The sequence below is a fragment of the Gluconacetobacter sp. genome (assembly GCF_047721585.1).
Lineage (GTDB): Bacteria > Pseudomonadota > Alphaproteobacteria > Acetobacterales > Acetobacteraceae > Gluconacetobacter > Gluconacetobacter dulcium.
Genome location: NZ_JBDNXE010000006.1, coordinates 25,958 through 78,081, shown reverse-complemented (window position 1 = coordinate 78,081; position 52,124 = coordinate 25,958). Strand labels below are relative to the sequence as shown.

Here is a 52,124-nt window from a genome sequence, read left to right as displayed (position 1 = left end):
GCGCGCGTGTTTTGGGTACACGAGGCCCCCGGTTCGAGTCCGGGCGCCCCGACCAGCAAAAAATTAAAGGGAGTTTCGTTCCATGCGGGCCCGAATCTACAGGCAGGCAAAGACGGCCACCCAATCTGGCCAGGCGAATACCCACGACTGGATTCTGGAATACGGACAGACCCAACCCCGCCAGCAGGACTCGCTGATGGGCTGGACCGGCAGCCGCGACACCCGTTCGCAGTTGCGCCTGCAATTTCCCGACCGCGAAAGCGCCGTCGCCTATGCCGACCGACATGCGGTTCCCTACGATCTGGAACTGCCGGTGGCCCGGGTGCGCAAACCGAAACTCTACGCCGACAATTTCCGCTACGACCGGGTCCAGAACTGGACGCACTGACCGTGCTCTGGCAGAAGAAGCGCCACTGCGCATGCGCCCTTAGCTCAGTTGGATAGAGCAACAGCCTTCTAAGCTGTGGGTCGCTGGTTCGAATCCAGCAGGGCGCGCCAGTAGCAACGTTCTGGTACGAGGGCTGGTCCGCGTCGATCAGTCCGGCATCAGGGCGTCGTCAGGTCGCGAAACGCGACATGGCGGTTGACCGGAGAAAGCCGATATGTGGTATCCGTTCGCGGATACGATTGATGGCCCATACCGTTCAATCCCGCCGGAGAGGTGGCCGAGTGGTTTAAGGCAGCGGTCTTGAAAACCGCCGTGCGTGCAAGCGTACCGTGGGTTCGAATCCCACCCTCTCCGCCAATACCCGCAGAAAACAGCCACTCCCTGAACATCGCCGCCGCCGCCGCCTCCGCAAAATGCGAAGACTGTTCCTGCTCAGGATTTCGACGCGGTTGCCTCGTTCACCGTAATGACAGCTTCATTGGCGAAGGAGATAATATCCGCCGGCCGCTCCGTGTTCTCCTTCTGGGCCTGGGCAATACCGGCGGTGAAGGCCCGCACTTGCGCCAGTTCCTCGCGCACGTCGTTAAGGATTTCCATCAGGGCTGTATGGTCCTCAATCGCACGCTGGTCGGTGCCGCGTGCGATGACCGCATTGCCGACCATCAACGCGGGGAGCGCGACAAGCTGGATGCAGTTGCTGATATAGAGCAATGGCCCCTGCCATGATGCATTGACCAGCGGCAACAGCGAGAAAACGGTAAACATATAGACACACCAGATGCTGCCGAACATGACCGTCATCTTGACGGCAAGGCGATCATTGAATGCGTCGATCCATCGCGGGGCGCTCGGCGGCTGGTCGGCCCGGTGGCGGTCCCGGTAAAACCAGTTGAGCGGCTTCCAGACATGGGGCGATTTCAAGGACATGATCCATCTTCCTCATCGGCGACCGATAACCGTGCCGATCGTTCCCGGCCACTGTCGCACAGTCAACTCCCTGACACGCGCCGGCTATCAGACGGCAGCGCACGGCTACATCCGGACCGGTGCGCTGGATTCCCGGCATGATGCGCCGCAGCGACAAAAGCCGTCGACAGAGCTTCCGCTTCGTTCTCCCCCCCCCAATCCCCGTTCGCAGGGTAGATCCGCCCAGATATGACGCTCCCCGATCGCTTTGACCTGCATGAGCAACGGCATATGCCGGGTCGTGAGAAACATGCCAGATGCTGACTTCCATACAAGAAGTGTACGGGCATAGAAATTTAACGCCCCCCGATCAGGGAAAGACCTTGCCATGCACGCAACATGATCGTAGCTGTGTCCATGGCAATGCAGGGATGGATACGATCCGTCGGACTATGGCATATGCGAATATTACGGCCCTACATTTGTTATAGTGGGTAACCGCATAGCACGCGGCACACCCGGAGGACTCTCTTCCCATGATGCGTTCGCTTGATATCGCCAATACGGGCATGCAGGCTCAGACGACGAATGTCGAGACGATTTCCAATAACATTGCCAACATGACCACGACGGGCTACAAGCGTCGCCGCGCCGAATTCCAGGATTTGATTTACCAAGATCTGCGTCGGGCCGGGACCATGAGTTCCGATACCGGCGACCTTGTCCCGGCAGGTGCCCAGATCGGCCTTGGTGTACGCACCGCTGGCATCTACCGGATCAACGAACAGGGCACACTCGAACAGACGGGCAACTCACTTGATCTCGCGATCGAGGGACGCGGCTATTTCCGCGTAACGCTGCCTTCTGGTGAATATGCCTATACGCGCGATGGAACGTTCTCGCTATCGGAAGACGGAACCATCGTGTCGGCGGACGGCTATCCTCTGTCTCCCAATATTTCCCTGCCGAACAACGCCGAGAACATCACCATCGACCAATCCGGCCAGGTTCAGTACACCCTGTCCGGCCAGACGACGGCCCAGGTCGCAGGCCAGATTCAGCTCGCGACCTTCCAGAACGAAAACGGTCTGGCGGCGATGGGGCAGAACCTGTTCACCGAAACGACCTCATCAGGCACGGCAAATCTCAGCACGCCCCAAAGCGAAGGCTACGGATCGGTCCGGCAAGGCTTCGTGGAAGAGTCATCGGTCAACGTGGTCACTGAAATCACCGATCTGATCACGGCGCAGCGCGCCTATGAAATGAACAGCAAAGTCATCACTGCCTCCGACGAAATGCTGCAGACGCTGACGAACCTGAGATAACATGCGGAAGCGCGGGGTCATTGGGGGCATATTCGCGGCGGGCCTGATAGCAACATCCGTTGCGCATTCCCAGGCGGCGACACTCCGGAATGCCTCGGTCATCACGTCCGGCACAGTCAGACTGTCCGACCTCTTTGCCGATCTGGATCCGGGGCAGGACCGCGCTCTCGGGCCGGGTCCGGCTCCTGGCGCGAGCATTCAGGTCGGTGGCGCGCAACTGCTCGCCATTGCGGACCAGTATGGTGTGGACTGGCTCGATCAATCACCCAACGCCGTGGCGACCATTACCCGTGCGAGCCGCGTGCTTGATCAGGCTTATTTCGCTGACCTCATCAGGCAGAACCTGCCGGAACTCGGCAATGGCCCGGTTTCCATCGACCTCCGCGATTTTCATCCCATGATGGTCGCGCCTGATGACCCGAAGCCGGTCGTGCTGTCCGACGTCAAATGGGATCAGCGCAGCGGATGGTTTTCCGCGACTGTCTATCGCGGCCAGCCGAGCGGCGATATCACGCAGGATTCCTTCATGCTGACAGGCGTCATCCACGCGGCGCGCCGGCTGCTGGTTTATGCCCACGCTCTTCCCGCCGGCAGCGTGATCTCAGCCTCCGACGTCCAGATCGATGAATCCTATGCGGGACACATTTCCTCAAGGGCCTACACCGAAGAGGCCGATATTGATGGCATGACCGTGACTCATGGCGTCGTCGCCGGTTCGCCCGTCCTCGACCAGGATCTCCATCGCACCGTGCTGATGCACAAGGGCGACCCGGCGATGATCACATTCGCCGCTCCGGGCGTTCATCTGACCGCAACAGGCCGCGCACTGGAAGATGGCGGTGCGGGCCAATATATCCGTATCCTCAACGTATCGAGCGGCATGATCGTAACAGGCAGAGTGGTCAACGCATCGGAAATCGAGGTCGAGGCCGGGAGCAATCCGGTTCCCTCCGACGGGAATACACTGCGACGCCTGACGGCGCCTGCGCGCAACGCTTCGCGCGCGGATCTGTCCCTTCGGTAGCGGTCGCATATGCGCTGGAGCCTGCCTGTCATGAAACATCCCCTGTCCGGGGCGGTCCTCGCTGGATTACTGTGCCTGTCCGGATGCACCGGGCTCGCTGATATGAGCGAGATCGGCCATCCTCCCCGCATGACGACAACGTCAGATCCGACCCAGGCGCCCGATTACCGTCCGGTCACAATGCCTATGCCGCCACTCCAGCCCCCTCCGACAGAAGTCGGAAGCCTATGGCGACCGGGCAGCCGGGCCTTTTTCAAAGACCAGCGAGCCTCGCAGGTCGGCGACCTGATCACGATCGACGTCAATATCGCCGACAATGCAGCGGTGAGAAACAATACGAGCGCCGCAGGCAGCGGCTCACAGACATTTGGCATTCCGAGCTTCTTTGGCGCCCAGGGCAAGACCCTGTCCAGTTCCTCGGCCCTGGACACCAGCAGTGCCAGCGCCAATACCGGCACCGGCACGATCACGCGAAACGAAACGGTCACGCTCGCCCTTGCGGGCACGATTACCCAAGTCCTGCCCAACGGTAATTTCGTTGTCGTGGCTCGGCAGGAAGTCCGTGTGAATGGCGAACTGCGTCAGTTGATGGTCAGCGGTGTCGTCCGACCGCAAGACATCACCGAAGACAATATCGTCACTCACGACAGAATTGCCGAAGCGCGAATTTCCTACGGTGGCCGCGGTCAGTTGAGCCGGATTCAGACACCGCGTTACGGACAGCAGATTATGGATAGCGTTCTGCCATTCTAGCGCATTTCCACCGGCCTGAGCGCACCCATTCAAACAAAATCTGCCCTAACCTGTCATCTCATAGCCTGTCTGAAGATGGACGCAGGCGGGCTGTCCTCATGCCCCTCCTTCCTCCTTGTGCCGCACCGGCCAAGCGCGCACCATAAGGAAGCATGATCAGCCTCTTCGACCTCTTCAAGATCGGTATCGGCCCATCCTCGTCCCACACGGTCGGACCGATGCGCGCAGCCCGGCGCTTCATCGCGCATCTCAACCCCACGTTTCCGGTGGCGCGACTGCGCGTCACGCTCTATGGCTCGCTGGCCTGGACCGCCAGCGGTCATGCGACCGACAAGGCCGTCATCCTCGGTTTGGCGGGAGAAGCACCGGAAAGCGTCAATCCCGATGCAGCCGATGATATCGTCCACCAGATTGGCATCGACCGCAGACTCTTCGTGCATGGTCACCCCGTGGCCTTCGACCCTGCCTGCGATATCGTGCTGGATCGCGAGACGATTCCGCCCATCCACCCCAACACCTTGCAATTCGAGGCCCTGGCCAGCGACGGGACGGTACTGGATACCGCGCGCTTCTGTTCGGTTGGCGGTGGCTTCATCGTGCCAGAAGACGCAACGAAACAAGCCAGTTATGCCCAGCCGGACATGCCGCTCGACTTCACCAGCGGCACCGAACTGCTGGATCGAACGTGCCAAAGCGGCCTGACCGTCGCGGGCGTCGTCCTCGCCAACGAGAGCGCACTCCGTCCCCAAACCGAGATCGCAGCCTATCTGGACCTGATCATCGAGACCATGATGGCCTGCGTCGAACGTGGATTGGTCCAGCATGGCACGCTACCCGGTCGGATCAAGGTCCGTCGCCGCGCGGCCGCACTACACGAACGCCTGATGGAACGCGCGCGCCTCAACCAACGTCCACCGCATGAGGCGATGGATTGGGTCAGCCTGTTCGCCATCGCCGTGAATGAGGAAAACGCCGCCGGCGGTCGCGTCGTCACCGCCCCAACCAATGGCGCCGCGGGGGTCATTCCGGCCGTATTGCGCTATTATCGTGATTTCTGTCCTGATGCCTCGCGCGCCGGTATGCATGATTTCCTGCTGACGGCGGCGGCGGTCGGCGGATTGTTCAAGCTCAATGCGTCGATCTCAGGCGCCGAGGTCGGCTGCCAGGGCGAAGTGGGAGTCGCCTCATCCATGGCGGCGGCGGGCCTCGCGGCGGCACTTGGCGCAACGCCGCTCCAGATCGAAAACGCCGCCGAGATCGGCATGGAACATCATCTGGGCATGACCTGCGACCCGGTCGCCGGCCTGGTGCAGATCCCCTGCATCGAACGCAACGCCTTCGGTGCGGTAAAGGCGATCAACGCCGCGTCGCTGGCCATGCATGGCGACGGCGCACATCATGTCTCGCTGGATCAGGTTATCCGCACGATGGCTGAAACCGGCCGGGACATGAACCACCGCTACAAGGAAACAGCGCTGGGTGGCCTGGCCGTCAATTTCCCGGAATGCTGATCAATCCTTCCGTCTCAATGCCCCCATGACCAGCCGTATCCATGTATAATGATCGCGAAAATTTTCCAGAAGATGAATATTTTCGATGAAACACGTCATTATTATTACAAATCCAACGGCCGGGCATCATAGTCGTTCAAGAATTTCCCGCTTCATACGCCACCTGGAACAGGCCGGCCTGCGCACGACGATCGTACGCACGCACTATCCAGGCCACGCGACCCTCCTGGCCCGCAACGCCGCCGAGAGCGGAACCTATTCCCACATCGTCGCGGCGGGTGGAGACGGCACGATCGCAGAAGTATCGGCGGGCATGATCGGCACACCCGCCATCCTGGGCATCCTCCCCCTCGGCTCAGCCAACGTGCTGGCACAGGAATTGAGGATCCCCTTCAAGGAGTTCAGGAACGCTGCCCTGATCCACTCCGGGCATTTCACGACCATCTGGCCGGGCTATCTCCACACAAACGCCGGAAGCCAGCTTTTCGTGCAGATGGCAAGCATCGGGTTCGACGCCCACATCGTACACGGCACATCGACGCGGCTGAAGAGCTGGGTTGGGCGTGCCGCTTATGCCGCCAGCACGCTCTCATCCCTCTTCCGGTATGAACTGACGGAATTCACCGCCCTCATTGATGATATTCCCTATCAGGCCACGACCATCATCGTGTCAAAAGGATCACTCTACGCCGGAAAGTATAAGTTGACGCACCACTCCGCGCACGAGCAGAAAGCATTCTCGGTCATCCTGTTCCAAACATCCGGCAGGCTGGCCTTGGCAAGAACGATTCTCTCCCTGTTCCTCGGCCGGATCGGAAAGCAGAAGGGAGCGCGGACCCTGACCGCCACGACCGTCGAGGTGCCATCCCATGCCGCAATCCCTATCCAGAGCGACGGCGACAGAAAAGGGTTTTCCCCGGTTCATCTCGATATCGCCGCCTGCCCGCTTCGTGTGGCCACAGACCCAGTTCCCTCGTGACGAAACGGCGCCGCGCCCCATCAATCCGTCAGCAGGACGAAGCGCTTGCTCCTTCAGCCGCCCACAGGCAACGTGCAGTTTATCGCCGTTCGGATCGCGTACATAGGCACCGAAATAATCGGACCCACAACCCATCATGGGGACGTGAACCGGAGACCCTCTCGTCGCCGCCGCCACAGGCCATGGTGGCGCCAACGCCAATAGTCGCATGACCGAACATCCATCGCGTTCCGGCTGCCATGATCACGTCTCGGCCGGCACATTTTCAAGATCGATGCACCAAGCCGCCTGCGAAGCGGTGAAGATCTGTCGGCGTGGCCATATGCCGGGGTCGTCGTCCAGCGTGCCCGCCGGAACGATCATCAGTTGCCCGTTCCGCGTGGCATGCAGAACGGGCGTGCCATAGGTCCGGCAAATCGCGGTGGCGAAGCTGGCACCCGTCGGCAGATCCCAACGCATGACAGCCTCCGGGTCACCGGAAAGCCAGATGACAAGAATGGAGAAGCCATCAGGCCCCACCGCGCCATCCGCAGGATGATAGATGGCCCGCACACCCTGTCGAGGCCGCATGTTGCAGGCATGTCGCTGGTCGCCGACAGCATAGTTGGAATAGTATGCCCCCGGTTCGACCGTCACCGTGCCGTGCGCCGACATATCCTGCACCCGCACCGTGACCTGGCCGACGACCGAACAGTCCGGATTCAGCATGAACCATGTATTCACAATGCCGGGCTGACCGGTCGCCACCGTGAACTCCCGTACAAAATGGGCATCGGTGACCGATCCCATCGAAATATCGAAACGGGCAATGGTCCCGTCGGACCGCCGTTCAACGCAGCCGGCAAGCATGAGGGGCGCAACGAACCGAAGAGGAATAACGGCTCTCGTCGGAAACGTTCTCCGCAGGACAGGCCCAGAATGTCAGATCTCAGCGGTTCCGTCAGCAGAACGCCCGGCCTTCCACGGGTCATGATGGCAATTTTAGAATCCCCCTCCCGCACTGTCAGCGTCGACGGGTCACCTCATACAGCGCGACCGCCGCGGCATTCGAAACATTCAGGCTTTCCATGTCACCCGGCATCGCCAATCCGGCGATCTCGTCGCAATGTTCGCGGGTCAGGCGCCGCAATCCGTCCCCCTCGGCCCCGAGGACGAGGGCGGCACGCCGCTGTCCGAACGTACCTCCATCCAGCACGCCCCCACCAGCATCCAGCCCCACGACCCAGAAATTCCGCGCCTTCAGCAGATCCAGGGTACGGGCCAGATTCACCACGCGGACCAGCGGCACGACATCCAGCGCACCGGAAGCCGCCTTGGCCAAAGCCCCCGTCTCGTCGGGCGCATTGCGATCCATCACCACCACTGCGGCGGCGCCGAACGCCGCAGCCGAACGCAGGATCGCCCCGACATTGCGCGGATCGGTCACCTGGTCCAGCAGCAGCAGCGGGCCGGGGCGCTCCACGGCATCCTCGATCGCCAGTGGCGGCAGGATGTCGGTCAGGATCGCAACCCCCTGATGTACCGCGTCACGACCGCACAGAGCCTCGAACCGCGCCCGGTCAGCCCGCTGGGGCTGCATCGGCAGGGACGCTTCCAGCCGCTGACGCAGAGCGGCCTCCCCCTCTTCCGTCGTCAGGATCTGACGGATTCGCCGCTCCGGGTTCGCCAGCGCCGCGAGGGCCGGATGCAGGCCATACAGCCAATACGTACCGCGCGGCGTGGTTCCCCCGCTCCGCCGGGAAGGTCGGGAGGGCTCACGGGCAGCAGTCTCCGCCCGATTATCGGTCGAATGAGGGGCGATTCGGGCGTCCGGACGACGCGGGGAGCGGTTACGCATCTCCTTGATATAGGGCGAACTGCCTCGCCCGTCACGACGTGACACACGAGAACGCATGACAAGCCCATTGACAGGTCCCGCCGATAGCCTTAACCACCCTTCCCAACACGGAAGGGTGCCCGAGTGGCTAAAGGGGGCGGACTGTAAATCCGCTGGCGTACGCCTACGTTGGTTCGAATCCAACCCCTTCCACCATTCTTTTTTCAAAAAACGGCGGTAAAATTGTTACAATAATTGTAACAATACAATGACAGAATGCGCTCTTCCCCCCAAATAGCCGACCATTAGCCATCCGGTAAATCCAGGTCAGTTCTTTCCGCTACGTCACCCTGACCCAGCACGCCCGGGTCCCTGTATGGAACCGCCTGCCGGCTTTGAAGCCCCGCAAACCGGAAATACGTCCCGACATCGCCCCTTGCCTTTCCTCCGGCCGCGCTCTACTCCGCCCTGAGAAAACAAGCTGCCAAGCCATGGCCCGACTTGACAGAGGCCGTCATTCCCAGCATTTTTATTGCGCGGCAACAGAAACATGCGATTTCGGTTTCCGAATTACCGCGTCCGTTGCATTCAATGCCTACGGAGACTCCGTAACTTGCAGAAAAGCAAGCCAGCCACAGATTCCGCCAGAACTCATTATGGACAAAGCGCGAAAACCCGTAACGAGTTGCCCGCGTAAGTCCATTTTATCGCCTGTATTCCCGAGTTGGTCCAACACCATGTCACGTCTTCGACACGAATCCGAAAGCCGATCAGGTTAAGATGCTGATACCTCGCCTGTCATTCGGGAAGCTCGTGCATGTGTCGTCGATTCTGATGACTCTGCTGCTGGCGATGAACATGCATGCGCTCGCCGGCCACCTGAAGGATGACACCATAGAGGCCGACGACACGACGACGCAGACCCCAGCCCCGCAGAAAGACCAAGGCAGACCTGCGGAAACCACAGAACGCACCTTGAACACCGCGAAGAATGCCACCGAAGGGTGGACCTCGGTTCTCTATTCGGACGAACATGACGTGGCAAAGCGTGCCACAGGCTCGGCCATGCCGACCGCCGCAGCCGCCACCCACTCCTCCGAACTCTGCCTGGACGAAGATTGCCCTCCTGTAGCGGCGAATGCAGCGAAGCCGAGTCAGAGCGCCGATCCCGAAGTCGCCAAAGCGGAAGCAGATCTGGTCCAGAACATTCTGACGAGACAATCCACCTTCGACGACGAACAGAAAAACCTCGAAGAACAGAAACATATCCTTGATGCCGCCCAGGCCGCCATCAATGAAAAGATGCGGAACCTGGACAGTTCAATGGCGGCCCTTGCCGAACGGCAGGCCGCGCATCGCGAAACGATGTCAGCCGAAACAGACAGGCTGGTCAGGATCTACGAGGAAATGCCTCCCAAGGAAGCTGCGGCGGTGTTCAACATCATGGACATCCATGTGCTGGTTTCCATCGCCAACAAAATGAGCCCCCGGAAAATATCGGCCGTCATGGGGTATATGATGCCCGAGCGGGTCAATATCGTTTCGCAATACATGGCAGGGGTCAGAACATTCCGCCCTCTCCACACGTCTCTTGATGGCATGACCGGACAGCCTGGAGATTCGGCAGCACTGACCTGGTTACCCAAATCGAGGGCCGACCAGAACGCCCTAAAACTGTCGCGCCAGTGATCCTCCACCCCATGACGGAACCGTTTCACGACCATTCGTCCGATTCGAAAATAATCACATCCAACATTGTAGTTTTTTACTTTTGAACCCACCACGAAAGTGGATTGATTTCTTTCCGAATGTTGCACACGGAAAAACCGACACCACCGGTTGTGAAGGTGGGCGCGCGCAGGCATATTCGGCATCATTTCCGTACGGCATTCTGGAACACCCAGACATCATGCGATCGGAAGGCAGTCTTACTGAGGGGCAGGAACGGGCAGTCATGACAGTCAGGCGCGGAGCGATGGTACTGATGACCACACTTCTCGCGGGCTGCTCCGCCGACACGGTCGCCCGGCACCTGACGGGCCGTGAATGCAATGCCGGCTACATCCAGAAAGGCGAGGATTGGTGCGCGCCGCCGGAAAGACCACCCGTTCCACAGCCTTATTGCACCCAGAGCTGGAACGGTGTGGATTGCTGGGGCCGTCCGGACCAGATGCCGAACGTCGCACGGCAAGTGGCCCAGGGTCCGACCGGCCTGACTCAGGACCAGAACGCGGACCGACTGAACATGAACGTCAAACAGGCGCCGCCGACCAACGATTACATCCCTTGAACCCGTGGGACAGGACGCAGGGTCCAGAACAGGAACAGCGGAGGCAATCCGTCTTCCAATTGCCACATGACCGAATCCGGTTTTTTGCGGGTTTTCGTCATGAATTGGCGTTTCGCTCTTCCTGAGAAGACCGGCTGCGCTATGATGGCGGCACAGTGCTTCCGGATCGCGTTGATGCGCCTGACAGCGCGGTGGCAATGCGAACGGCAGAGATTTCGAATGATCAAACTCCCTGGGGATACCACAAGTTCCCGGCCCGGCACTGTATCAACGTAGCGGTTTTCTTATGCAAAATTTTTTGGCTGGCCTTAAGGGGCTCGGGCGTACGCGATTGATGGTGATGGGGGCTGCCGCGGCAGTCCTCCTTACGGCAATCGGCCTTTTCGCCTTCCGGGGCAGCGGCCAGTCGATGGCCCTCCTGTATGGTGGTGTCGACCTCAATGAGGCCGCCCATATGGTCGAGGACCTGACCAAGGCGCATATTCCCAACCGTACGAACAGCGACGGCACCAGCATCTACGTCCCACAGAATCAGGTCGCCAGCGCGCGCCTCCTACTCGCCAAGGACGGCCTGCCAAGCGGCGGAAGCGTCGGATACGAACTGTTCGACAAGAGCGCGACGCTCACCAGCACGCAGTTCGAGCAGACGATCAACGAAACCCGGGCCATGGAAGGCGAACTGGAACGGTCCATTCGCCTCCTGCAGGGGGTGCGCAACGTCCGGGTTCATCTCGTCCTGCCCCACCGCGACCTGTTCTCGACCCAGACCAGCCCCTCCCAGGCCAGCGTGGTGCTCGATATCGGCCGCGGCGGGCGTATCGCGCCAGACGGCATCCAGGCCATCCAGAACCTGGTGGCGGCAGCCGTACCCGGCCTGCGCCCGCAGAACATCTCGATCGTCGATACGCGCGGCGACGTGCTGGCCAAGCCAGGCGATCCCGACAGCCCGGATGGCCAGGCCAACTCGCTTGAGAAATTTCGCCACGCCGAAGAACAGCGCCTGGCCCAGGCCGCCGAAGAGATCCTGATCCCCACGCTGGGCAGCGGCCATGTCCGGGCGCGCGCGGCCGTCACCATCAATACCGACGAAATTCACGAAACCGAGGAAAATTACGACCCTAATCAGCAGGTCCTGAGGTCGCAGCAGACGACGTCCGACAAGAGCGTCAACACCGAAGCGACGCCCAACACCACGGTCGCGAACAATCTGCCGAATGCCAATGCGAACCAGAACAATCGCACCGGCTCCAATGACGACCGCGAGGAAGAGACCGACAATTACGAGATCGGCAAGCGGGTCCGGATCATAAGCCAGACCCGCCCCCGGGTCTCCAGAATCAGTCTGGCCGTTCTGGTCGACGGCACATACAGCAAGGACAAGGCGGGCAACGACGTCTGGAAGCCGCTGGACACCGCCGAGGTCGAGAGGCTGACGGCCCTGGTCAGAACCGCCGTCGGCTATGACAAGAGCCGTGGCGACGAGGTCAATGTCGTCTCCATGCGCTTCATGGCAGAACCCGAAGGCGCTTTCGGCGCGGAGAGTTCCAGCCTGTTCACACGCGATACCCTGATTTACGTCGCCGAATGGGTCGTTCCCATTCTCCTGGCGGTCGGGGCCATCTTCCTGGCGATTCGTCCCATTCTGCGGCGCGGCAAGAATCTGCCCGAACTCCTTGCAACGACGCCTCTGGAGACGCTGCCGGGAGCCCCCCCCGGCGCCGCCGCCGTCGGCCAGATCCCAGGGCAGCCAGGTCCGACTCTGGCCGCGGTCGAAGGCAATGTCGACGACACGGTTTCCATCGAGGGAATCGAAGGAAAACTCCGGATGGCAGCCCTTACGAAAGTATCGGATCGTATAGAGCAAAGCCCCCGCGAGACCATCTTCATCATCCGCAACTGGCTCGCCGCGCCGGACATCAAGAAAGGACGAGACCGTGAGTGACAGCGCCATGGAAGCCGCACCGGGATTCATGGCGCCGTCGCCGCCCCAGGTGTTCCACCTGACCGGCAAACAGAAGGCCGCCATCCTTATGCTGGCAGTCGGACGCGACAAGGCGGCCAAACTGCTGAAATTACTGCATGAGGACGAAATCCGCGATATATCCATCGCGATGGCCAGCCTCGGCATCGTCAGGGCCGAAGCGGTCGAGAGCGTCTGCCGCGAGTTCACAAAGAACTTCGAGTCGCCAGACGGCCTCGTCGGCACATATGAAACCACCGAGGAATTCCTGCGCCGGGCTCTCCCATCCGACCAGGTCGAAAAGATCATGGACGAAATCCGTGGTCCCGCCGGCCGGACGATGTGGGACAAGCTGGGCAACGTGCAGGAAACCGTACTGGCCAACTACCTGCGCAGCGAATACCCGCAGACCGCCGCCGTCATTCTCACCCGCCTGCAGCCCGCCCATGCCGCGCGCGTCCTCTCCTTGCTGCCGGAGGACTACGCGACCGATGTCATGATGCGCATCCTGCATATGGAAACGGTCCAGCGCGACGTTCTGGACAGTGTCGAAGCGACCCTGCGTTCCGAATTCATCTCCACCCTCGGCCGGTCGACCCGGCGGGACAGCTTTGAACTGCTTGCCGAAGTCTTCAATAACTTCGACCGCAAGACCGAAACGCGCCTCATGGAATCGATGGACAAACGCAATCACGACGACATGGAAAAAGTGAAGGCGTTGATGTTCACGTTCGAGGACATCAAACGGCTGCCGCGTGAATCGCTCATGCGAATCGTCAACGAGATCGATCGTGAAAAATTGCCACTAGCCCTTAAGGGCGCGTCCGACACCATCCGCAAGCTGTTCCTGCAATGCATGTCCAAGCGCGCCGGCAGCATGCTGCTCGAAGAAGTCGCCTCGCTGGGGCCTGTCCGCGTCAAAGATGTCGAAACGGCACAGACTGAAATCGTCCTGACGATCAAGAATCTGGCGAATGCCGGCGAAATCGACCTGACCGAAAGCGCCGGCAATGATGAAATCATTCCGTGACGCCCTCTCCCGCCAACCGGCCGGGCGTGCCTGACATGGCGGGAACAGAGACCCGGCCGAAAGGCGCGCGCGCGGTCAACAATACGCGCATCTTGCGACCGCTGCTCGATCTGGAAGATTTCGGCGCGGCGCCGGGACTGGATGCCGAAAGCATAACGGCGGATGAAGCCGCCAGTGCCGAGCCCGCACCGGACCCGAATCTCGTCACGATGCATCGCGACGAAATCGCAGCCCTACGCGACGCGGCGTTCCGCGAAGGTCAGGAACTAGGCGCGAACGAGAAGGAAGAGGCGCTCCGTCACGAATTCGCCTCCCAGTTGGCCTCTCTTGCCGCCTCATTCGAGGCCGAGAGCACCCGGCGGCATCAGGTTGTCGCGGAAGCCACTCAATCCTTCGTCGCCGCCGTCGTGGAGATTGTCAGGAGCCTGACGGCCCTGGATCACACGGTACTGGGCGGGCTGGAACGCGATCTTGTGGCAGATGCCGCATGCTTCGCCACGGAGTGCGAAGGCGCCGTCACGATCCGCTGCCGAGAGACTGACGCGGGCTTCCTGCAATCGGTCATCGGGGCGGAGGGACGTATCCAGATAGAAACTGTCCCTGATACCGAACCCGCCATCATCAGCATCGTCTCGGCGGCGAATAGCATTGTCATCGATCCGCAAGAGTGGCGAAAATCCGTTGCGGAAAAGATTGTCACCGCTGTCACGGCCCTGGCCGGACAGCGCGCGGATCAACGAACATCGAAGGCATAGACCAGGCGGAGAGAATCATGAATTCGGATACTGGACACATGGGACTGGAAGATTTCGCCACCAGCGCGGCGGCAACACCGGCCGCTGCCGCGACGGAACCTGCCGACAAGGATGCAACGACCGTTGGCGCCAGCCAGATGGAAGCGGTCTACGACATCCCGGTCAAGATCACGGCCGTCATCGGCACGGCGACCATGCCCGTCAGCCAACTGCTGCGACTGGGGCGCGGCGCGGTCGTGGAACTGAACAAGAAGCTGGGCGAAGCGGTGGATATCTACGCGAACAACCGACTGATCGCACGCGGTGAAGTCGTGGTTGTCGACGACAACCATATCGGCGTGACGATGACGGAAATCCTGTCCTCCTCGCCCACTCAGCAGGGCTGAAAGAGGCGGAATGTCGGCAACAGGCCTCCTTACGCCCCAGGCGGGATCACTGGCGCACGGGACCGGCAGTTTCGCCTCCGCATGGCTTGCCTATCTTGCGTCGTTCGTGATCGTCATCGCGCTGATTCTCCTCAGCCGCCACGGTCTGAAATATCTGGAGCCCTACCTGCTTAAAGGGCGTCGGACCCGTAGTCTGGCGATCGTCGAAAGCCTGGCCATCGACCAGCGTCGACGGCTCAGTATCATACGATACAACAGCAGAACGGGACTGATCCTGACAGGCGGCGGAAATGACCTGTTCCTGGGATGGATGGACGAGCAGGGCACTTCACAGCCGCCCTCGCCGCCCTCGCCTATCCTGCCGGCGGACCTCCATGCCGGCTGAAGGCGCACCTCCCTCGAAGCATACGCGAGCCTGCCCGGCCGCCATGAGAGCGTTTAATGAAACCGCACCGAATTTCACACGATGCGGATTCGGACCATCCTCGGGATCAAGAGGAACAGGGGAGCGTGATGCGTTGACGACCCGACTGCCCACGAACCGTCCTGCCGGTTTCGGGGCCATCATCACAGGCATTCTTGCCTTTGCGGTGCTGGCTGTCATGCCCGACCTGGTCCATGCACAGGCACTGACCCTGGATCTCGGCAAGGGGCTCGGAGACACAGGCACGACAAGCCGCCTCATTCAGTTGACGGCGCTCATCACCCTGCTGTCCTTTGCTCCCAGCCTGCTGGTAATGGTCACCGCGTTCACACGCATCATCATTGTCCTCTCTCTGCTGCGCGGCGCCATCGGCGCGCAGGGAACGCCGCCGAACACGGTGGTGATCGGTCTGGCGATGTTCCTGACCTTTTTCGTGATGCAGCCGGTCCTCGAACAGTCCTGGAACCATGGCATCGCCCCCATGATGGAAGGACAGGTCAGCGAAATCGATGGCCTGAAGGCAGCAGCCGAGCCCTTCCGCACCTTCATGCTTGCCAACGCACGACCGGCCGACATCGCGACTTTTCAGCATCTGGCCAACCTTCCGCCGCCGAAGACGGCTGCCGAAACGCCCTGGCGGGTCATCATGCCAGCCTTCATGATCGGTGAACTCAGCCGCGGCTTCGAAATGGGTTTCCTGCTTTATCTTCCATTCCTCGTCATTGATATCGTCACGGCGAGCGTACTGATGAGCCTGGGCATGATGATGCTGCCCCCGGCGACGATCTCGCTGCCTTTCAAGCTGATCTTCTTCGTCATGGTGGATGGCTGGCAGATGGTGGCAGGCGGCCTCGTCCGAAGCTTCGGCGGATGAGCCATCCTCACCTGGCAACAGGACAATGCATGCGCGCCGCATCGTTCCCGCTTTTTGACAGGTGACAGAATCCGTCCGCCACGACGAAAAGCCGCCCTCCGAAGCGGTATCGATGGCACCCGATCTGCAATAAGATTTAACGACTTATTAATTGATTTACGTCATGTCCAATAGCGATATCCCGGGGTATGGGAGACCTTCTTCCGACCATCCCTTCGGGACATGCCCGTTCCGGCGGCGGTAGACAAAGCGAGAATGGCCAACAGGCAATGCAAGCGTTCGAAGTTGGCGAGCAATACCGTATGCAAGGACCACTTCCTGCCTTCCGGCTCCGCGCCGGCTGGCTGGCCATCCCTCCTTCGTCCCTGACACACATTCGGATAGAACCACCCGTTTACAAGGTTCCCACAGGGCCTTGGAGAACAGGCATCAGCCCATTATCCTCGGCGCAAGCCAAGAGGCAGCCGTGAAAAGCCATCGGGATCCGGCATTCCGCCCGAAGCGAGACCGTATGCGCGCGGCTCCACATGACGGCGCCCCGCCAGATGCGTAAGGAAAGTTAGGTCAGCATGTTGAATTGGCTGTATCGGGACGCACCGTTCCGAGGCAAGATCAGAACGGTGATGCTGGGTCTGGAAGCATATCTCCTGCTTCAGATCGTTATCGAGGTCGTTGGATATTTGGTCCATGAGCCGATCCAGCACATGTTCGTCGTGAATATGTGCGCCCTCGCTTTCGGCGCGATCGTCGTCCAGATCATCTGGTTCATGCTGACCCGCGTGGTCACCGAGCCGCTTGAAACCCTCACCGACCTGGGTGAGCAGCTCGGCCGCGGAGATATTCGCGGGAGTATTCCCTTTCTCGAGAACAAGGACTGCACCGGCCGCATGGCCCGCGTGATGGTCGAGTTTGCGCGCAGCCTGCAGGAACAGCAGCAGGCGCAGACCCGCCAGTCCGCCATGGCCGAGGAAATCAAGCAGTCCCTCGAACATAGCCAGGCCCGCGACAAACAGACCCACGAAGTGATCGACGCTCTTGGATCCGCCCTGGCGGACATGGCGCGCGGCGACCTCCGGAGCCGGATCACCTCCAATATCTTCGACGGCGAGTTCGCGCCCCTGCGCGATGCGTTCAACAATTCGGCGGCGCACCTGAACGACGCACTGCGCGCCCTGGCAAGCAATTCCGAATTGATCGCGACGGGCGCCACGGAAATCTCGACCGCGTCCGACGATCTGGCGAAACGCACGGAGAAGCAGGCCGCCAATCTCGGTCAGGCCGCTGCTTCGGTCCGCACCATTACCGATGGCGTCCAGCGCACCGCCAAAGCCAGCACCGAGGCCAGTGCGGAAGCAAAACAGTCTCTGGACAAGGTGAAATCCGCCACTGCCGTCATGACCGAAACGACGCAGGCGATGGATGGCATCAAGAAATCATCCGATGCGATCGGCGAGATCATTTCTGTCATCGACGGCATCGCTTTCCAGACCAACGTGCTGGCCCTGAATGCGGGTGTCGAAGCAGCACGGGCCGGTGATGCAGGCCGCGGCTTCGCCGTGGTCGCGCAGGAAGTCAGGTCCCTTGCCGAAAAATCGGCCAAATCCGCCAGTGAGATCAAGCGCCTGATTTCAGTTTCGGCCGATCAGGTCGACAAGGGTGTCGATCTGGTCCAGCAGACCGGCCGTTACCTGAACGAATTTGCCGGCAGCACGCAGAATATTTCGACACGGGTCGAAGAAATTTCCGTCTCCACTCGCGATCAAGCCCAGCGCCTGTCCGAAGTCACGGCGGCGATCGGCGACATGGACCAGGTGACGCAGCAGAACGCCGCGATGGTCGAGGAAACGACGGCTGCCAGCCATAACCTGACGGCGGAAACCAGAACGCTGACCCAGACCATCAGCCGGTTCAAAGTCGGTAATGACCGTCGGGAAAACATGTTCGACGAAAGCACCGTCACGATTCCGTCGGCGCGCGCCCCCGCGCCCAAGCCCTCCCGGTCGTCCACAGTCAGCCCGTCGGCAACGGCGCTCCTGACCACGTCCTCCGATCAGGGATGGGAAGATTTCTGATGACCGCTGACGTCGAGACGCCCGCCGTGCCCTCCACCGCGCCGGTGCCATTGCCGGAACGCCTGGACACCGCGACGGTCGGGGTGCTCAAGGGTCTTGTGCAGCAGGCCGAGGCGACGGAATCCGCTCTGGATGCCTCAGGCGTTGCCTATGTCGGCGGGCTGTGTCTTCAGGTTCTTCTGGCAAGCGGTCGCCCCCTGGTCGCGCCGTCGGAGAAAGTCAGGGAAGCGTTCGCCCTTTTTGGGGTCAGTGAATTCCTGTCAGAACCGTCCACTCCCTCTAGCGAGCTTTCAGCATGACGGAAAAAAAAATTTTGCGTGTCCTGACGATAGATGACTCCCGAACCATGCAAGGCATGCTGCGCAAGGCGTTGGAAGAAGCCGGCTACGATGTCATTCAGGGGGGGGACGGTGTCGAAGGCATCGAAGTCCTCGAAAGCGCCGATCCCCCGCCCAATGTGATTATTACGGATATCAACATGCCGCGCATGGATGGCTTCGGCGTGATTGAGGCCGTTCGCAAGATGCCCGCCTTCAAGCATCTGCCGGTTATCGTTCTGACCACCGAAAGCGATCCGGAAAAGAAGGCCCGCGCCAGAGCAGCCGGCGCGACAGGATGGATCATCAAACCCTTCAGCTCCGACAGCCTGGTTGCGGCGATCCGTCGGGTAACAGCCTGAAGAAAGGGTGGACGGCATGAGTTCCGATATGGATGATATCCTCCAGATCTTCTTCCAGGAATGTGACGAGCAGTTACAGGAGCTCGAACGCGGGCTTTCCGCATTGTCGGATGGCGAGTCCGAACATGAGACCGTCAATGCCGTTTTTCGTGCCGTTCATTCGATCAAGGGCGGCGCTGCGTCTTTCGGACTGGATAATCTTGTCCGGTTCGCCCACGTCTTCGAAAATTCCCTCGATGGCCTGCGTTCGGGGCGTTTTGCGCCGACTCATGATGTCGTCAAGGTTTTCCTCAAAGCCATGGATGTCCTGAGCGATCTGGTCAACGAGGCCCGTGGCGGGGCCACGGTCGACTCGGCGCGCGTCGCCGAAAGCCATGCCGAACTGGCCGACATCAGCGGCACCGGCGGCAACCAGAACGCCTCGCAGGCCGCGACGACCGAAGACGTCATTCCAGCGGATTTCTCGCCCGTCCCCATGGATTTCGAGCCCGTTCCCACGGATTTCGAACCGGTCCCCTTTGATTTTGACTTTGGCGAAGAAGAAGCCACCCCGGCTGCCGCATCGCTGCTCGTGACTTTTCGGCCTCACGACGCACTGTATGAGCGCGGAGATGACGCAAGGAACATCCTGATCGGCCTGACCGATCTCGCTCGTGAATGTGACGGAGAGATCCAGACCACCTGCGATCGATCGGCCCTGCCTCCTCTCACCGATCTGCTGCCTGACAAATCATACCTCTCCTGGCAGGTCGTTCTGCCGCCCGCAGTTTCCGAGGACAGCGCCAATGCGGTCTTCGACTGGGTCAGCGAAGATTGCGATTTTTCGATCGTCCGTGAAGGAGCCGAGGCCGCTGCGCCCCAGGAACCCCCGGTAGAACAGCCGGAACCAGCCGAGGTGGTCGCCGTCATGTCGCCCGTGGAAGACCACGAGGCGCCGCCCCCTGCTCCAGCGCCTTCAGTAGCGCACCCGATCCAGATACTCTCCCCCCTGCCTGCTCCGGCAACGCCAGATGCGCATCCCGGCCCCTCCCCAGCCGGCAGTGCAGCGTCGTCAACGGCCAATGGTGCCGCCCAGACTGCCGCCCGCAAGCCCGAACAAGCCTCGATCCGCGTCGACCTGCACCGGATCGACGACCTGATGGACCTGGTCGGCGAACTGGTGATTGCGCAGGCGGCGATCGAATCCCTCTCCCGCCGGACCGATGCGGCCGGACAGCACGAACTGGTCCAGAGCATCAGCAGCATGCAGTCGCTGACGCGCGATATCCAGGACGCCGTCATGGCGGTCAGGGCCCAGCCCGTCCGCGCCGTCTTCCAGCGCATGCAGCGCGTGGTGCGCGAAGCGTCCTCCATGACTCACAAGGACATCGTCCTGACGCTTGAGGGCGAGGATACGGAAGTCGACCGGACACTGGTCGAAAAGCTGACCGATCCGCTGACCCACATGCTGCGGAACGCGGTGGATCACGGCATTGAAAGCCCGGAAGCCCGCATCGCCGCCGGCAAGCCGGCAGAAGGCCACATCGTGCTGTCCGCCGAACATCGTTCCGGCCGGATCCTGATCACCATCAAGGACGACGGCGCAGGCATCAACCGTCAGCGCGTCTTCGAAACGGCTGTCAAACGGGGCGTTATCCCGGCAGATGCGGTCCTGTCGGATGAAGAGATCAATAACCTGATCTTCATGCCCGGTTTCTCGACGGCCGCGCAGGTTTCCAACCTCTCCGGCCGCGGCGTGGGCATGGATGTCGTCAAGCAGGCCATTCAAAGCCTGGGCGGCAGGATCTCGATCAGCAGCGTGCCCGGCAAGGGAACCACATTCGGTTTCAGCCTACCCCTGACATTGGCCATTCTCGACGGCATGCTGATCTCTGCCAGCGGATCGACCATGGTCATTCCGATCTCGTCGGTCATCGAAACCATGATCGTCAATCAGAGCGATGTCTACGCCCTGCCTGACGGCAGCAACGTGATTTCCATCCGTGGCGACTGCATGCCGCTGATTCCCCTGGCGACAGTCCTGAAACTGTCCAACTCCTCGACTCCGGATAGCCTCGATGCCTCGGTGATCCTCGTCGTCGAGAACGAATCCGGCGCCCGGGCTGCCCTCATCGTTGACGAAATCCGTGACCAGACGCAGGTCGTCATCAAGAGCATCGAGAGCAATTACCGGCAGATATTCGGCGTGTCGGCAGCAACCATCCTCGGTGACGGCAGCGTTTCCCTGATCCTCGACGTCTCGGCACTGGTGGCCTCGGCCATTGGACATATCGACATCAAGCCATCAAACATCCGCGCCGAACTGGCAGCCTAGCAAGACCATACGGGCGTTCGACATTTAAGCAGGGAACCGACCATGACGGAACAGACAGAGCTCAAAGAAGCCACGGACACCAAGATCGTTAAGATGATCGTGTTTGCCATCGGCGTGCAGGAATATTGCATTCCGATCCTCAGCGTTCGCGAGATCCGTGGGTTCGAGAAGACGACGACGTTGCCGTTTGCTCCTCCTTATGTCTGCGGAGCCATCAACCTGCGCGGGATCATCCTGACGGTGGTCGATCTCGCGGTCTATCTGAATGTGCCGCCGCAGACCGACAACCCGCGCCGCGTCGTGGTCATTGTCGAATCGAAGAATGGCGTCGTCTGCGGGCTCCTTGTGGATCGCGTTATCGACATGGCGGATATCAATCTGAACGATGTCCAGGCCGTGTCCGAAGACGGGAGTTGTCTGGGCGGCCTGGTCCTGGTCGACAATCGGATGATCGGTCTCCTCCGGCTGGAGACCGTCGTCGGACAACTGGTCACGGACACCATTTCCGAATGAAAGACCAGTTTCCGGTAAGCGAGTCCGAATATACCGATGCCGATTTCCAGAGAGTCCGGCAGATCGCGCGTGAACAGGCCGGCATCCATCTTCCCGCCACCAAAAAGGCTCTCGTCTATTCCCGGGTTTCCCGCAGGGTGCGCGAACTGAACCAGAGTTCGTTCCAGGCCTATCTGAATTTCGTAACGACGGCCGCCGGCCAGAACGAGATGCAGAACCTGATCTGCGCCCTGACCACCAACGTCACGAGTTTCTTCCGGGAACGGAGCCACTTCGATCATCTCGAATCCGTCGTGATTCCGCAGATGGCCATGAAGGTCCGGGCCGGAAAACGCGGGCGGCTATGGTCGGCCGCCTGTTCCACGGGCCAGGAGCCCTGGAGCATCGCCATGTCGGTCATGACGGCGTTTCCCGACGCGGCCTCGCACGATTTTCGCATCCTTGCGACCGACATCAATGCCAATGTCGTCGCCCAGGCCACCGAGGGTACCTACAACGCCGAAGAAATCGAAGGCATTCCCCCGGCCAGGAAATCTCAGTTCATGGAGCCTACCGGCAACGGCGATTACCGGTTTGACGGCCCGATCCGTCGCCTGCCCGCGTTCCGTGTCCTCAACCTCAATGCGTCCTGGCCGATCCAAGGGTTCTTTTCAGCCATTTTCTGCCGGAACGTCGTCATCTATTTCGATGACGCCACCCGAGAACATCTTTGGCAGCGTCTGGCGGACAAGCTCGAACCCAATGGCTTTCTGTATGTCGGCCATTCCGAACGCGTATCCTGCGCAAGCCAATGCGGCCTGACACAGGTCGCTCCGACTATTTACCGAAAGGACCAGTAAAGCGTGGAGAAGCCGATAAAGGTTCTCGTGGTTGACGACTCACGAACAGCAAGGGCATTGATTCGGCGCTCTTTCGAGCAGCACCCCGACATCGTCATCTGCGGCGAGGCCGCGAACCCGATCGAAGCCCGGGATCTGATCATCAAGGATCAGCCAGACGTCATCACGCTCGATGTCGAGATGCCGAGCATGAATGGCCTGCAGTTTCTCGACAAGATCATGAGGCTGCGCCCGATTCCCGTCGTCATGGTATCCGGTCTCACGGCCAGGGGCGCGGATATCGCGATCACGGCGCTCCAGATGGGCGCGTTCGACTGCTTTCCGAAACCCTCTTCCGTCATGCCGGGAGGCGATGCGTTTGCCGGCCTGGCTCGTCTCGTCCGACAGGCCGCCCATTCCCCGGTCGCGAAGTTTCAGCGCACCGAGCAGGGCGCCGCCCAGCACCAGAAATCATGGACCCATGATTTCAAGCTGGTCGCGATCGGCGCATCGACGGGCGGCGTGGAAGCCCTGGAACAGGTCCTGTCGGGCTTTCCGCGCCAGAGCCCACCCATCGTCATCTGCCAGCACATGCCAGCCCTGTTCACGGCGAGTTTCGCCAACAGACTGAACCAGAAGATCGAGGCTCTTTCCATCGGCGAAGCCAGGAATGGCGAGGTCCTCCTGCCCGGCACAGTCCGGATCGCCCCGGGAGGCGATCGCCATACAGCCGTGGAACGACGCGACGGCCACTATGTCACACGCCTGCTGAAAGCCGCTCCGGTCAATGGACATTGCCCGTCCGTCGATGTCCTGTTTGACTCCGTCGCCGAGTCTGCGGGCAACCATGCCCTGGGCATCATCCTGACCGGAATGGGGCAGGATGGCGCCGAAGGCCTGCTTGCAATGCACCGGGCCGGAGCCTGGACAATTGCACAAGACAAGGCGTCTTCCGTCGTCTATGGAATGCCGCGGGTTGCAGCCGAGCTTGGTGCGACCTCCCAGATCGTCCCCCTTGGTCAGATCAGTGCTGCCGCCATGAACGCCCAAATACGCTGATACAAGCCGAACGACAGCGCGATCGTGCATCACAGCCACGCGCGCACAGCGAGTGATACCGGCGCCCCAGCCAGACTTAAAAAGGGAAAGAGGAGGAAAAATTGCCCGCGGCCTCACAGATCAGGGTCCTCATCGTCGATGACCAGTCTTCCATTCGCCAGATCCTGGCCAACAGCCTGTTGCAACTGGGTTTCGCCCATATCGCCCAGAGAAAGGACGGCAAGGAAGCCATTGAGTATCTTGCCCAGAACCCGACGCACCTCGTCATTTCCGACTTCAACATGCCTGTCATGGACGGTCTGGAACTGCTTCGTGGCGTTCGCGGCAATCCCAAGACTCAGAAGGTCGCCTTCATCATCCTGACCGGCGAAGCCAGCCGCGACCTCGTTCAGGAGGCCGTCAAGGCGGGGGTGAACAATTTTCTCGCCAAGCCCTACACGGTCGCGAAACTGCGGGAAGTGCTCGAGAAGGTATTCGGACCCATAACGTGACCCACGCATTGGCACCCACGACAGTTGTACAGGGCGAAGTCGTCGTTTCGGACAATCCGTCTGCTCTTCTCACGACCCTTCTGGGGTCCTGCATTTCGGTGTGCATGTTCGATCCGGTGACGCAGGTCGGTGGTATGAACCATTTTCTCTTGCCCGGCGGGGGCGAGAGTCATGATGGCACGGCCATGCGTTTCGGTGTCAATGCCATGGAAAAGCTCATCAACGGCATTCTCAAGGCGGGCGGCAAACGCGACCGCCTGCGCTGCAAGGCGTTCGGAGGGGCTGCGATCGTCCCGTCCCTCGGCCGCATCGGGCATGAAAACAGCGTTTTCGTCCGGCAATATCTGGCGGACGAAGGCATCCCCTGCATCGCCCAGAGCCTCGGAGGCACGCAGGCCAGGCGCGTGCGATTCTGGCCGACATCGGGAAAAGCCCAGCAGAACCTGATACAGGATGGCCAGGCCATCGTTCGTCAGGAAGAAGCTTATAACCGGCAGGAAGCCGAAGCCGAACGCAGATGGGCGCGCGAGGCCAGTTCCAGCATTGAACTGTTCTGATCACCTGAGCGTGGAAAGAGAGACAGCGATGACCATGCATTCCACCGTCACACAAGGGCCCCCCCCTGTGAAAATCACGGTGCATGATACTGTCTTCAAGGTTCTGCGCCTTCTGGACATGGCCGGTGAAGAACTCACAAACGCCCAGCAGGCAGTCGCGGAATGCATGCGCGACACGTCCATGACCAGTTCGGAAATATGCCGCCTGCAAAAGCTGGACCTGGCAACGCAGACAGTCGCCTCCGCAGCGACAGTACTCAAGAACCTGATGTCTCTTGCCCCGACCGGCATCAAGGACACTGTCAGCGTGGCCCGCTTGTACGAGGGGATCACACTCGGCGACGTCGTGCAGGTGCTGAAGGGTGAAGACACACCGGGTCACACCACGACGCCCGGTGAAATGGACCTCTTTTAGGAGACTGCCTGAAAAAATCCTCTGGTGAGAGCGTGATGCCTGCTTCCAGCACCATCTGACTCACGCCCCGGCATTGCAGCCCGCCATGCTACCGCCAGCAGCGATTTTTGCAGACAGGCTCTTATTCCAAATCGACGCGCCCTACCAAATCGGCTTGGGATTTATCTCCTGCCAGAAACAGACATGTCCACTCCGGTGATCAGGCCAAGGCAGAGGAACCCTGCACTTTCCCTCCCGGAGCCATTTCCAGGCCGGCGAGAACATTTTCCGCAATCTCGATCAGGGGAACAAGAGACATTTCCGGATCCAGAATGGCTTGGATGCCATATTTCTGCGCCTGATCGGCCAGCCTGACAAAAAGCCTCCGATCCTCCTCCACCGTCAGACCATTATCGAGGATATTGGCCTTCATGATCATCGACCATAGACGCTGATGCCGGTCCAGTGCGCGGCTGCGAACCTGCGAATCGGCGCTCTGGTTAGCGGCTTCCAGTTCATCGATAAGCATTCTGAAACAAACCGCTTCGGCCTCCCTCCCCGTCAGGGAAGTTTCCGTCACGGTCTGGTAAGCCCGAAGTGCTGGATGAATCATCGTCGTACCGTCTGCAATTTGTCATAATGGACACCCATTGTCTTAGCCTACTCCGCGCGCAAAGACCATCCCGCCCGCCCCTCGGCACAGAGCATTTCCTCTATCCCGGCCTGGCGCATTCCACAGGAAAAATGCTCATCGCGCCTCTCTGGTAACCTTCTCTTAGCCATTTCCCGATTTTGTGGCCTGGACCTGGTCTACCCCAGGATAGTCCGCATGGAGAAAATGCCGTGAGCCTTTCCATCAACAACAACGCCTCTTCGAAAGTCGCCATCGAGACGCTGAATGCCGTCCAGACCGACCTGAGCAGCACGCAGAACGTCGTCTCGACCGGCCTGAAGGTTTCCACCGCCGCCGACAACGCCGCTGCCTTCGGCATCGCGCAGCAGATGCAGGGCAACGTCTCCGGCCAGAGCGCCGTGAATGACGGCCTGTCCTTCGCCGCCCAGACGGTCAGCTCGACGGCCAGCGCCGCCAACCAGATCATCAGCGTGCTGCAGCAAGTGCAGCAGGCCGTCACCTCGCTGGGCAACAGCTTCGGCGTCGATGCCTCCGAATCCCAGATCGGCACTCAGATCAACGGCTATCTCGCCCAGATCGATACGATCGCACGCAATGCAACCTTCAATGGCGTCAACCTGCTGGCACCGGATTACAACAACGCAGCAGTCGGAACCAAGCTGGGCATCAGCACCAGCAAGCTGAGCTATGTCGCTGGCCTTCAGGGCGATGTCACGACGGTCACCGGCTTCGCCGCCTCGACCGGCAACGGCTCGATCGGCAAGTACCTGACGTCTTCGGGTGGGTCTCTTGGCGCCTCGAGCACGAGCACTCTGACCGACCTTCTCGGCCTTTCCACCGGCGGCGTCGCCGGCAAGAACCCGACGGCCAACGTGTTCGTGACGACCGACGGCGCATTCGGCTCCAGCTACGTCGGCTCCGGCGTCGCGTCCGTTGCGAAAATGATCAAGCAGGTTCAGGCCGCGATCAAGGCGATGACCTACGTCACGTCGGACCTGGGTTCGAACACCAACGTGATCAAGAGCATGAGCACCTACGGCTCGACGATCTCCGACAACCTGACCAACGGCATTGGCGCCCTGACCGACGCCGATATGGCTGCTGCCAGCGCGAAGCTGACCTCGCTGCAGACCAAGCAGCAGCTGGCCATCAAGTCGCTGACGATTGCCAACTCGCAGTCGCAGAACATCCTGTCGATGTTCCAGTAATCCATTCCCGCGCTCACAGCGTAGTATGGATGATGCCCCCGGCAATTGCCGGGGGCATTTTTTATGCCCCTTGTCGAACCCGGTTGAAAAATAACCGGCTACAGCAGGCCAGCCATTCCCCGAAGCCGCATACGCATCATGCGTCCCAGCGGTCTTTCCCCCGCCGGATCAGATCGTCATTCCACAGGACCGTTCAGAATCCTGACGGCCAGAACGATCGGATTCCCCGAAGAATCCGCTCCTGCCTGAAAGCTCTGCCACTTTCCCGGCGAGAACACCCATGTCCCGGCAAAGCTCGCGACGAATCCATGCGGCCTGCATGTGCCGTTACCAGCACCATCCTGCTGCTGACCATCGTCCTGCAAGCTACATTGCGCCATATCCGCCGCGGCTAGCGGAACATAGACCGTTGCATCCATCTGCGCGGTGCGGCCGCGTATTTGCAGCGTTCCATCGACGCCCGTCTTCTGCCCCACCGAACCGCCCGCCGCCCCGCCATCAGGCGTACCGCGCGTCACGACATCGGTGAATTTGGTTGCATCCGTCGCGCAGATCTCAATCGAAGCCTCACCGAGCGGCAGATTCGGATCTCCGGCATTATTCTGTCGTGTGATCGCCTGGATTTCAGCGATATGCACCGGCCCCGCCGGGCAGTGGAGGCCGTCATCTCCGATATGCGCGGTCGTGTTCGTACCGCCATTGCTGCTACCCCTGGCCACGGCAGTTCCGCAGCCACCACCCACGGCCAACAAGGCAACCAGCGCCGTCGCGTAGGCCAATCGTCTCCTGCCGGCTTCGGCACGGGCAGCATTCACCGAACGTCGCATATTGACTCTGTAAGACCTATCAACGCCGTACTCCACGTACATGCGACCGGGCGATCTTCTGTCGCCATGCCACGACGGCTCAGACGCCCCATGATGGCTGAAGCGCGCGAACACACCCTCTATCATGATCCCTACCCGCCGCACAGCGTCCGACAGAGACGAATTTATCCACCGACCACCCAACGCCTTGATCGCCAGCCCAACCGATTCCGCCCGCTCAAAAGCGTTCCCGATCAGTCATGCTGTTTCGATTAAAGGTAAAAAACGGTGGCCTTGCCGTTATGGCAAGACTAGGTTAGGCACTGAATCCTGGTACTCTGTCGGGGATCTCCGACCAGGCAGCAAGGGGCGCAGCACGCACACGATGATCAGCGACATCACCACCCGCAGCTTCGATGCGCTCAACGCCTATGGGCAGACACAGAAGGCGTTGCAGCCTTCGACCGACGACACCCAGAACGACGCCTCGTCCGATAGCGTATCCAGCTTCGGCAATGTTCTGGACGGCGCGCTCAAGAACGCGGTTCAGACGGGCAAGAGCGCCGAGACGCTGACGGCCCAGGGCCTGTCCGGAAAAGGCAACCTGACCGACATCGCAACGTCCGTGGAAGAAGCGAAGCTGACCCTTCAGACCGTCACCACGGTTCGGGACCGGATCGTTCAGGCCTATCAGGACGTCATGAAGATGTCGATCTAAGCCGTCACGCATGCAGCATACGGTCGATATCCACGAAATCCTGCGCCAGACCCTGCTTGTGGCGGTCAAAATGGGGGCTCCGTCCCTTTTGTCGTCCCTCTGCGCGGGCATTCTGGTTTCGTTGTTCCAGGCCGTAACCCAGGTAAACGAGGCGACCCTGTCCTTCGTGCCGAAATTCATAGCCGCGACAGCCGCTCTCATGCTGACGGGCTCGTTCATGTATTCCACACTTCATACCTACGCCCACACCATTTTCGACCAGATGATCATGGTGGGCGGTTCGTGAAAGCAGGCCGCATGCCGGCGGCGCCTCTTCCGGAATGACCGGGGACCTGTTCTTTCCCGGCGGCTCCATCCCCGTACTGGCTGCCATGTTTCTGCTGATCCTGTGCCGGGTCAGCGCCATGGTCATGACGGCCCCCGGCTTTGGCGAAACCACCTCCCCCATGGTGGTCCGGGCCGGAATCGCGCTGGTTGTCACCATTACCATCCTGCCGGTGGTGCAGGACCACCTCGCGGCCGTATCCGGGCCGGCACTGCATCATCCGTTCATGGTGCTGGCCATCATCGTGGGCGAACTTCTATGCGGCGCATTCATCGGACTCCTGGCCCGGCTCATTTCCATGGCGCTGATTATTGCGATGCAGTTCATCGCCGTCCTTGCCGGCCTGGCCAGCATCCTGCAGCCGGACCCGGAACTCGGGGCATCCAGCACGGCTATCAGCCATATGGCCTCCGCTCTAACGCCGGTCATCTTTCTATCTACCGGACTGTATGTCTTCCCTCTGGCCGCGGTGACAGGCTCTTACCACCTGTTTCCGCCCGGCCACATGCCGATGCTCGGCGACATGACGAAGAGCATCGTCGCTGCCACGGCACAGTCATTCGTCCTGGCGCTGCAATTAGCCGCCCCTTTTGTCCTGATCGGAACCTTGTGGCCGGCCATGCTGGGCGTACTGAACCGCCTAATGCCGTCCATCCAGGTCTACGGTATTGCCATGCCGGCCCAATTACTGGGCGGTATCCTTCTGCTGGCCATGCTGATCCAGGTCATGACCGGCGTCTGGCAGGAAAGAATGAACGATCTGCTCGTCGCGCTGCCCGGCGTAGGTGCAACGCCGCCACCACATTGACATACCGTGGCCCGGCCGCCATCCACACGGCGCACTATGCCGGGACCTCGGACATGCCGATAGCGCGGCGCTCCCTTTTTCGGCGGGGTGCGCCCGTCCGGCATGTCGGCACCATAAGAGGATAGGCCCACGTGGCGGAAGAAGGATCAACCAGCGACGACAAGTCGCAGGCCCCGACCGGAAAGCGGCTACAGAAGGCACGCGAGGAAGGCAATGTCGCCCACTCCCGCGAAACGCAGATGTTCCTGATCCTAAGCGCGTTTCTGGCCGTCTTCACGATGACGACCGCCGTCTCGGGCAGCACGTTTCTCCGCCACATGCGGGGCTTGATGGAGCATTTCGACACAGTCTCGCCCGATGGCGGCGCACTTTATCTCGCCCTCCAGCAGTCCATCCGCGAAGGCATCCTGCTGGCAGCGCCCCTGGCACTCGTTTGCGCAGTGGTCGTCGTCGTGTCCGGCCTGCTTCAGACGGGCCTGCTGTTCCGCCCCCAGGCGCTCATTCCCGATATCGGGCGCCTGTCCCCCCTATCGGGGATCAAGCGCGTATTCAGCATGAACAACGTAATTGAAATGCTGAAGAGCCTGACCAAGTTCGTCGTTTTCGGCGCGGTGCTCTACGGCGTGGCAAAAGGCACCCTGCGCGTGGCGCCCGAGGCCGAACGCTGGACCCTCCACCATCTGACGTCGGAGCTCATCTCCTGGTTCGTGTATGCCACGATGATCATTCTGATGATCCAGGCCGCGATCGCCGTCCTCGACGAGGTATGGACACGCTATCACCGGTTGCAGAAGCTGCGCATGAGCCATCAGGATATCAAGGAGGAAATACGCCAGGAAGACGGCGACCCCAAGGTCAAGGCCAAGCAGAAACAGATCCGCATGCGGCGCGCCCGACAGATGATGATCCAGGCCGTCAAAAAGGCCACGGTCATCGTCACCAACCCGACCCATTATGCCGTGGCGCTTTCCTATGACAACGGCACGGATGCGGCGCCGAAAATCGTCGCCAAAGGCGCGGACGAAGTGGCCGCCCGAATCCGCGAGGCGGCTGAAGACTCAAAAGTCCCGATCGTCTCAAATCCGCCCGTGGCCCGCGCGCTCTACGCCCTGCCTGTGGATTCCGAAATACCGCCGGAATATTTCCAGCCCGTCGCCGCGATCATCGCCTACGTCATGAAACTCAAGACACCCGGCTCGCGCGCGCCCAGGCAATAAAAGACCGTTCGATGCCTCCGGTCAGTCCAACATCAGGGCCGCTTGTCGCGTCGATGCATTCATGCCCGCATTCATAAAACATATCCCTTTATCGCCGCCAGGAAACAATTCCGTAACACTTTCTCCCTATCGCTACCCCCAAAAACGATACAGGAAATCCTTGTATTTCGCGCTACGCATGCTACTCAGATGCTCAGAAAGGCACAGGTGCAGCGCGGGGAATGTTTCAGCCACCATTCCATGTCCGTAAGATCACCGATCCGAACATTCCATCATGCCAGAAGATGGTCTGTGTCATGATCGGATCATGATTTTCCTGCCTGACGGTAGGCGGAACAGTTAACTGCGCGCACAAGGCAGGGACGGCATATGTCAGTTTTCAACGCCCTCACCACGGCAGTCAGCGGGATCAACGCCCAGTCGACCGCGTTCACGAACCTGAGTAACAACATCGCCAACAGCCAGACGGTCGGCTACAAAGCCACCACGACGGCATTCCAGGATTTCGTGGCCGGCTCACTGGGCCAGAATGCGTCTTCAGCCGATATCTCGGATTCAGTAGCCGCCGTCACTGTCCAGCATGTGGACAATCAAGGCACCGCAGCCACGAGCACGGACAGCCTTGCCACTGCCATTTCAGGGAGTGGCCTGTTCGTCGTTTCCAAAGAAAGCGGCGCATCGACATCCCAAAACACGCAATTTCAGTCCCAGAACTACTACACCCGGAATGGAGAAGTTTACAAAAACAACTCCGGATATCTGGTCAACACCAGTGGGTATTACCTCGACGGCTATATGGTGAACCCCACCACAGGCTCGCTGAACGCATCGCTGACGCAGCTCAATGTCGCCAATGTGGCCTTCCGCCCGACGCAGACCACGACGCTGACCTTGTCGGCGACGGTGGGAACGATGCCGTCCAGCAATGCCAGCTATACGGCAGCGGATGCTCAATCTTATACGACGGCTCCCGTCACCACCTATGACGCGTCGGCGACACCACACAAGATCGCTTTGTCCTGGACGCAGAGCGGCACCAACCCTCTGGTCTGGAACGTCAGCGCGTATGACGCAGACGGTACCGGCACCATAGCCAACAACTCTTATCAGGTGACGTTCGACAGCAACGGTTCTCTGGCATCGGTTGCCAATGCTACTACTGGCCAGACGATCGGATCGACCCTGACAGGGGCAAGTGCTTCGATCCCCATTACGGCCAATTACAATGGCGTCGCGCAAAACATCACGCTCGATCTGGGAACGATCGGCGGCACCAGCGGTACCGTTATGGCAGCATCCACAGGTACGGCGAGCACCAACCAAGCCAATGCTCTGACCGCGTCGGGCACGACGCTTACCATGAGCAAATCCGATGTGATCGGCACCACGACCGGCAGTAATCAAACGTCGATGACATCGCCTACCGATGCCAACGGTACTCCGGTTGCAGCCAAATGGACTCAGACGGCCGCTTCACCGCCGACATGGTCACTGTCCCTGGTCGATCCTTACGATACATCATCGTCGTCGCCCGTTAGCAGCGACACCTATAAGGTCGTATTCAACACAGATGGCAGCGTCCAGTCGGTTACGGACAGTACCACAGGTGTGACGACATCTTTAAGTGCACTCAGCGCCACAATTGGCGGCACGTCATATACAGTCAACCTCAGCCAGACGACGCTTTCAACGGCCAGCAGTCTGCCAACGGATACGACGGCCCTGCAATCCGACAGCATCGCCAGCGGCACCTACCAGGGCGTGGAAATCGAAAGCGACGGGTCGCTCATGGCCAAGTTCGATACCGGAACCCAGTTGATCGGCAAGATCGCACTGGCGAATTTTGCCAACGTAGACGGTCTGAATGCGGTCGACGGACAAGCATATACCGCCACGGCGTCTTCTGGCGACGCCAAGATCGGTCTGGCCGGGGCAAATGGCACTGGCACGTTGTCGGTAGGATCTGTGGAATCGTCCACGACTGACCTCACCAGTGACCTGTCGGCCCTGATCGTCGCGCAGGAGGCTTACTCCGCCAACACCAAGATCGTCACGACTGCGGACCAGCTGCTGCAAACAACAATCGCCATGAAGCAGTAAAAACCAACCGGCTGGCCGTGTCTTCGACATAGCCAGCCAATAATTGACAGACACGTCTCCATAAAATGCTCTTGTGAGACTGTCAGGCGCGAAAAACAAGTAATCTTCTACATGTGGCCGGACCTGAAGATGCAGGACCTACCCACCTGGGCCCGCATACGTCGGAGATTACTTTGTTCTCGTTCTGGTTTTTCAAGGCAGGTCGAATACACCCGTTCCCCTCGTTGAATCCAGGCATCGACGGACCAATGCCGCTTGCCATACCCTCCTAGAGTGCAGGAATTTCCGCTTTTACGACGGTGATATCCGTCTATTGTCGCACCCCCCGCACCCATCCCATTGAGCATGCTCCCGCCAGTAGCTACACTGTCAATAAATCGTTTATCCACCCTCCGGGAGCCACCTGCATATGAGCGAGACTGTAACCGGCGGCGGTGCACCGGAGCCCTCTGCCGGGGATGAGAAGCGGCAATCCATCGCCGCGGAAGCGAAGCCCCGCCGTTCCAGGAAGATGTTTCTCTTCATCGGCCTGGCAGCTCTCGTTCTCACTGTGGGCGGCGGCGGTGCCGTATTCCTCGAAAAGGGTCGTCTGCTCCATTCGGTTCAAAGCGGAATGGCAGACCGCGCCAGCCAGATGCTGCATCCGCCGATCATTCTCGGTATCCCGTCGATCGTATCCAATCTCGACAATGGCGATGGCCGCCCGGTCTATGTAAAATTGACGGCCAAGGTCGAAATTTCAGGCGCACGAGACGAAGCCTCGCTCCAGAATATGATTCCTCGGGTGCAGGACATATTTCAGACCTACCTCCATGAGACACGCCCGCAGGATATCCGGGGTGATGGCATATACCGGCTGCGCGAGGCGATGATCCGTCGTCTCAGGGCGGAATTGACGCCCTTGCAGGTGACGAATCTGTATCTGGTTGAATTCCTGATTCAGTAATCGGAACGTTTTACTTGATGTTCATACAGAGTACAGATCAAACCGTGGCGAAGACAATATGCAGGACGTAAACGACACGCCGGACGCCGTCGAGCCCGATGAGGCCAGCGCCGACGCGCCGCACGAAACGCCGGGCCACGGGTCGGATGCGGGCCATACCACGCGAGAAGATGCGTCTACGGGCTTCGAAAACAGCATGATCAGCAGCCATGTGCTGGATCAGTCTGAAATCGACAGTCTGCTTGGCAATACATTCGCCGGACTCCCCGACCGGGAAGAGACCGGCATGGAACGGGTCATCAAGGCCGGCTTCGTGGCGTACGAACGCCTCCCGATGCTGGAAATCGTGCTGGACCGGCTCGTCAGGCTCCTGTCGTCAACGCTTCGCAGCTTCACGAACGACAACGTCGAAATCACCATGGAGAGCACGCGCTCGATGTGTTTCGGCGACTACATGAACACTGTGCCGTCATCCTCGCTGTTCGCGGTTTTCAAGGCCGTCCAGTGGGAGAATTACGGTCTCGTCGTCGTCGACTCCGCACTGTCCTATTCCATTATCGATATTCTGATGGGCGGTCCGCGCGGCGTGGGTCACGCCGGGACCGAGGGCCGCCCGCACACGGCGATCGAACGGTCCCTGATCGAAAAACTGATCACGTTGACCCTCAACGATCTCTCGGCGGCGTTCAATCCCGTCTGCACCATCGACCTCACCTTCGAACGACTCGAGGTCAGCTCCCGTTTCGCTGCCATCGCCCGCGCCTCCAATGCCGTAGTGATGACAAAGCTGCATATCGACATGGAAGACAAGAGCGGAAATCTGGATCTCATCATTCCCTATGCGACCCTGGAACCGGTGCGCGATCGCCTGTCCCAGCAGTTCATGGGCGAACGGTTTGGTCGCGATTCAATCTGGGAAAACCATCTGATCTCCGAGATTCTCGAAACCGACGTTGAAGTGTCGGCCGTATTCGAGGAAAAGCTCGTCTCCCTTTCCGAAGTCCTCAACCTGCGCCCCGGTGCCCAGATCGCGTTTCCCTACAGGAAAGACGCCGATATCCATGTCACGCTGCAGTGCGGACAAACCTCTCTCTTCGTGGGAAGGCTCGGCCAATTGCACGGCAAGGCAGCAGTGAAAATCGAACGACGGCTGGTACCGCCCGACAGCCCCCATACCCACACCACCCCACCGCCTGCGTCAGGCGAATAAGCAAACAGGACAACCCCGATTCCTTCTCTCACGACCCGCCCGTCGCTTCCCAACCGGGCCAGACTGGAGACATCTGGCAGATGCTGACTCAGATCCAGCTGATCATCGAAATCGTTTTATCGTTCTTCCTGCTTCTGGGAATTATCTACAGCTTTTATCTCAGTCGGGTTCTTTCCAACCTGAAGCACGACCGCGAAAGCCTGATGGGCCTGGTCGAAAAGCTCGAAGCCAGCGTAAAAAGCGCGGAAGAAGGCGTGGAGAAACTGCGCATAGCCGGGGAAGTCAGCGGCCGCCCACTCAGCCGCATGATCGAATTGGCCAAGGTAACAGGCACCGAACTCGACACCATGGTCGAGAAGGCCGACGCGACGGCCGGACGTCTGGAGATGGCGACGATCAAGGCTTCTCCGCACGAAAGGAAGCTTGAACAACTGCTCGAAAAAGCATCCGAAATCGAGCTAAAGCTGCATGCCGAAGTCCAAAACCAACCTGTATCCGAAGACACGGAGCACACCATTGCCGCCGCGGTTCCGGCAGAGATACAGGAGAACCGTCACGAACCCGCGCGGTCACAGCAATCCGCGAAGCAGGACGAGCCTGTCCCCCCTCGGAACACAACACCGCCAATCGCCCAACCTGCGGCTGATAACGTCACACTCAGGGCGACACGCGATGAAAGTCCGGCCCTTCGCCCGAGTCCCCCTCCGGCAGCGGAAAGGGAAAATGACGGGCCGAAGAATGCCAGAAGCCGAGCATCGACCTCAAATCGTCAGAAAAATCATCAGATGAAAAGGCTCGAGAACACTTTTCTCGGCCGGCCCGCTCGGTAAAGCCCCCCTGTTCTACCAGTAGCCACCGATGACATGTCGGGGCTGGGTGGGTCCGGGATCAGCGTTGGGCGACCATGCGCTCCAGTCCCACGACGCGGTATCGCGCCGGTTTTCGGCCGCCATCGCAGGGATTGCCGAGGGGGCGGAGACAGCTTTCTTCCCTGCGGAAACCGACGATACATAATAGCTGTAGGCTGTCGCCGACCCCATATACACACAGCCACAGCCGATCGGATCGGCATAGAGATACACCGGCCCGACCGTGGACGGCCGATACGTGACCTCGCCGGGCGGAAGCGTATTCATCATGGCGTAGCGTGCGGTCGTGTCCGCCTTGTGCGCCACAAAGCCGGCGTCCGCCAGACGGCGTCCCATATCCAGATATGGCTTGGCCGGCGACAGGCAGCCCGCAAGCCCGGCCGACGCCAGGGTCACCGCACCCACCCGCATCGCATGCCGCCGGATATCAGGCAGCAAAGCCGCGAAATGACATCGTAGATTCATGAATTCTCTTTTTCGGATACCGAGAAGCCGAACATTCGAACCCCTTCCATCCAGACGTGCCCAGCCCAAAGAGGTCTCTTCAGTCTATACCGCATGCCGTCCAGGCACATTCCGACGGCAGAAGGAAACGAACGAACAGACGGCGTCAGACATCGCTGCGCAATGTCAGTGCTGCCTGCGCGCCGGGGTTGGGCATATATTGACCCGAAGCACCATAACCGACGCCTGCATCCTGCGTCGCATCCACGACGATCAGCCGAATCAGGATATTCTGCGCGTCGATCGCATTTTTCAGCAATGTTCGATTGGCGTGCACCAATGCACCGAAGCGGCCAGCCACCTCTTCGATTTCCGACCTCTTCAGACCATGAATCTGGTCGGCCGATAACGAATCGGCACGACTCACTGCCAGGATGCGCTCCAGAGCGTCCATTTCTCTTTGCTTTGCCGGAAGCATATCCACGACCTCCCGCAGCCTGCCGGCTTTCAGAAGATCGTTCTCAGTCTCAAGCACGGAGCAGACCGTCTGGAAGCTGGTCAGAAGGGAAGCCGCCATTCCGGCCGACGCGCGGCTCATGACTGGCTCTGCTCCTGCTGCGCCTGTTCCTGCATGGCCAGAATCTGGCGATAGACGCTGTCGGCAATGCCGATACCACCGTTATTGGCGATCTGCTTGCCAATTTCCAGAACCTGAAGCGATCGGAACTGCTTCTCGGCCGCACCGCCCCCGAACATGCCTTTGGACGTGTCCACCGTATCGAACATGGGCTGCAACAATTCGCCGATGGTCACGCTTTCAAACGAGACGGCCGCCTTGCGGGCCTCTTCCGTACGGGCCGAATCCTGGTTCGCCTGCCCGGTCGCAACCTGCTGCCGGCTCATCGTGGACAACGAGGACGCGACATCACCTATACCACTCATGCGTCGCTACCTTACCTCAAGATCGGCCTGGAGCGCCCCATCGGCCTTGATGGCCTGAAGGATACCGATCATATCCCGCGGTCCCATGCCCAGAGCGTTCATACCTGCAACCAAACTGGCAAGAGTCGGCCCCTCGCGCAATATCCCCAGCCGATTAGAACTCCCCGTGTTCGCCTCAATCTGCGTTCGTGGCAGAATAGCGGTCGTTCCATTGGAAAACGGGCCAGGCTGGGACGCCACAGGCAGTTCCGTAACCTGGATGGTCAGATTTCCCTGTGCGATGGCAACGGTGCTGATGCGCACATTGTCGCCCATGACGATCGTTCCGCTGGCCTCATCGACAATCACCTTGGCCATCGTATCGGGCTCGATGCTCAGGTCGCCGATCCGATACAGGGTTGTCGCCGCATTGCGCCCGGAGAGGTCGATGGCAATGGTACGCGGATCGTCAACCCGTGCCATGCCGCGCCCGATAGAGCGGTTGATCACATCGACAATTCTGTTCGCAGTTGTAAAATTGGCATTACGCAGGGAAAGATGAATAATCCCGCCTGCCCCCAGATTGACCGGCACTTCGCGTTCGACCACCGCCCCATTGGCAATATGGCCGCTGGTCGGAATATTCTGCGTCATGCCGCCGCCGGCTCCGCTGGCCGCGAATGCGTTGGTCACCAGCGATCCCTGGGCGACGGCATAAACTTCGCCATCCGCGGCCTGAAGCGGCGTCACCAGCAACGTCCCGCCGGCGAGGTCCCGCGCATCACCGACGGCGGAAACCGTCACATCAATCCGTCCGCCCCCGTGCGAAAAAGGCGGCAGGGTCGCGGTCACCATCACGGCGGCCACGTCATGGGTCTGAAGCTGCACTTCGCGGTCGCGAATATTCACCCCGAGGCGGTTCAGCATGCTGATCAGCGTTTCGCGCGTGAAAATGGTATTGGTCAGTCGATCGCCCGTACCCCGGAGTCCGACGACAAGGCCATAGCCGACCAACTGGTTGTCGCGCACGCCTTCATAATCGACGATATCCTTCACCCGAACCATCGCGGCACTGGCCGACGGAAACGGGAGCAGCCCGATCAGGAGAAACGCGGTCGAAACCAGCGCCACAATCCGCCGGAAACAAGACACCTGCATGCTTTTCCGACTGAAAGACGCGGCATCCGTTCCATCGCCGCGACCGAAATGGTTGCGATAGAGGCTGGCCGCCCTGAGGCAAGTCCTCATAGACACTGGTCACCTTTTGCACTTCGGCCCATGGCATTCCGCGAAGTGACCATGGCAGATTTTGAGAATACGCCGCGGGACCACCACATTCAATGGCCCAACGACGTGAAATGAGAAGGATAGTCCGCCTTGTCTCTTCGGCTTCCGTCCGGTTGTGGACCATCGAGGAAATGAGGTAAAGCCGGACGACTGCCCATACCTCAAAGTTCGATAGACCCGTTTCAGAACGCATGCGCGACGACCTCGCCGTTCCATGCGCCGCCGAACGGCCTACGATACAGGGAGAGACGGCCTGTGATAGGTCCAGCCCCGATACCGGCCATGCGCTGCCACGCTCCACGACACCACGCATGTCGGACGACACTGGCCGTCCTCATCCTGCTCCTGCCGACCCGCACCGCATTCGCCCGCCCCCCGGAAGCGTCGCTCTGCATCGCGGCGACAGCGCAAGCGGAACGGGCTCTCCATGTCCCGGATGGTTTTCTCAATGCCATGAGCCGGGTCGAAAGCGGCAAGCCAGGCCCGGACGGCACCATTTCCGCATGGCCGTGGACGATTACGGCGTCGGGAATCGGCCATTATTATTCAACGCGCGCCGAAGCCGTCGCGGCCGTGGAAGCCTTTCGTCAGCAAGGGATCCAGTCGATCGACGTCGGTTGCATGCAGGTCAACCTGCAACAGCATCCGGACGCCTTCGCCTCGCTCGACCAGGCATTCGACCCGGTCGCCAATACGCTGTACGCCGGCCGGTTCCTGCTCCAGATGTATGACAAGACGGGAAGCTGGCCGCGCGCCGCAGCCGCATACCACTCCCAGACACCCGGCATCGGCACCCCCTACCAGTGGAAGGTCCTGGAAGCCTGGGCGATCCCGCAGGATGGACGGGATACGCACGCGCCAGCGCGCCAGAACGTCCGCATGGCATCCTCCATCACGCCAGCGTCCATGCATCCGTCCACGCCCAAAACGATACAGCAACCAACCCTCACGGCCGACGCACAACCCGATACCGACGGCAGCGCTCCCCCGGCGCCGGCCAAGGTCTTTCACCCGTTCCAGGGATTTGCGCATTTCACCCAGCCCACGATCCACCGCCCGACCACGGGCGGCATGCGGGGGCGCACACTGGCATCCTACCGTGCCAACCCCGTCATGCTGGCCCGCCCGACGGGCTGATGCCCGGCGTGCCGAACCGTTCCACGCGAAACATCGCCCCGCCCGAACCAGCCCAGCGTTAGAGCCAGTTGCGCAAAGCCCGCCCGACTTCCTGCAATACAGGTGCGAACGATCGCTCCCTCGCCCGGAACACGCGCATGTTCGGATACCAGGGCGTGCCACTTCCTTCATCGCCCCATCGCCAGCAGGCATCCCAACGGCTGACCAGCCACACGGGGCAGCCGAGGGCGCCGGCAAGATGCAGCGGTGCCGTATCGACGGAAATGACCAGATCAAGATTTTTCATGATCGCCGCGGTATCGGCCATGTCACGTACATCGCCCATCGGGTCGAACAGCGGTTGACCATTCCATGCCTCGATTTCCGCGCGCGGCCCACCGAACTGTAGATTGACCAGCGTGGCCTCCACCGGGGTAAGGGCCGCTCCCATCTCGGCCAACGTGGTCGAACGACGCTTATCCGCCAGATCATACTCGGATTGCGCCCGCCGTTCGCCCGCCCAGACCAGCCCGACACGCGGCCGCCTGTCGGGCAAAAGGGCGGCAAACCGTGCGACATCCCCCTCATCGGCACGCAGATAGGGAATGGCAGCCGGAATATCCCGCACCGACATCACACCGCTGATATAAGGAAGATCCGGAATCGGGGCAGCATAGCTGTAGCCGTCCTCCCGGCCAAAGCTCCACTTGTCGCGAACGCACACGCCAGGGAAAGACTGAGACAAAAGACGAACGAGCATCGGAGGCACGACGACAGTCACCTCCGCCCCCCTTTCCAGCAGATAAGGGAGGCAGCGGATGAATTGAATAGTATCGCCGAACCCCTGCTCGTCGAACAGCAGAACCTTCCGCCCCGATACATCATCATCAGGCCCCAGGCGCGGTAATTCCAGGTACCATGCCGACTTGTCCTTAACAATCAGGTCCCGCTTAGAATAAATCTGCCAACCATCCGCCAGCCTCCCGGCCTTCAGCAGCGTGCAGGCATAACCGAAGCTGGCGTCGGGCGACGGCTCAAGTGCCAGCGCCCTTTCATACCAGGGAAGGGCTTCGGACGACCGATTGAGACGCCCCAGGGCGCATCCGATATTGTTCAGAAGAGCCGCAGTCACGTCTCCGTTCATGAGATGAGACTGCAGGATCTTCAGCGCCTCCACCGGGTATCCGGCTTCAAGAAGCGACATCGATATGAATTCACATATATTCGCACGCTTCTCTGGATAACGCTCCATCATGCCGGAGAACAGGGCGCACCCTCCGGCGACATCGCCGCTAACAACGCGGACATGCGCCAGAAACGCCTGTGCCGACACATTGTCCGGATCGACCCGCAGCGTATTGCGCGCCAATGTTTCGACAATATCATAACGGGAACTGTACCGCAGGATCACCGTCGCACCGGCCAGGCTCAACTGCCCGTCGTCCAGATGCAGTGACGTTACCTCCAGTACCAGCCGGGTAACCTCGATGAGGTGCGCTTTCGCCGCCAACTTATCGCACGCCTCGATCAGATGGGCTGGCGTCGGCGATTGCAGCAGGCTTTCCTTCAGAAGCGCGACATCCACGAACTGCGTGGCGTCGCCCATTTCGGACCCCAGGCCCCTCTTCGTTTCAATATCCGTCACAAATCCTGCCTCGCCTCGTCCGGGAGCCATGCCCAGCGCTCTGCCTCACAACGGGGGGCGGTTCTCGAACCACCCGAAGATCAACCCGCCACCTCCCCGCCGGCAGATCGGCCGGAAGGGTCCATATTCCACGCAGGCGCCCTTTTTCGCGCCTTGCTCAAAACCGACTATAACGGTACTTATCGCCCCCAGAAACCGGTCCTGTACGGTATATCTCGCAGCATATGGCCGCAGATCATCGCCAGATATCGTTATGACCATGACCGGCACGCGAAAGGGAATGTGGCATCTTGGACCCCGCCAATGGCAGCACAATCGCCGGGCCCGGCGATGGCAAGCTGACTGACGGAACCGCCGCGCGCGGCAAGTTCCCATCCCTTTCGCGCGGCATGGCCTCTGCAACCAGTCTGCTGCGCGGCGGCAACCTGAATGCCGTTTCCTGGCGTTCCCTCATCCCCGGCACGGATATCGGCCTGGCGGTCGGCGTTCTGCTGCTCCTGTCCATTCTCATCGTCCCGCTACCGACCTTCATCCTCGATATGGGGCTGTCGCTGTCGATCACCGCCTCGGCCCTGGTTCTCATGGTGTCGCTGTTTCTGGCGAAACCGGTCGAGTTCACCTCGTTTCCCACACTCCTCCTGCTGACCACACTCCTCCGGTTGGCACTCGAAATCGCGACCACACGCCTGATCCTCAGCCACGGCAACGAAGGCGCTTATGCCGCCGGCCATGTGGTGGCCGCATTCGGCGGCTTCCTGATGGGCGGAGATGTCGTCATCGGCGGGATCGTGTTCTGCATCCTGCTGGTGGTGAATTTCATGGTCATCACCAAGGGCTCGGGCCGCATCGCCGAAGTCGCGGCGCGCTTCTTCCTCGACGCCATGCCGGGCAAGCAGATGGCGATCGACGCCGAACTGGCCTCGGGCGCGATCAACGACCGGACAGCACGCCTGAAGCGCAAGGAACTGGAAGAGGAAAGCTCATTCTACGGCGCCATGGACGGCGCCGCCAAATTCGTGCGCGGCGATGCGATCGCCGCAATCATCATCACGGGCATCAATATCGTCGGCGGCCTGGCCATCGGCGTGCTGCGTCACGGCATGCCCGTGAACGAAGCCGCGAACACCTTCACGACCCTGACCGTGGGCGATGGCCTCGTCTCGCAGATTCCCGCCCTTCTGGTTTCCACCGCCGCCGGCATCGTCGTCACGAAGGGCGGAACAGACGGGTCCGCCGACGTCACGCTGGTCCGTCAGTTGGGCGGCAATCCCAAGCCGATGGCCATGGCCGCAGTCCTGTCGGCCTGCTTCGCGCTGCTGCCCGGCCTGCCCGCTTTTCCCTTCCTCACCATTGCCGCCCTGGCCGGTGCGGGCGCCTGGTTTCGCCACAAGACCCCCACCACGGACAGCGACGGCGACATTACCGAAACCGCCCCCACCCCGGCGACGACACCGATTTCCGACGTCCTCAAGCTCGACCTGCTCCGCCTCGAACTCGGCTTCGGCCTGCTGCCGCTGACAAGCGGCGATAACTCCCAGTTGACCGAGCAGATCAAGGCGCTGCGCAGGGCGATCGCAACCGAAATGGGCTTCGTGACACCGCCCATCCGGATTCAGGACAACATCCTGCTTCCGTCCGAGAAGTACGTCATCAAGCTCAAGGAGATCGAGATCGGATCAGGCGAGGCGAAGCCCGGCAAGCTCATGGCCATGAGCCCGTCGGGCGGCACCCCACCCCTGGCTGGAGACAAGGCGATCGAACCCGCATTCGGCCTGCCGGCAGTATGGATCGATCCGTCCCTGAAAACCAAGGCCATCGCCCTGAAATGCACCGTGGTCGACCCCGCCAGCGTCATCGTGACGCATCTCAGCGAACTGGTCAGGCAGAACCTGCCAGACCTCCTGACCTATGTCGCCACCCAGTCGCTGCTCGACGATCTGCCTCGCGAGCAGCAGAAGCTCGTCAACGACCTGATCCCGTCCCAGGTGACACTGAGCACCGTGCAGCGCGTCCTGCAGTCGCTTCTGGCCGAACGCATTTCGATCCGCGACCTTCCGACCATCCTGGAGAGCATCCAGGAAGGCAGCGGCCTCGGCCTGCGCGGCATACAGAACCTGACCAGCCATGTGCGCGTCCGTCTGTCCCGACAGATCTGCAGCACGCTGGAAGGGCCAGGCGGCTATATTCCGATGGTCACGCTGTCCCCGGAATGGGAGGCGGAATTCATCAACCACATCACCGGACAGGGCGAGGAGCGGCGCCTCGCCATGCCGCCTTCGCTGCTGAATCGTTTCGTCACGCGACTGCGCGACGTCTTCAACACCCTCTCGTCCAGCGGCGAGGTACCCGTCATCGTCGTCTCGACGCCGGTCCGCGACTCCATGCGCTCGATCGTGGAGCGCGTCCGCCCGAACGTGTCGGTCCTCTCACAATCTGAAATATACCCACGCGCCCGCATCAAGACGATCGCAACGATTACCTGAAATCCAGAAGAATAGACCATAATACACCTCCGTTTCCATGGAGGCGCAGGTAAAGAGGTGGTCCACCCGACCAGATCCACCATCTTTCACGCTACCGAAAGAATGACCCTATGGTCACGACCAACAGAAGGTTCTATACCAACCGGATAGAATTTTGGTCGCGTCTTCCGCGTCATGGCAGGATATGAAGGATCGGGCTGATGTCCATCTCGAGCGTCTCTCCGATTGCGACATATGTTTCCGCCATCAAGAACGAAACGACGGCTGCGGAAACCTACGCAAAGGTCGACAGCACGACCAAGCTCGAAGTCGCGGCCTTCGAGAAAAGCGCCGCGTCCATTACGTCGGCTGACGGGCTGCTGCAAAATTATTCGGTCCTGCAAGTGGTGCTCGGCGCTTACGGTCTCAGTTCCCTTGCCGGCCAGACGGCCGTGATCAAAGACCTGCTGACGCAGGACCCGACATCCTCCACGTCCCTCGCCAAATCATCAGGCAATGCAGCATGGCTGGCCTTTGCCGATGCCTTCAAGACCTGGGGTCAGAACAAGGGCTCATCAACGGTATCGCCCTTCCTGACCGACGCGACTTCCGACGTCCTCAGCACGACCTATACGGCGACCAAGACCCTTTCGGTCAGTTCCATCCTTCCTTCCGCCAGCGCAACAGGCCAGACGTACACCACGGCGCCCGTCACAACCTACGATGCGAATTCGGACGCCCACCAGGTGGCCCTCAAATGGACCCAGGATTCCAGCAATCCCCTGTCGTGGACCGTCAGCGCCTATGATGCCGACGGCAATGCAACGATCGATACGAATGCCTATCAGGTCCTCTTCAATCAAGACGGCACCCTGGCATCAGCCACCGACATGTCCACCGGCAAGGCGGTGGCAGCGGACACCGCGGGCACCGTCGCACTGCCGATCAGCCTGAACATCATGCAGTCCGATGGAAGCAGCATCCAGCAATCCATCAACCTGAATCTTGGAACACCGGGCGGAACGAGCGGCGTCACCATGGCTCCGAAGAGCTCCGGCACCAGCACCGCCAGCCCAAGCCAGATCGTCAGCCTGACGTCCTCGGCCGACTCCAGCACCACCCTGACCCTTCCGTCCATTACCCTCGGCACCACATCGGGAACGAACCAGACATACGTCACGGCCCCGTTCGACCCGAACGAGGCCACGGACGACGCAAACGGCACCAGTGCCGCCAACCGGACCACCCTGTCCGTCAAATGGGTGCAGGACACGTCCTCGCCCTCCACCTGGCAGGCTTATATCATCGACCCCTACGGCACGCAGGTCACCAGCACGACTTTTTCGACCACGTTCGACAACACGGGGAATGTGATGCAGGTCAACGGCCAGTATTCACACGACATTCCCGCCCTGCAAGCGCAGGTCAACGGGGTTACATACACTGTCAATGTCCAACCCCCGAATCTCTCGACGTCGCCGCTGACCCAGAATTCGACCCTGACAAGCGACAGCACGGTCGCCAGCACGGTAACCGGGGTCAATATCAACACTGCCGTCTCGCAATTCGAGCTGAGTCAGTACGAGAACAGCACCGACATGCAGGATAACGGTGTCGGCAACGCGCTCTACTTCACGCGCAAGATGAGCGGCGTCACCACCCTGGCGCAGTTGATGTCCGACCCTACATTGCTGAAAGTCGCTGAAACGGTCGCAGGCTACGATCCCTCGGTATTCGGAACCCTGGATTACGACCAACAGGTTCGGATGCTGACGAACAAGGTAGATTTCAGCAAGCTCTCGACCCCGCAGCAGATCCAGCAATATGCCGAGCGTTACCTGGCCATGCTCCAGGTCAACCCGCAGACGCCCGACAAGCCGGCAACCATGCTGGATCTGTACGGTGGCGGTTCAAGTGCCGAGGGCATCGCCGCATTGTTTGGCGTCAACACGTCATCCTCGAGCTGAAATCCTGATTCCAGCCTGTTTTAAAGGGGTGGTTGCAGGCGCAACCTGCCTGACTGGGTGAGTACGGCATGCAGCCTGCCGAAACGAACAGCGAAACCGAGCGCGCATCGCAGGACGATGCGCTTGCCAGCGGTATGGCCCACACCCTGCATGCGCTCCGTCAGGCCGTAGCCGGCCCCTTCCACGATGTTCCCGTAGGCATGCTGGAGGGGCGCGTGACGGGACTGACCGGCCTGTCCGTCTCCCTCAGCGGCATGCGCGACTTCACCGGCGTGGGAGATCGGGTCAGCATTATCGGACTGGACGGGCGCGAGACAGAGGCGGAAATCGTGGCGTTCCGGGGCGATACGGCCATCGCCATGCCGTTCGGAGCCCTGGCGGGCATAGGGTCGGGCTGCCGCGCGATGTTCCGGCTTTATGATCAGGAACAGAGGCGGCGCCGGGCGGGCGGCACGCTGGTCGTCAATCCGTTGTGGCAAGGACGTGTCATCGACCCGATGGGGCGCCCCGTTGACGGCAAAGGGCCGCTTCCCCCAGGCGGGGAACCCTGTCGGCTGCACGCCCCCCCTCCCGAAGCTGGCCTGCGGGCACGCCTGGGACCACGCATCGACCTCGGCGTCCGGGTGCTCAACCTGTTCACGACCTGCCGCGAAGGCCAGAGACTCGGCCTGTTCGCCGGCTCCGGCGTGGGAAAATCCACGCTGATGGGGATGCTGGCGCGCAATACCGACTGCGACGTGGCAGTCATCGCGCTTGTCGGCGAACGCGGCCGGGAAGTCCGGGAATTCGTGGAAGACGATCTGGGGCCGGAAGGGCTGGCCAAATCGGTCGTCGTGGTCGCCACCTCCGACACGTCCCCCCTCATGCGACGGGAAGCCGCCTATTCGGCCATGGCGGTAGCGGAATATTTCAGGGATCGAGGCAAATCAGTACTGCTGCTCATGGACAGCGTCACCCGCTTTTGCCAGGCTTTGCGTGAAATCGGACTGTCTTCCGGCGAACCTCCCGCGACCCGGGGCTATCCGCCCAGCGTCTTCGCGGAACTGCCGCGTCTGCTGGAGCGCGCAGGCCCCGGCCTCGCCGGGCCGGACGGCAAGGCCGGCCAGATCACGGCCATGTTCTCGGTACTGGTCGAAGGCGACGACCACAACGAGCCGGTCGCCGATGCGGTGCGCGGCATTCTCGATGGGCATGTCGTGCTGGAACGGCGGATCGCCGAGGCCGGGCGCTATCCGGCCGTCAACGTCCTCCGTTCTCTCTCGCGCACCGTTCCCGGATGCAACAGCGTGGAGGAAAACGCCCTGGCCCAGGAAGCACGAACCGATCTTGCGACCTGGGAAGATATCCAGGACATGGTTCGCCTGGGCGCCTATCGGGCAGGAAACGATCCGCTCACCGACAAGGCCATTCAGGTCGCGCCCGTCATCGAAGGCATCCTGAAGCAGTCACGCCAGGAAAAGGCGACGATCGCCGCAAGCTTCGACGCCCTGCGCGGCGCGCTCTCGGCTTCCCGCACATCGCGATGAATGCCCGCACACGCGCGTTACGCTCCCTGATCCGCCTCCACAAAACGAAGGTCGACCAGGCAAAGGCCGCCATGGCCGAGGCGCTGGCCAGCGAACATACCGCACGCCTCCAACTGGAAAGCTGTCAGGCGACGATCGAAAGCGAACGTCAGGCCGCCATGGCCGAGCACGTCTCGATGGACGATTTCCGTCGCTGGCTACCCTTCGGACAGGAGGCCGTCGAACGTGCCGAGAACACGCTGCACATCGCCAGCCAGACAGCGGACCATGCGCGCGAAGCCCTCATGCAGGCCAATGCTGCTCTGAAGGCGGCAACCTCGATCCTCGATCGGCGGATGGAAGAGGAAAAAGAGATCCGCACGAGGCGGGAACTGGCCGAAATCGACGACCTGTCACGACGGGTACGCATGACGCCAGGATGACTTCCAATGTTCACGTATCATTCCGACAAGACGATCGTCGTTTTTATCCTGTTTCGTCCTTGAGTAAGTGCAATGCCCCGGCTATCGCTATTATCGGGGTCGGCGCGTAACCGTGCCTGATATCGATCCGATCATCCCCATGGACGTGAGCGACCAGGAAAGCGCATGGAACAGACAGAACAACAGACCGCAAAATTATTCATTGCGACGCCTTGTTTCGGCGGTCTGGTAACGCAGGAATACATGGAATCCATTATCGCCTGCACCGGCGTGATGCGGACTCCGATGACTCTTTCCCTGCTCGGCGACGACGCGATGATCAGCAGGGCGCGCAATACCCTGGTCCATCAGTTCTTCACACGGTCCGACGCCACGCATCTCCTTTTCATCGACGCCGATATCGGCTTCCCCGCGGAAGCGCCGGCGCGCCTTCTCGCGGCCGACAAGGACCTGATCGCGGGCATGTATCCGATCAAGGATCGGTTCTGGGATAAAGGCACCCAGGAAAACATCCTGCGCGGCGAACCCCAGGAATCGGCCTCCCTGCGCTATGTCGGCGAGACCGACGCCATGCACGAGACCTGGGAAAAAGGTCCGCTCATGCGGACACATTACGCCGGCACGGGGTTCATGATGATCAGCCGGAAGGCGATCGCCCGCATGATCAAGCATTATCCCGAAACCGCCTATCGCCGGATCGATACCGCGGGCAGCGGAGATGCCGGCCTGTATCACGCCCTGTTCGACGCCAGCATCGACCCGGAAACCGGCACCTATCTGAGCGAGGATTTCACGTTCTGCCGGCGCTGGCGCGAACTCGGTGGCGAAGTCTGGCTCGATACCTCCATTGTCCTGACCCATGCCGGGCGCGCGGCCTATCGCGGAGATCCGTCCTGCCGCGTCGGCATGGTCCATCACAAGGCCCTGTAAGGTCACGGTAGTTCCACATGGCCAGAAACAACAAACCTCCCGTCATCATCAGGCGCAGCGGCGAGTCTTCCGACGAGCAGGGCCATCATGGCGGGGCGTGGAAAATCGCTTATGCCGACTTCATGACGGCGATGATGGCGTTCTTTCTGGTCATGTGGCTCCTCAACGCGACAACGGACGAGCAACGCCGGGGCATCGCGCAATTCTTCAATCCCATGGCGGACAACAAGACTCTTGTACCGCCGACGGATGGCGTGCTCGACGCCTCCCCATCCCCGCTCACGGCGGGGAAATCGTTGCAGATGATCAAGAACGATACGAGTTCGAACGCGCCACAATCCAAAAAGCTCGGCGCAGGACACGGCCCTATCACGTCCATAGAAGGTGGCGCTCCTGACGACATCACCTACGGGATCAGGACAGCATTCGTCCCACGCCCCCCCAGTGTCGTCCCGATTGGCGGACCGGACAGCGGCGGCGCCCAGCATACGGCCTATGTCGGCGCCGACGACGCAGCCGCCGAACAGGGCAAGATCGAACAGATGGCGTCCGATCTTCAGCAGGCAATCCAGAAAAGCCCGACCCTTCACGACGCCAGCTCCAACGTGGCGGTCAGTTTCGGCCGGAACGACATCCGGATCGAGCTTCGGGATGCCAACAATACACCGATGTTCGATTCGGGATCGCCGGCCCCCAACAGCAAGGGCCGGCAGATGCTGGCCGAAATCGCCAAATGGCTCGCTCCGATGCCGGAACGCATTTCCATCATCGGCTATACCGATTCCGACATGTACCGCCCCGGCAAGAACTGGAGCATGTCCAACTGGACCCTTTCCGCGCTGCGGGCGGATTACGCCCGTGAGGCGTTGGTCAAGGCCGGCTATCCCGACACCAATATCCTCGATGTCTCGGGAAGAGCCGATCGCTCCCTGGCCGTTCCCGCAACCCCTTCGGCCGCAGCCAACAGGCGGGTCGTGATTGTCATGCACAAGATGTATGGGGATGCTGCCCCGCCCGTCCTTCCCTTGTCGGACAATCCCGCTCCGGTATCACCCGGACCCGAAGGAACGGACGTGAAACAGCAGGCATCCGAAGCGGCAAAGCCGAAATAACGCCCCTCCGCAGCCACGAAGCGGGCACCAAAGACGTCGGTCCGACAGCCTGGGATCGAGAACACTGCATACCACTGCGACCGGCGGGTGCCGGCCGGCATATCTGGGTGAAACGGAGACAACTCAATGCTCTTCATCGGGGGCCTCGTCTTTGCGCTGCTCTGCGTCTTCGGCTCGTTCGTGGCCTCCGGGGGGGTCCTGGCCCCTCTGCTCGCCTCGATGCCTTTCGAGATGCTGACCATCATGGGTTCGGCGGCCGGCATCTTCGTGATGTCGAATTCCGCCGGAGCACTCAAAAAACTGCTTCCCGACCTGAAATCGACGTTGAAAGGCCCCCGTTACGACAAGGCGGCCTATACCGAACTCCTGCTCACGCTGTTCCGGTTCACGCGCCTGGCCCATGCGAAGGGAAACATGGCGCTTGAAGAACATGTCGAAAACCCGGCCGAAAGCAGCATTTTCGCGCAATCGCCCGCCATCCGCGACGATCTCGAAACCCGCAACCTGATCTGTGACTATCTGCGGCTGATCAGCCTCAATATGGACGATGCCTACCAGCTTGACGAAGTCATGGCCCGCGAGCTGAAAAAGAACCTGACGGCGAAGCTGCATACCGCCGAATGCCTGACGAGCATCGCGGATGCCCTGCCGGCACTGGGCATCGTGGCCGCGGTCCTGGGCGTCATCAAGACGATGTCCTCGATCAGCAAGCCGCCAGCCGTTCTGGGTGAAATGATCGCCGGCGCCCTGGTCGGCACCTTTCTCGGCGTGCTGCTGTCTTATGGCGTCGTAGCACCTCTCGCTGCCCGGATGCGCGATGTGATAACCCAGGATGGTCGTTATCAGGACATCATCCGGATTGTCTTCGTGGCGCATCTCCAAGGCAACCCGCCTCAGGTCAGTGCCGAAATCGGACGCAAGGACATTCCGCCCGCTTTTATGCCTTCGTTTACTGAGCTCGATACGGCATTATCCGTGTCGCAGCCCACCATGGCTGCCGCGGCCTGACGGAGCGGAATGACGACAGGGAATACGGTACGTCCGATGGGCATTACGATGTCAAAAGTTTCGACGAAAACGGATCAGGCGCTCGCCTCTTCGTCATCCGCTTCGCCGCTCCCTGTCTCTTCTGGCTCCGCCACCTCCGGGGCGACGACGTCCCGGTCCCGGACGACACGGCGCCCCTCCAACGGGCAGGCGTCCTTCAGTGCCCACCTCAAGAACGCACAAGACGAACACGCTGGCGGATCGCAGGACCATGCGGGCACCCATGAAACGGCTGCCCACGCCCCCCAGACGACATCGAAGGGCCCGGCCGACAATCGGGCCGGGCAAAACACGGCACAGACCATCGACCTGCCGGCAGCCACGGTTACGACCGCGCTGTCCTCACAAATTGCCAAGACAACGGATACCGCGACCGATCAATCCACGGCCAGTCAGGCGAAAAAGGTCAAATCCGATCCGGACACAGCGACCGACACCGCCACGGAATCCGATCTGACATCTCAGAACCAAAACCTGCTGACAGACATCCTGTCTCAGACCCTCGGACTGCAGCAGAACCTTCCTCCTTTGTCATCACAGCCACAGGGGCCGGCCAGCCAGACAGACGCCGCCATCTCGGCAAACCCGTCGTCTCAGTCGCCCTCCACCTCCGCTCCCGCACAGGTGGCCGCAAGCCAGCAGACCCCGGTATCCATGTCCGAGCCGCAAGTCGCACTCGCGACTCCGTCCGACACTGCAATGACCGATCCGAACTCCTTCGCCGCTATCCTGGCCCAGATTCCGGACAACCAGCAGGTCACGACCACTGCCTCGCAGTCGCCAGCGACTTCCTCTGCGGCAACCGACCAGAGCAATCCAACAACCGCGCCGACGCAGAGCGTGGCACGCGCGGCTGGCCAAGCCGCCTCCACGCAGTTACCCGCCAGCACACAGATCCTGGTCTCCACCTCATCGCAAACAATGGTGTCAACCACTCAGAACAGCACCACGACCACACCAGCCCAGACGCCGGACGGCAAGCCGCAAATCCTGGCCAGCACCACACCCCAGCCCGCCACAACCACGTCGGCAGCCACCACCCAGAACAGCACCACGGCCACGCCGACGCAGACGCCCGACAACCCG

At 60.7% G+C, this 52,124-nt stretch carries 51 protein-coding genes, 3 tRNA genes and 1 pseudogene; 45 read left to right on the top strand and 10 right to left on the bottom strand.

Translation table 11 applies throughout. The features are described from left to right. The first annotated feature begins 82 nt into the window (after positions 1 to 82). The 3 genes from ABF821_RS02745 to ABF821_RS02735 all read left to right on the top strand — a co-directional run bounded on the left by ABF821_RS02745 (position 83) and on the right by ABF821_RS02735 (position 745). Positions 83 to 388 (top strand): ETC complex I subunit, encoded by a 306-nt coding sequence (locus tag ABF821_RS02745; protein ID WP_182972264.1) that lies wholly within the window; start codon positions 83 to 85, stop codon positions 386 to 388. A gap of 33 nt (positions 389 to 421) precedes the next feature. Beyond that, positions 422 to 498 (top strand) — tRNA-Arg (locus ABF821_RS02740). Between the two features lie 157 nt (positions 499 to 655). Further along, positions 656 to 745: transfer RNA gene (locus ABF821_RS02735), tRNA-Ser, on the top strand. Positions 746 to 820: 75 nt separating this feature from the next. Here ABF821_RS02735 and ABF821_RS02730 read toward each other — a convergent pair. Further along, positions 821 to 1,189: a hypothetical protein gene (locus ABF821_RS02730; RefSeq protein ID WP_246400945.1), complete on the bottom strand. Its 369-nt coding sequence runs from the start codon at positions 1,187 to 1,189 to the stop codon at positions 821 to 823. Positions 1,190 to 1,833: 644 nt separating this feature from the next. Here ABF821_RS02730 and flgG point away from each other — a divergent pair. The 5 genes from flgG to ABF821_RS02705 all read left to right on the top strand — a co-directional run bounded on the left by flgG (position 1,834) and on the right by ABF821_RS02705 (position 6,886). Further along, positions 1,834 to 2,619 (top strand): flagellar basal-body rod protein FlgG, encoded by a 786-nt coding sequence (gene flgG, locus ABF821_RS02725; RefSeq protein ID WP_182972415.1) that lies wholly within the window; start codon positions 1,834 to 1,836, stop codon positions 2,617 to 2,619. A gap of 1 nt (position 2,620) precedes the next feature. Next, positions 2,621 to 3,643, top strand: coding sequence for a flagellar basal body P-ring formation chaperone FlgA (gene flgA / locus ABF821_RS02720; RefSeq protein WP_182972265.1), 1,023 nt, complete (start codon positions 2,621 to 2,623; stop codon positions 3,641 to 3,643). A gap of 30 nt (positions 3,644 to 3,673) precedes the next feature. Continuing rightward, positions 3,674 to 4,396 (top strand): flagellar basal body L-ring protein FlgH, encoded by a 723-nt coding sequence (flgH, locus tag ABF821_RS02715; RefSeq protein ID WP_246400754.1) that lies wholly within the window; start codon positions 3,674 to 3,676, stop codon positions 4,394 to 4,396. 152 nt (positions 4,397 to 4,548) lie between these two features. Then, on the top strand, positions 4,549 to 5,907 hold the full coding sequence (locus ABF821_RS02710; protein WP_415528980.1) for an L-serine ammonia-lyase: 1,359 nt from the start codon (positions 4,549 to 4,551) through the stop codon (positions 5,905 to 5,907). A gap of 85 nt (positions 5,908 to 5,992) precedes the next feature. Beyond that, positions 5,993 to 6,886 (top strand): diacylglycerol/lipid kinase family protein, encoded by an 894-nt coding sequence (locus tag ABF821_RS02705; protein WP_415528979.1) that lies wholly within the window; start codon positions 5,993 to 5,995, stop codon positions 6,884 to 6,886. A 243-nt stretch (positions 6,887 to 7,129) separates the two neighbouring features. Here the strand turns inward: ABF821_RS02705 and ABF821_RS02700 are convergent, their stop codons facing one another. Further along, positions 7,130 to 7,735 carry a GFA family protein gene (locus tag ABF821_RS02700; RefSeq protein ID WP_415528978.1) on the bottom strand — a complete coding sequence of 202 codons (606 nt, stop codon included), beginning with the start codon at positions 7,733 to 7,735 and terminating at the stop codon, positions 7,130 to 7,132. 154 nt (positions 7,736 to 7,889) lie between these two features. Continuing rightward, positions 7,890 to 8,780, bottom strand: coding sequence for a TrmH family RNA methyltransferase (locus tag ABF821_RS02695; protein ID WP_220791617.1), 891 nt, complete (start codon positions 8,778 to 8,780; stop codon positions 7,890 to 7,892). 52 nt (positions 8,781 to 8,832) lie between these two features. On the opposite strand from ABF821_RS02695, the gene ABF821_RS02690 reads away from it, so the two are divergent. From ABF821_RS02690 to ABF821_RS02600, 19 genes are all read left to right on the top strand, one after another. After that, positions 8,833 to 8,918, top strand: a tRNA-Tyr gene (locus ABF821_RS02690). Positions 8,919 to 9,521: 603 nt separating this feature from the next. Beyond that, positions 9,522 to 10,391: a MotE family protein gene (locus ABF821_RS02685; RefSeq protein WP_182972270.1), complete on the top strand. Its 870-nt coding sequence runs from the start codon at positions 9,522 to 9,524 to the stop codon at positions 10,389 to 10,391. A 265-nt stretch (positions 10,392 to 10,656) separates the two neighbouring features. Continuing rightward, on the top strand, positions 10,657 to 10,992 hold the full coding sequence (locus ABF821_RS02680; RefSeq protein WP_182972271.1) for a hypothetical protein: 336 nt from the start codon (positions 10,657 to 10,659) through the stop codon (positions 10,990 to 10,992). A gap of 334 nt (positions 10,993 to 11,326) precedes the next feature. Next, positions 11,327 to 12,934, top strand: a complete 1,608-nt coding sequence (gene fliF / locus ABF821_RS02675; protein ID WP_415528977.1) for a flagellar basal-body MS-ring/collar protein FliF — start codon at positions 11,327 to 11,329, stop codon at positions 12,932 to 12,934. Positions 12,935 to 12,962: 28 nt separating this feature from the next. Continuing rightward, entirely contained in the window at positions 12,963 to 13,982 is a 1,020-nt protein-coding gene (gene fliG, locus ABF821_RS02670; protein WP_415528983.1) for a flagellar motor switch protein FliG, read from the top strand. Positions 13,983 to 14,017: 35 nt separating this feature from the next. Beyond that, positions 14,018 to 14,737 (top strand): hypothetical protein, encoded by a 720-nt coding sequence (locus ABF821_RS02665; RefSeq protein ID WP_415528976.1) that lies wholly within the window; start codon positions 14,018 to 14,020, stop codon positions 14,735 to 14,737. Positions 14,738 to 14,754: 17 nt separating this feature from the next. Then, positions 14,755 to 15,123 (top strand): flagellar motor switch protein FliN, encoded by a 369-nt coding sequence (gene fliN / locus ABF821_RS02660; protein WP_182972273.1) that lies wholly within the window; start codon positions 14,755 to 14,757, stop codon positions 15,121 to 15,123. 10 nt (positions 15,124 to 15,133) lie between these two features. Beyond that, positions 15,134 to 15,508: a hypothetical protein gene (locus ABF821_RS02655; RefSeq protein ID WP_415528975.1), complete on the top strand. Its 375-nt coding sequence runs from the start codon at positions 15,134 to 15,136 to the stop codon at positions 15,506 to 15,508. A gap of 217 nt (positions 15,509 to 15,725) precedes the next feature. Then, on the top strand, positions 15,726 to 16,421 hold the full coding sequence (gene fliP / locus ABF821_RS02650; RefSeq protein ID WP_183009027.1) for a flagellar type III secretion system pore protein FliP: 696 nt from the start codon (positions 15,726 to 15,728) through the stop codon (positions 16,419 to 16,421). Between the two features lie 569 nt (positions 16,422 to 16,990). Further along, positions 16,991 to 18,493, top strand: coding sequence for a methyl-accepting chemotaxis protein (locus ABF821_RS02645; protein ID WP_182972275.1), 1,503 nt, complete (start codon positions 16,991 to 16,993; stop codon positions 18,491 to 18,493). Then, positions 18,493 to 18,792, top strand: a complete 300-nt coding sequence (locus ABF821_RS02640; protein WP_246400769.1) for an STAS domain-containing protein — start codon at positions 18,493 to 18,495, stop codon at positions 18,790 to 18,792. Before ABF821_RS02645 ends, ABF821_RS02640 begins: the two co-directional genes overlap by 1 nt. After that, complete coding sequence (locus ABF821_RS02635; RefSeq protein ID WP_182972277.1) at positions 18,789 to 19,172, top strand: response regulator; 384 nt, start codon at positions 18,789 to 18,791, stop codon at positions 19,170 to 19,172. Before ABF821_RS02640 ends, ABF821_RS02635 begins: the two co-directional genes overlap by 4 nt. Positions 19,173 to 19,188: 16 nt before the next feature. After that, positions 19,189 to 21,486: a chemotaxis protein CheA gene (locus ABF821_RS02630; protein WP_415528974.1), complete on the top strand. Its 2,298-nt coding sequence runs from the start codon at positions 19,189 to 19,191 to the stop codon at positions 21,484 to 21,486. 42 nt (positions 21,487 to 21,528) lie between these two features. Beyond that, positions 21,529 to 21,999 (top strand): chemotaxis protein CheW, encoded by a 471-nt coding sequence (locus tag ABF821_RS02625; RefSeq protein WP_114726421.1) that lies wholly within the window; start codon positions 21,529 to 21,531, stop codon positions 21,997 to 21,999. Continuing rightward, complete coding sequence (locus ABF821_RS02620) at positions 21,996 to 22,838, top strand: CheR family methyltransferase (RefSeq protein ID WP_415528973.1); 843 nt, start codon at positions 21,996 to 21,998, stop codon at positions 22,836 to 22,838. The genes ABF821_RS02625 and ABF821_RS02620 overlap by 4 nt, the downstream gene beginning before the upstream one ends. 3 nt (positions 22,839 to 22,841) lie before the next feature. Next, positions 22,842 to 23,876, top strand: a complete 1,035-nt coding sequence (locus ABF821_RS02615; RefSeq protein ID WP_182972280.1) for a protein-glutamate methylesterase/protein-glutamine glutaminase — start codon at positions 22,842 to 22,844, stop codon at positions 23,874 to 23,876. A gap of 101 nt (positions 23,877 to 23,977) precedes the next feature. After that, positions 23,978 to 24,367: a response regulator gene (locus ABF821_RS02610; protein WP_182972281.1), complete on the top strand. Its 390-nt coding sequence runs from the start codon at positions 23,978 to 23,980 to the stop codon at positions 24,365 to 24,367. Next, entirely contained in the window at positions 24,364 to 24,924 is a 561-nt protein-coding gene (locus ABF821_RS02605) for a chemotaxis protein CheD (protein ID WP_310888918.1), read from the top strand. The genes ABF821_RS02610 and ABF821_RS02605 overlap by 4 nt, the downstream gene beginning before the upstream one ends. A 28-nt stretch (positions 24,925 to 24,952) precedes the next feature. Further along, a complete protein-coding gene (locus ABF821_RS02600) occupies positions 24,953 to 25,339 on the top strand; it encodes a hypothetical protein (protein ID WP_415528972.1) in 387 nt (128 codons plus the stop codon). Between the two features lie 199 nt (positions 25,340 to 25,538). On the opposite strand, the gene ABF821_RS02595 is transcribed toward ABF821_RS02600, so the two are convergent. Then, positions 25,539 to 25,931: a flagellar biosynthesis regulator FlaF gene (locus ABF821_RS02595; RefSeq protein ID WP_415528971.1), complete on the bottom strand. Its 393-nt coding sequence runs from the start codon at positions 25,929 to 25,931 to the stop codon at positions 25,539 to 25,541. A 230-nt stretch (positions 25,932 to 26,161) separates the two neighbouring features. Here ABF821_RS02595 and ABF821_RS02590 point away from each other — a divergent pair, with 230 nt between their 5' ends. Next, positions 26,162 to 27,160, top strand: a complete 999-nt coding sequence (locus tag ABF821_RS02590; protein WP_415528970.1) for a flagellin — start codon at positions 26,162 to 26,164, stop codon at positions 27,158 to 27,160. A gap of 176 nt (positions 27,161 to 27,336) precedes the next feature. On the opposite strand, the gene ABF821_RS02585 is transcribed toward ABF821_RS02590, so the two are convergent. Then, on the bottom strand, positions 27,337 to 28,029 hold the full coding sequence (locus ABF821_RS02585) for a hypothetical protein (RefSeq protein ID WP_415528969.1): 693 nt from the start codon (positions 28,027 to 28,029) through the stop codon (positions 27,337 to 27,339). Positions 28,030 to 28,351: 322 nt separating this feature from the next. Here ABF821_RS02585 and ABF821_RS02580 point away from each other — a divergent pair, with 322 nt between their 5' ends. The 8 genes from ABF821_RS02580 (at position 28,352) to ABF821_RS02545 (ending at position 36,120) form a co-directional block, all read left to right on the top strand. Beyond that, positions 28,352 to 28,684, top strand: coding sequence for a flagellar hook-basal body complex protein FliE (locus tag ABF821_RS02580; protein ID WP_182972286.1), 333 nt, complete (start codon positions 28,352 to 28,354; stop codon positions 28,682 to 28,684). A 10-nt stretch (positions 28,685 to 28,694) separates the two neighbouring features. Then, entirely contained in the window at positions 28,695 to 28,970 is a 276-nt protein-coding gene (locus ABF821_RS02575; protein ID WP_114726411.1) for a flagellar biosynthetic protein FliQ, read from the top strand. 34 nt (positions 28,971 to 29,004) lie between these two features. After that, positions 29,005 to 29,817 (top strand): flagellar biosynthetic protein FliR, encoded by an 813-nt coding sequence (locus tag ABF821_RS02570; RefSeq protein ID WP_415528968.1) that lies wholly within the window; start codon positions 29,005 to 29,007, stop codon positions 29,815 to 29,817. A 131-nt stretch (positions 29,818 to 29,948) separates the two neighbouring features. Beyond that, positions 29,949 to 31,034 (top strand): flagellar biosynthesis protein FlhB, encoded by a 1,086-nt coding sequence (locus ABF821_RS02565; protein WP_415528967.1) that lies wholly within the window; start codon positions 29,949 to 29,951, stop codon positions 31,032 to 31,034. A 369-nt stretch (positions 31,035 to 31,403) separates the two neighbouring features. Then, positions 31,404 to 33,134, top strand: coding sequence for a flagellar hook-basal body complex protein (locus ABF821_RS02560; RefSeq protein ID WP_415528966.1), 1,731 nt, complete (start codon positions 31,404 to 31,406; stop codon positions 33,132 to 33,134). Between the two features lie 409 nt (positions 33,135 to 33,543). Continuing rightward, positions 33,544 to 34,080, top strand: coding sequence for a flagellar basal body-associated FliL family protein (locus ABF821_RS02555; protein WP_182972290.1), 537 nt, complete (start codon positions 33,544 to 33,546; stop codon positions 34,078 to 34,080). Between the two features lie 58 nt (positions 34,081 to 34,138). Further along, a complete protein-coding gene (gene fliM, locus ABF821_RS02550) occupies positions 34,139 to 35,290 on the top strand; it encodes a flagellar motor switch protein FliM (protein ID WP_182972291.1) in 1,152 nt (383 codons plus the stop codon). 80 nt (positions 35,291 to 35,370) lie between these two features. Next, positions 35,371 to 36,120 (top strand): DUF6468 domain-containing protein, encoded by a 750-nt coding sequence (locus tag ABF821_RS02545; RefSeq protein ID WP_220791619.1) that lies wholly within the window; start codon positions 35,371 to 35,373, stop codon positions 36,118 to 36,120. A gap of 12 nt (positions 36,121 to 36,132) precedes the next feature. Here the strand turns inward: ABF821_RS02545 and ABF821_RS02540 are convergent, their stop codons facing one another. From ABF821_RS02540 to ABF821_RS02525, 4 genes are all read right to left on the bottom strand, one after another. Then, complete coding sequence (locus ABF821_RS02540; protein WP_183008837.1) at positions 36,133 to 36,624, bottom strand: hypothetical protein; 492 nt, start codon at positions 36,622 to 36,624, stop codon at positions 36,133 to 36,135. A 145-nt stretch (positions 36,625 to 36,769) separates the two neighbouring features. Next, on the bottom strand, positions 36,770 to 37,201 hold the full coding sequence (locus tag ABF821_RS02535) for a hypothetical protein (protein WP_183008836.1): 432 nt from the start codon (positions 37,199 to 37,201) through the stop codon (positions 36,770 to 36,772). Further along, positions 37,198 to 37,545 (bottom strand): rod-binding protein, encoded by a 348-nt coding sequence (locus tag ABF821_RS02530; RefSeq protein WP_182972294.1) that lies wholly within the window; start codon positions 37,543 to 37,545, stop codon positions 37,198 to 37,200. The genes ABF821_RS02535 and ABF821_RS02530 overlap by 4 nt, the downstream gene beginning before the upstream one ends. Before the next feature lie 6 nt (positions 37,546 to 37,551). Further along, a complete protein-coding gene (locus ABF821_RS02525) occupies positions 37,552 to 38,682 on the bottom strand; it encodes a flagellar basal body P-ring protein FlgI (RefSeq protein ID WP_415528982.1) in 1,131 nt (376 codons plus the stop codon). A 384-nt stretch (positions 38,683 to 39,066) separates the two neighbouring features. On the opposite strand from ABF821_RS02525, the gene ABF821_RS02520 reads away from it, so the two are divergent. Further along, positions 39,067 to 39,948, top strand: coding sequence for a transglycosylase SLT domain-containing protein (locus ABF821_RS02520; RefSeq protein ID WP_415528965.1), 882 nt, complete (start codon positions 39,067 to 39,069; stop codon positions 39,946 to 39,948). A gap of 58 nt (positions 39,949 to 40,006) precedes the next feature. On the opposite strand, the gene ABF821_RS02515 is transcribed toward ABF821_RS02520, so the two are convergent. After that, positions 40,007 to 41,572: a glycosyltransferase gene (locus ABF821_RS02515; protein ID WP_415528964.1), complete on the bottom strand. Its 1,566-nt coding sequence runs from the start codon at positions 41,570 to 41,572 to the stop codon at positions 40,007 to 40,009. Between the two features lie 389 nt (positions 41,573 to 41,961). On the opposite strand from ABF821_RS02515, the gene flhA reads away from it, so the two are divergent. The 8 genes and pseudogenes from flhA to ABF821_RS02475 form a co-directional block, all read left to right on the top strand. Beyond that, a complete protein-coding gene (gene flhA, locus ABF821_RS02510; protein ID WP_182972423.1) occupies positions 41,962 to 44,055 on the top strand; it encodes a flagellar biosynthesis protein FlhA in 2,094 nt (697 codons plus the stop codon). 200 nt (positions 44,056 to 44,255) lie between these two features. Further along, the gene (locus ABF821_RS02505; protein ID WP_415528963.1) at positions 44,256 to 46,001 is read left to right on the top strand and encodes a DUF1217 domain-containing protein; all 1,746 of its coding nucleotides are present in this window, start codon (positions 44,256 to 44,258) and stop codon (positions 45,999 to 46,001) included. 200 nt (positions 46,002 to 46,201) lie between these two features. Beyond that, a complete protein-coding gene (fliI, locus tag ABF821_RS02500; RefSeq protein WP_415528981.1) occupies positions 46,202 to 47,527 on the top strand; it encodes a flagellar protein export ATPase FliI in 1,326 nt (441 codons plus the stop codon). Beyond that, entirely contained in the window at positions 47,524 to 47,949 is a 426-nt protein-coding gene (locus tag ABF821_RS02495) for a flagellar FliJ family protein (RefSeq protein ID WP_415528962.1), read from the top strand. The genes fliI and ABF821_RS02495 overlap by 4 nt, the downstream gene beginning before the upstream one ends. 165 nt (positions 47,950 to 48,114) lie before the next feature. Beyond that, positions 48,115 to 48,879 carry a hypothetical protein gene (locus ABF821_RS02490; RefSeq protein WP_182972297.1) on the top strand — a complete coding sequence of 255 codons (765 nt, stop codon included), beginning with the start codon at positions 48,115 to 48,117 and terminating at the stop codon, positions 48,877 to 48,879. Positions 48,880 to 48,896: 17 nt separating this feature from the next. Further along, positions 48,897 to 49,991: a flagellar motor protein MotB gene (locus ABF821_RS02485; RefSeq protein ID WP_415528961.1), complete on the top strand. Its 1,095-nt coding sequence runs from the start codon at positions 48,897 to 48,899 to the stop codon at positions 49,989 to 49,991. 126 nt (positions 49,992 to 50,117) lie between these two features. Beyond that, entirely contained in the window at positions 50,118 to 50,999 is an 882-nt protein-coding gene (gene motA, locus ABF821_RS02480) for a flagellar motor stator protein MotA (protein WP_182972299.1), read from the top strand. A gap of 36 nt (positions 51,000 to 51,035) precedes the next feature. Continuing rightward, positions 51,036 to 52,124, top strand: a pseudogene (locus ABF821_RS02475) (hypothetical protein); the annotation flags it as partial.

Coding starts and splice junctions, on each gene's coding strand:
- ABF821_RS02745 (WP_182972264.1), top strand. CDS start 83: ATGCGGGCCCGAATCTACAGGCAGGCAAAGACGGCCACCCAATCTGGC.
- ABF821_RS02730 (WP_246400945.1), bottom strand. CDS start 1,189: ATGACGGTCATGTTCGGCAGCATCTGGTGTGTCTATATGTTTACCGTT.
- flgG (WP_182972415.1), top strand. CDS start 1,834: ATGCGTTCGCTTGATATCGCCAATACGGGCATGCAGGCTCAGACGACG.
- flgA (WP_182972265.1), top strand. CDS start 2,621: ATGCGGAAGCGCGGGGTCATTGGGGGCATATTCGCGGCGGGCCTGATA.
- flgH (WP_246400754.1), top strand. CDS start 3,674: ATGAAACATCCCCTGTCCGGGGCGGTCCTCGCTGGATTACTGTGCCTG.
- ABF821_RS02710 (WP_415528980.1), top strand. CDS start 4,549: ATGATCAGCCTCTTCGACCTCTTCAAGATCGGTATCGGCCCATCCTCG.
- ABF821_RS02705 (WP_415528979.1), top strand. CDS start 5,993: ATGAAACACGTCATTATTATTACAAATCCAACGGCCGGGCATCATAGT.
- ABF821_RS02700 (WP_415528978.1), bottom strand. CDS start 7,735: ATGCTTGCCGGCTGCGTTGAACGGCGGTCCGACGGGACCATTGCCCGT.
- ABF821_RS02695 (WP_220791617.1), bottom strand. CDS start 8,780: ATGCGTTCTCGTGTGTCACGTCGTGACGGGCGAGGCAGTTCGCCCTAT.
- ABF821_RS02680 (WP_182972271.1), top strand. CDS start 10,657: ATGACAGTCAGGCGCGGAGCGATGGTACTGATGACCACACTTCTCGCG.
- fliF (WP_415528977.1), top strand. CDS start 11,327: ATGGTGATGGGGGCTGCCGCGGCAGTCCTCCTTACGGCAATCGGCCTT.
- fliG (WP_415528983.1), top strand. CDS start 12,963: ATGGCGCCGTCGCCGCCCCAGGTGTTCCACCTGACCGGCAAACAGAAG.
- ABF821_RS02665 (WP_415528976.1), top strand. CDS start 14,018: ATGGCGGGAACAGAGACCCGGCCGAAAGGCGCGCGCGCGGTCAACAAT.
- fliN (WP_182972273.1), top strand. CDS start 14,755: ATGAATTCGGATACTGGACACATGGGACTGGAAGATTTCGCCACCAGC.
- ABF821_RS02655 (WP_415528975.1), top strand. CDS start 15,134: ATGTCGGCAACAGGCCTCCTTACGCCCCAGGCGGGATCACTGGCGCAC.
- fliP (WP_183009027.1), top strand. CDS start 15,726: ATGCCCGACCTGGTCCATGCACAGGCACTGACCCTGGATCTCGGCAAG.
- ABF821_RS02645 (WP_182972275.1), top strand. CDS start 16,991: ATGTTGAATTGGCTGTATCGGGACGCACCGTTCCGAGGCAAGATCAGA.
- ABF821_RS02640 (WP_246400769.1), top strand. CDS start 18,493: ATGACCGCTGACGTCGAGACGCCCGCCGTGCCCTCCACCGCGCCGGTG.
- ABF821_RS02635 (WP_182972277.1), top strand. CDS start 18,789: ATGACGGAAAAAAAAATTTTGCGTGTCCTGACGATAGATGACTCCCGA.
- ABF821_RS02630 (WP_415528974.1), top strand. CDS start 19,189: ATGAGTTCCGATATGGATGATATCCTCCAGATCTTCTTCCAGGAATGT.
- ABF821_RS02625 (WP_114726421.1), top strand. CDS start 21,529: ATGACGGAACAGACAGAGCTCAAAGAAGCCACGGACACCAAGATCGTT.
- ABF821_RS02620 (WP_415528973.1), top strand. CDS start 21,996: ATGAAAGACCAGTTTCCGGTAAGCGAGTCCGAATATACCGATGCCGAT.
- ABF821_RS02600 (WP_415528972.1), top strand. CDS start 24,953: ATGACCATGCATTCCACCGTCACACAAGGGCCCCCCCCTGTGAAAATC.
- ABF821_RS02595 (WP_415528971.1), bottom strand. CDS start 25,931: ATGATTCATCCAGCACTTCGGGCTTACCAGACCGTGACGGAAACTTCC.
- ABF821_RS02585 (WP_415528969.1), bottom strand. CDS start 28,029: ATGTACGTGGAGTACGGCGTTGATAGGTCTTACAGAGTCAATATGCGA.
- ABF821_RS02580 (WP_182972286.1), top strand. CDS start 28,352: ATGATCAGCGACATCACCACCCGCAGCTTCGATGCGCTCAACGCCTAT.
- ABF821_RS02575 (WP_114726411.1), top strand. CDS start 28,695: ATGCAGCATACGGTCGATATCCACGAAATCCTGCGCCAGACCCTGCTT.
- ABF821_RS02570 (WP_415528968.1), top strand. CDS start 29,005: ATGACCGGGGACCTGTTCTTTCCCGGCGGCTCCATCCCCGTACTGGCT.
- ABF821_RS02560 (WP_415528966.1), top strand. CDS start 31,404: ATGTCAGTTTTCAACGCCCTCACCACGGCAGTCAGCGGGATCAACGCC.
- ABF821_RS02555 (WP_182972290.1), top strand. CDS start 33,544: ATGAGCGAGACTGTAACCGGCGGCGGTGCACCGGAGCCCTCTGCCGGG.
- fliM (WP_182972291.1), top strand. CDS start 34,139: ATGCAGGACGTAAACGACACGCCGGACGCCGTCGAGCCCGATGAGGCC.
- ABF821_RS02545 (WP_220791619.1), top strand. CDS start 35,371: ATGCTGACTCAGATCCAGCTGATCATCGAAATCGTTTTATCGTTCTTC.
- ABF821_RS02540 (WP_183008837.1), bottom strand. CDS start 36,624: ATGAATCTACGATGTCATTTCGCGGCTTTGCTGCCTGATATCCGGCGG.
- ABF821_RS02535 (WP_183008836.1), bottom strand. CDS start 37,201: ATGAGCCGCGCGTCGGCCGGAATGGCGGCTTCCCTTCTGACCAGCTTC.
- ABF821_RS02530 (WP_182972294.1), bottom strand. CDS start 37,545: ATGAGTGGTATAGGTGATGTCGCGTCCTCGTTGTCCACGATGAGCCGG.
- ABF821_RS02525 (WP_415528982.1), bottom strand. CDS start 38,682: ATGCAGGTGTCTTGTTTCCGGCGGATTGTGGCGCTGGTTTCGACCGCG.
- flhA (WP_182972423.1), top strand. CDS start 41,962: ATGGCCTCTGCAACCAGTCTGCTGCGCGGCGGCAACCTGAATGCCGTT.
- ABF821_RS02505 (WP_415528963.1), top strand. CDS start 44,256: ATGTCCATCTCGAGCGTCTCTCCGATTGCGACATATGTTTCCGCCATC.
- fliI (WP_415528981.1), top strand. CDS start 46,202: ATGCTGGAGGGGCGCGTGACGGGACTGACCGGCCTGTCCGTCTCCCTC.
- ABF821_RS02495 (WP_415528962.1), top strand. CDS start 47,524: ATGAATGCCCGCACACGCGCGTTACGCTCCCTGATCCGCCTCCACAAA.
- ABF821_RS02490 (WP_182972297.1), top strand. CDS start 48,115: ATGGAACAGACAGAACAACAGACCGCAAAATTATTCATTGCGACGCCT.
- ABF821_RS02485 (WP_415528961.1), top strand. CDS start 48,897: ATGGCCAGAAACAACAAACCTCCCGTCATCATCAGGCGCAGCGGCGAG.
- motA (WP_182972299.1), top strand. CDS start 50,118: ATGCTCTTCATCGGGGGCCTCGTCTTTGCGCTGCTCTGCGTCTTCGGC.